General features: G+C 71.5%; 53 protein-coding genes (1 of these 53 cut by a window edge). 21 read left to right on the forward strand and 32 right to left on the reverse strand.

The annotated features are described in order from the left end of the window. From araD to ACF1DX_RS23040, 4 genes are all read right to left on the reverse strand, one after another. A protein-coding gene (gene araD / locus ACF1DX_RS23025) for an L-arabinonate dehydratase (protein WP_391793005.1) crosses the window boundary here: on the reverse strand, positions 1-120 show its 5' end (the start). 1,611 nt of this gene lie to the left of the window's left edge; 120 of the gene's 1,731 nt are visible here — the first part of the coding sequence; it begins with the start codon at positions 118-120; its stop codon lies off the left edge, out of view. Then, positions 117-1,025, reverse strand: coding sequence for a dihydrodipicolinate synthase family protein (locus ACF1DX_RS23030; RefSeq protein WP_391793006.1), 909 nt, complete (start codon positions 1,023-1,025; stop codon positions 117-119). The genes araD and ACF1DX_RS23030 overlap by 4 nt, the downstream gene beginning before the upstream one ends. Beyond that, positions 1,022-1,708: a GntR family transcriptional regulator gene (locus ACF1DX_RS23035; protein WP_391793007.1), complete on the reverse strand. Its 687-nt coding sequence runs from the start codon at positions 1,706-1,708 to the stop codon at positions 1,022-1,024. Before ACF1DX_RS23035 ends, ACF1DX_RS23030 begins: the two co-directional genes overlap by 4 nt. 642 nt (positions 1,709-2,350) lie before the next feature. Beyond that, positions 2,351-2,944, reverse strand: coding sequence for a TIGR03086 family metal-binding protein (locus tag ACF1DX_RS23040; RefSeq protein WP_391793008.1), 594 nt, complete (start codon positions 2,942-2,944; stop codon positions 2,351-2,353). 132 nt (positions 2,945-3,076) lie between these two features. Between ACF1DX_RS23040 and ACF1DX_RS23045 the strand changes: the two genes are divergently transcribed. Then, positions 3,077-4,309 carry an MFS transporter gene (locus ACF1DX_RS23045; protein WP_391793009.1) on the forward strand — a complete coding sequence of 411 codons (1,233 nt, stop codon included), beginning with the start codon at positions 3,077-3,079 and terminating at the stop codon, positions 4,307-4,309. Here ACF1DX_RS23045 and ACF1DX_RS23050 read toward each other — a convergent pair. Both ACF1DX_RS23050 and ACF1DX_RS23055 read right to left on the reverse strand, forming a co-directional pair. Then, positions 4,246-5,409, reverse strand: coding sequence for a hypothetical protein (locus ACF1DX_RS23050; RefSeq protein ID WP_391793010.1), 1,164 nt, complete (start codon positions 5,407-5,409; stop codon positions 4,246-4,248). The two genes, ACF1DX_RS23045 and ACF1DX_RS23050, sit on opposite strands and share 64 nt — an antisense overlap. Next, positions 5,406-6,347 carry a 5-dehydro-4-deoxyglucarate dehydratase gene (locus ACF1DX_RS23055; RefSeq protein ID WP_391793011.1) on the reverse strand — a complete coding sequence of 314 codons (942 nt, stop codon included), beginning with the start codon at positions 6,345-6,347 and terminating at the stop codon, positions 5,406-5,408. Before ACF1DX_RS23055 ends, ACF1DX_RS23050 begins: the two co-directional genes overlap by 4 nt. A gap of 242 nt (positions 6,348-6,589) precedes the next feature. On the opposite strand from ACF1DX_RS23055, the gene ACF1DX_RS23060 reads away from it, so the two are divergent. From ACF1DX_RS23060 to ACF1DX_RS23090, 7 genes are all read left to right on the forward strand, one after another. Continuing rightward, positions 6,590-7,399, forward strand: a complete 810-nt coding sequence (locus ACF1DX_RS23060) for an NAD-dependent epimerase/dehydratase family protein (RefSeq protein ID WP_391793012.1) — start codon at positions 6,590-6,592, stop codon at positions 7,397-7,399. Positions 7,400-7,687: 288 nt separating this feature from the next. Further along, positions 7,688-8,458 (forward strand): DeoR/GlpR family DNA-binding transcription regulator, encoded by a 771-nt coding sequence (locus ACF1DX_RS23065; RefSeq protein ID WP_391793013.1) that lies wholly within the window; start codon positions 7,688-7,690, stop codon positions 8,456-8,458. Positions 8,459-8,546: 88 nt separating this feature from the next. Further along, positions 8,547-9,920 carry an ABC transporter substrate-binding protein gene (locus ACF1DX_RS23070; RefSeq protein WP_391793014.1) on the forward strand — a complete coding sequence of 458 codons (1,374 nt, stop codon included), beginning with the start codon at positions 8,547-8,549 and terminating at the stop codon, positions 9,918-9,920. After that, the gene (locus tag ACF1DX_RS23075; RefSeq protein WP_391793015.1) at positions 9,917-10,858 is read left to right on the forward strand and encodes a carbohydrate ABC transporter permease; all 942 of its coding nucleotides are present in this window, start codon (positions 9,917-9,919) and stop codon (positions 10,856-10,858) included. Before ACF1DX_RS23070 ends, ACF1DX_RS23075 begins: the two co-directional genes overlap by 4 nt. Continuing rightward, entirely contained in the window at positions 10,855-11,706 is an 852-nt protein-coding gene (locus ACF1DX_RS23080) for a carbohydrate ABC transporter permease (protein WP_391793016.1), read from the forward strand. Before ACF1DX_RS23075 ends, ACF1DX_RS23080 begins: the two co-directional genes overlap by 4 nt. Further along, on the forward strand, positions 11,703-12,692 hold the full coding sequence (locus tag ACF1DX_RS23085) for a zinc-dependent alcohol dehydrogenase family protein (RefSeq protein ID WP_391793017.1): 990 nt from the start codon (positions 11,703-11,705) through the stop codon (positions 12,690-12,692). Before ACF1DX_RS23080 ends, ACF1DX_RS23085 begins: the two co-directional genes overlap by 4 nt. Positions 12,693-12,920: 228 nt before the next feature. Then, complete coding sequence (locus ACF1DX_RS23090) at positions 12,921-14,105, forward strand: TerD family protein (RefSeq protein ID WP_391793252.1); 1,185 nt, start codon at positions 12,921-12,923, stop codon at positions 14,103-14,105. A gap of 30 nt (positions 14,106-14,135) precedes the next feature. On the opposite strand, the gene ACF1DX_RS23095 is transcribed toward ACF1DX_RS23090, so the two are convergent. From ACF1DX_RS23095 to ACF1DX_RS23105, 3 genes are all read right to left on the reverse strand, one after another. Then, complete coding sequence (locus ACF1DX_RS23095) at positions 14,136-14,702, reverse strand: TetR/AcrR family transcriptional regulator (RefSeq protein WP_391793018.1); 567 nt, start codon at positions 14,700-14,702, stop codon at positions 14,136-14,138. An 86-nt stretch (positions 14,703-14,788) separates the two neighbouring features. After that, complete coding sequence (locus tag ACF1DX_RS23100; RefSeq protein ID WP_391793019.1) at positions 14,789-16,240, reverse strand: alkaline phosphatase PhoX; 1,452 nt, start codon at positions 16,238-16,240, stop codon at positions 14,789-14,791. 322 nt (positions 16,241-16,562) lie between these two features. Next, positions 16,563-17,999 (reverse strand): hypothetical protein, encoded by a 1,437-nt coding sequence (locus tag ACF1DX_RS23105; RefSeq protein WP_391793020.1) that lies wholly within the window; start codon positions 17,997-17,999, stop codon positions 16,563-16,565. A gap of 183 nt (positions 18,000-18,182) precedes the next feature. Here ACF1DX_RS23105 and ACF1DX_RS23110 point away from each other — a divergent pair, with 183 nt between their 5' ends. Beyond that, on the forward strand, positions 18,183-19,994 hold the full coding sequence (locus ACF1DX_RS23110; protein WP_391793021.1) for an endonuclease/exonuclease/phosphatase family protein: 1,812 nt from the start codon (positions 18,183-18,185) through the stop codon (positions 19,992-19,994). A gap of 203 nt (positions 19,995-20,197) precedes the next feature. Here ACF1DX_RS23110 and ACF1DX_RS23115 read toward each other — a convergent pair whose 3' ends face one another. Beyond that, on the reverse strand, positions 20,198-20,542 hold the full coding sequence (locus ACF1DX_RS23115) for a DUF3618 domain-containing protein (RefSeq protein WP_391793022.1): 345 nt from the start codon (positions 20,540-20,542) through the stop codon (positions 20,198-20,200). Continuing rightward, positions 20,539-20,955 (reverse strand): phage holin family protein, encoded by a 417-nt coding sequence (locus tag ACF1DX_RS23120; protein WP_391793023.1) that lies wholly within the window; start codon positions 20,953-20,955, stop codon positions 20,539-20,541. The genes ACF1DX_RS23115 and ACF1DX_RS23120 overlap by 4 nt, the downstream gene beginning before the upstream one ends. A gap of 132 nt (positions 20,956-21,087) precedes the next feature. On the opposite strand from ACF1DX_RS23120, the gene dapA reads away from it, so the two are divergent. After that, on the forward strand, positions 21,088-21,972 hold the full coding sequence (gene dapA / locus ACF1DX_RS23125; protein ID WP_391793024.1) for a 4-hydroxy-tetrahydrodipicolinate synthase: 885 nt from the start codon (positions 21,088-21,090) through the stop codon (positions 21,970-21,972). A 742-nt stretch (positions 21,973-22,714) separates the two neighbouring features. Here the strand turns inward: dapA and ACF1DX_RS23130 are convergent. The 11 genes from ACF1DX_RS23130 to ACF1DX_RS23180 all read right to left on the reverse strand — a co-directional run bounded on the left by ACF1DX_RS23130 (position 22,715) and on the right by ACF1DX_RS23180 (position 31,284). Continuing rightward, positions 22,715-22,954, reverse strand: a complete 240-nt coding sequence (locus ACF1DX_RS23130) for a hypothetical protein (protein ID WP_391793025.1) — start codon at positions 22,952-22,954, stop codon at positions 22,715-22,717. Between the two features lie 137 nt (positions 22,955-23,091). Further along, positions 23,092-24,081 carry a 2,3,4,5-tetrahydropyridine-2,6-dicarboxylate N-succinyltransferase gene (gene dapD / locus ACF1DX_RS23135; RefSeq protein ID WP_391793026.1) on the reverse strand — a complete coding sequence of 330 codons (990 nt, stop codon included), beginning with the start codon at positions 24,079-24,081 and terminating at the stop codon, positions 23,092-23,094. Between the two features lie 283 nt (positions 24,082-24,364). Beyond that, entirely contained in the window at positions 24,365-24,685 is a 321-nt protein-coding gene (locus tag ACF1DX_RS23140; protein ID WP_391793027.1) for a DMT family transporter, read from the reverse strand. A gap of 80 nt (positions 24,686-24,765) precedes the next feature. After that, positions 24,766-25,098: a metal-sulfur cluster assembly factor gene (locus ACF1DX_RS23145; protein ID WP_030224563.1), complete on the reverse strand. Its 333-nt coding sequence runs from the start codon at positions 25,096-25,098 to the stop codon at positions 24,766-24,768. Next, positions 25,095-25,559, reverse strand: a complete 465-nt coding sequence (sufU, locus tag ACF1DX_RS23150) for a Fe-S cluster assembly sulfur transfer protein SufU (protein ID WP_391793028.1) — start codon at positions 25,557-25,559, stop codon at positions 25,095-25,097. The genes ACF1DX_RS23145 and sufU overlap by 4 nt, the downstream gene beginning before the upstream one ends. 11 nt (positions 25,560-25,570) lie before the next feature. After that, on the reverse strand, positions 25,571-26,827 hold the full coding sequence (locus ACF1DX_RS23155; protein ID WP_391793029.1) for a cysteine desulfurase: 1,257 nt from the start codon (positions 26,825-26,827) through the stop codon (positions 25,571-25,573). Further along, entirely contained in the window at positions 26,824-27,588 is a 765-nt protein-coding gene (gene sufC / locus ACF1DX_RS23160) for a Fe-S cluster assembly ATPase SufC (protein WP_391793030.1), read from the reverse strand. The genes ACF1DX_RS23155 and sufC overlap by 4 nt, the downstream gene beginning before the upstream one ends. A gap of 7 nt (positions 27,589-27,595) precedes the next feature. Further along, on the reverse strand, positions 27,596-27,913 hold the full coding sequence (locus ACF1DX_RS23165) for a non-heme iron oxygenase ferredoxin subunit (protein ID WP_391793031.1): 318 nt from the start codon (positions 27,911-27,913) through the stop codon (positions 27,596-27,598). Continuing rightward, the gene (sufD, locus tag ACF1DX_RS23170) at positions 27,910-29,094 is read right to left on the reverse strand and encodes a Fe-S cluster assembly protein SufD (RefSeq protein WP_391793032.1); all 1,185 of its coding nucleotides are present in this window, start codon (positions 29,092-29,094) and stop codon (positions 27,910-27,912) included. Before sufD ends, ACF1DX_RS23165 begins: the two co-directional genes overlap by 4 nt. Positions 29,095-29,152: 58 nt before the next feature. Then, on the reverse strand, positions 29,153-30,574 hold the full coding sequence (gene sufB / locus ACF1DX_RS23175; protein ID WP_030820938.1) for a Fe-S cluster assembly protein SufB: 1,422 nt from the start codon (positions 30,572-30,574) through the stop codon (positions 29,153-29,155). After that, positions 30,571-31,284 carry a helix-turn-helix transcriptional regulator gene (locus ACF1DX_RS23180; RefSeq protein ID WP_391793033.1) on the reverse strand — a complete coding sequence of 238 codons (714 nt, stop codon included), beginning with the start codon at positions 31,282-31,284 and terminating at the stop codon, positions 30,571-30,573. The genes sufB and ACF1DX_RS23180 overlap by 4 nt, the downstream gene beginning before the upstream one ends. Positions 31,285-31,543: 259 nt before the next feature. Between ACF1DX_RS23180 and ACF1DX_RS23185 the strand changes: the two genes are divergently transcribed. The 3 genes from ACF1DX_RS23185 (at position 31,544) to ACF1DX_RS23195 (ending at position 34,486) form a co-directional block, all read left to right on the forward strand. Next, the gene (locus ACF1DX_RS23185) at positions 31,544-32,467 is read left to right on the forward strand and encodes an ABC transporter ATP-binding protein (RefSeq protein WP_391793034.1); all 924 of its coding nucleotides are present in this window, start codon (positions 31,544-31,546) and stop codon (positions 32,465-32,467) included. Then, positions 32,464-33,234 (forward strand): ABC transporter permease, encoded by a 771-nt coding sequence (locus ACF1DX_RS23190; RefSeq protein WP_391793035.1) that lies wholly within the window; start codon positions 32,464-32,466, stop codon positions 33,232-33,234. The genes ACF1DX_RS23185 and ACF1DX_RS23190 overlap by 4 nt, the downstream gene beginning before the upstream one ends. A 223-nt stretch (positions 33,235-33,457) precedes the next feature. Then, positions 33,458-34,486, forward strand: a complete 1,029-nt coding sequence (locus tag ACF1DX_RS23195) for a heme A synthase (protein ID WP_391793036.1) — start codon at positions 33,458-33,460, stop codon at positions 34,484-34,486. Here the strand turns inward: ACF1DX_RS23195 and ACF1DX_RS23200 are convergent. The 4 genes from ACF1DX_RS23200 to ACF1DX_RS23215 all read right to left on the reverse strand — a co-directional run bounded on the left by ACF1DX_RS23200 (position 34,444) and on the right by ACF1DX_RS23215 (position 37,861). Next, complete coding sequence (locus tag ACF1DX_RS23200) at positions 34,444-35,178, reverse strand: nucleotidyltransferase (protein ID WP_391793037.1); 735 nt, start codon at positions 35,176-35,178, stop codon at positions 34,444-34,446. The two genes, ACF1DX_RS23195 and ACF1DX_RS23200, sit on opposite strands and share 43 nt — an antisense overlap. A gap of 18 nt (positions 35,179-35,196) precedes the next feature. Next, the gene (locus tag ACF1DX_RS23205) at positions 35,197-36,303 is read right to left on the reverse strand and encodes an amidohydrolase family protein (protein WP_391793038.1); all 1,107 of its coding nucleotides are present in this window, start codon (positions 36,301-36,303) and stop codon (positions 35,197-35,199) included. Between the two features lie 178 nt (positions 36,304-36,481). Next, positions 36,482-36,814 (reverse strand): hypothetical protein, encoded by a 333-nt coding sequence (locus ACF1DX_RS23210; RefSeq protein ID WP_391793039.1) that lies wholly within the window; start codon positions 36,812-36,814, stop codon positions 36,482-36,484. Between the two features lie 93 nt (positions 36,815-36,907). Further along, positions 36,908-37,861: a heme o synthase gene (locus tag ACF1DX_RS23215; protein ID WP_391793040.1), complete on the reverse strand. Its 954-nt coding sequence runs from the start codon at positions 37,859-37,861 to the stop codon at positions 36,908-36,910. Positions 37,862-38,203: 342 nt separating this feature from the next. Here ACF1DX_RS23215 and tkt point away from each other — a divergent pair, with 342 nt between their 5' ends. The 5 genes from tkt to pgl are packed head-to-tail and all read left to right on the forward strand — an operon-like array spanning position 38,204 to position 44,803. After that, a complete protein-coding gene (gene tkt / locus ACF1DX_RS23220; protein ID WP_391793041.1) occupies positions 38,204-40,291 on the forward strand; it encodes a transketolase in 2,088 nt (695 codons plus the stop codon). A gap of 34 nt (positions 40,292-40,325) precedes the next feature. Continuing rightward, positions 40,326-41,444 (forward strand): transaldolase, encoded by a 1,119-nt coding sequence (tal, locus tag ACF1DX_RS23225; protein ID WP_391793042.1) that lies wholly within the window; start codon positions 40,326-40,328, stop codon positions 41,442-41,444. Positions 41,445-41,448: 4 nt separating this feature from the next. After that, positions 41,449-42,972, forward strand: coding sequence for a glucose-6-phosphate dehydrogenase (gene zwf, locus ACF1DX_RS23230; RefSeq protein ID WP_391793043.1), 1,524 nt, complete (start codon positions 41,449-41,451; stop codon positions 42,970-42,972). After that, positions 42,969-44,021, forward strand: coding sequence for a glucose-6-phosphate dehydrogenase assembly protein OpcA (gene opcA, locus ACF1DX_RS23235; protein WP_391793044.1), 1,053 nt, complete (start codon positions 42,969-42,971; stop codon positions 44,019-44,021). The genes zwf and opcA overlap by 4 nt, the downstream gene beginning before the upstream one ends. Beyond that, positions 44,018-44,803 carry a 6-phosphogluconolactonase gene (gene pgl / locus ACF1DX_RS23240; RefSeq protein ID WP_391793045.1) on the forward strand — a complete coding sequence of 262 codons (786 nt, stop codon included), beginning with the start codon at positions 44,018-44,020 and terminating at the stop codon, positions 44,801-44,803. Before opcA ends, pgl begins: the two co-directional genes overlap by 4 nt. A gap of 211 nt (positions 44,804-45,014) precedes the next feature. On the opposite strand, the gene ACF1DX_RS23245 is transcribed toward pgl, so the two are convergent. From ACF1DX_RS23245 to ACF1DX_RS23265, 5 genes are all read right to left on the reverse strand, one after another. Next, entirely contained in the window at positions 45,015-45,854 is an 840-nt protein-coding gene (locus ACF1DX_RS23245) for a carbohydrate ABC transporter permease (protein WP_391793046.1), read from the reverse strand. Beyond that, positions 45,851-47,218: an ABC transporter permease subunit gene (locus tag ACF1DX_RS23250; protein WP_391793047.1), complete on the reverse strand. Its 1,368-nt coding sequence runs from the start codon at positions 47,216-47,218 to the stop codon at positions 45,851-45,853. Before ACF1DX_RS23250 ends, ACF1DX_RS23245 begins: the two co-directional genes overlap by 4 nt. 5 nt (positions 47,219-47,223) lie before the next feature. Beyond that, on the reverse strand, positions 47,224-48,552 hold the full coding sequence (locus ACF1DX_RS23255) for an ABC transporter substrate-binding protein (RefSeq protein ID WP_391793048.1): 1,329 nt from the start codon (positions 48,550-48,552) through the stop codon (positions 47,224-47,226). A 97-nt stretch (positions 48,553-48,649) separates the two neighbouring features. Continuing rightward, positions 48,650-50,269 (reverse strand): glycoside hydrolase family 13 protein, encoded by a 1,620-nt coding sequence (locus ACF1DX_RS23260; RefSeq protein ID WP_391793049.1) that lies wholly within the window; start codon positions 50,267-50,269, stop codon positions 48,650-48,652. A 180-nt stretch (positions 50,270-50,449) separates the two neighbouring features. Beyond that, a complete protein-coding gene (locus ACF1DX_RS23265) occupies positions 50,450-51,721 on the reverse strand; it encodes an ABC transporter substrate-binding protein (protein WP_391793050.1) in 1,272 nt (423 codons plus the stop codon). Positions 51,722-51,849: 128 nt separating this feature from the next. On the opposite strand from ACF1DX_RS23265, the gene ACF1DX_RS23270 reads away from it, so the two are divergent. From ACF1DX_RS23270 to ACF1DX_RS23280, 3 genes are read left to right on the forward strand one after another with little or no spacing between them, the layout of a single operon-like run. Further along, complete coding sequence (locus ACF1DX_RS23270) at positions 51,850-52,365, forward strand: PadR family transcriptional regulator (protein WP_391793051.1); 516 nt, start codon at positions 51,850-51,852, stop codon at positions 52,363-52,365. Continuing rightward, positions 52,362-53,114: an ABC transporter ATP-binding protein gene (locus tag ACF1DX_RS23275; RefSeq protein ID WP_391793052.1), complete on the forward strand. Its 753-nt coding sequence runs from the start codon at positions 52,362-52,364 to the stop codon at positions 53,112-53,114. The genes ACF1DX_RS23270 and ACF1DX_RS23275 overlap by 4 nt, the downstream gene beginning before the upstream one ends. 43 nt (positions 53,115-53,157) lie before the next feature. Then, positions 53,158-55,440, forward strand: coding sequence for an FtsX-like permease family protein (locus tag ACF1DX_RS23280; RefSeq protein ID WP_391793053.1), 2,283 nt, complete (start codon positions 53,158-53,160; stop codon positions 55,438-55,440). A gap of 61 nt (positions 55,441-55,501) precedes the next feature. On the opposite strand, the gene ACF1DX_RS23285 is transcribed toward ACF1DX_RS23280, so the two are convergent. Continuing rightward, a complete protein-coding gene (locus tag ACF1DX_RS23285) occupies positions 55,502-56,323 on the reverse strand; it encodes a hypothetical protein (RefSeq protein WP_391793054.1) in 822 nt (273 codons plus the stop codon). Positions 56,324-56,393: the final 70 nt, after the last annotated feature.

A 56,393-nucleotide genomic window follows, 5' to 3' on the forward strand; every position in this document is an offset into this window, starting at 1 on the left:
GTGCTCCTCGGGCAGGTAGCCGAGCTGGCGGGTGCGGGCGCGGTGACTGAAGGAGCGCAGGCCGTCGGTGCCGTACCACTGGTGGCTGCGGAGCTGCTCGGGGGACTTCCTGGCGCTCATATCGACCACCCCGCGGCGATGGCGGCGACCTCGGCGCGCTCGCTCTCCGGCAGCGGCCTGCTCGGCGGGCGGACCTCGCGGCGGCACAGGCCGAGGGAGGCGAGGGCCTCCTTGACGACGGTGACGTTGTTGGCGGAACCGTTGGCGGCGCGCAGCTCCTCGAAGCGGCGGATCTGCTCCCACACCTTCATGGCGGTCGGGTAGTCGCCGGAGCGCAGCGCCTCGAGCATGTTCAGCGAGACGGACGGGGCGACGTTGACCAGGCCCGAGGTGAAGCCGGTGGCGCCGGCCGAGAAGTAGGAGGGGGCGTACGGCTCGGCCAGCCCCGCCACCCACACGAACCGCTCCAGGCCCGCGTCGCGGGCGAAGGCGGCGAACTTCGCCGCGTCCGGCACGGCGTACTTCACGCCGATCACGTTGGGGCAGGCGTCGGCGAGTTCGGCGAGCCGGGCGCCGGTGAGCTGGGCGTTGCGGAGGTAGGGGACGACGCCGAGCTCGGGCACGGCCTCGGCGATCGCGCGGTGGTAGTCGACCCAGCCGCTCTGCGAGACGTAGGGGTGGACGGGCTGGTGCACCATCACCATCCGCGCGCCGAGTTCCCGGGCGTGCCGCGCGGAGGCGACGGCGGTGGGCACGTCGTGGCCCACCCCGACCAGGATCACCGAGCGGTCGCCGGCCTCCTCGACGGTCAGCTCGGTGACCAGCCGGCGCTCGTCGGGGGTCAGGGCGTAGAACTCGCCGGTGTTGCCGTTGGGGGTGAGGGTCGTGATGCCACCGTCGAGGAGACGACGCAGCAGGGCCCGGTAGGTGTCCGGGTCGACGGAGCCGTCCTCGGCGAACGGGGTCACCGGGATCGCCACCACGCCGGCCAGGGCCGCCCGCTGGGTCTCGAACGTCGTTGTCATGCCTGACCGTCCTCTTTCTGGGCTTCCGGGGCCGCCTCGAAGTCCGCTTCGACCTCGGGGAAGGCTCGTCGCACGAACGACGCGATGTGCGAGTGCAGTGCGCGCGCCGCGCCGTCCGCGTCCCCGTCGAGCGCGAGCCGCAGGATCTCGCGGTGCTCGCTCGCCTCCCGTTCCCAGGAGGGGTCGGCGGCCCAGGCGACGGCCGAGACGAGGGCGGCCTGGTCGCGGACCTCGTCGAGCATCCGGCCGAGCAGCGGGTTGCCGCAGGGCACGTAGAGGGCGCGGTGGAACGCGCGGTTGGCGAGCGACCGTTCGGCCGTGTCACCGGCCTCGTCGGCGCGGGTCAGCGCGTCGCGTGCGGCGTCCAGGGAGGCGCCGCGGCGCACGGCGCGCCTGAGTGCCTCGGGTTCCAGGAGCAGCCGCACGTCGTAGACCTCGCGCGCCATGTCCGCGTCGACCATGCGCACCGTGACGCCCTTGTACTGGCTCATCACGACCAGACCGGTGCCGGCCAGGGTCTTGAGCGCCTCGCGCACCGGGGTCTTGGACACCCCGAACTGTGCGGCGAGGTCGGTCTCGACCAGGGCCTGGCCCGGTGTGAACCGGCCGGTGAGGATGCGGCGTTTGATCTCCTCCAGCACGTACTGCGTGCGGGAGGGGATCGGCGTGGGCACAGAGGTCATGCGCGCCTCTCGGATGTCGCGTCGGATCTCGCGTATCGGATCTCGCGTATCGCGTCTCATATATGACGTACGAAGTACGACGCCGATGACCGTAGGAGTGGCCCAGAGTTTCGTCAATGCTTCTGACACAGAAAGTTTCCGTTGCCTCACACGGTGTACGTGCGGCCCTTCCGGGCGGTGGCGGTGGGCCCGCCGAAGGCGGAGGCGGTCCGGACGGTCGCGGCCTCGGGGGGTGAGTGGGGGGCCGACGCGGGTGACGAGGAGTGCGCGCACGGCCGCCCGCCGGGCGGTGTCGCCGGCATCCTCGGGCGTCAGGTGAAACTGTTCGCTTTCGCGATGCTCGTCGATGCCCGCCTCGCAGAGGAAGAGGCCGACGGCGCGGGCGATTCCGGTGAGCGTGTCGCACGGTCGGTGTGCGGGTGGGAGATCCATGCGGCGCTCAGCCGGGTCGGGGCCGTGTGCCGCCGCAACTCGGCGAACGTCCCGGACCCGGCATCGGCCCACACCTCGGCGCCCCGCCGCGCGGGAGGTACCCGGAGCCGGGGCGGTCCGGGCCGGGGTGCGGGGAGGCGGTGCCGAGGACGGTGCGGGTGGGAGTCACGCGGGGAGAGGACGAGGCGCTCCCCGGCCCTCGCGCGTGCTTTACGCCGGCCGCGTCCAGCCCGGGTCCCGGCCGCTCAGCCCGATCGTCCGGTCCAGGAGCGGGGCGTCGGGCGGGACGGCGACGACGGGGCCGAAGATGCCGTCGCCCCTGTCGGAGTCCGCGGCGGCGGCCAGGAGGAAGTCGTACGACGCCCGCAGCGGGGCGGGGTCGGGCGCGTAGACCTGGCCGGTCGCGCGGGCCAGGTCCCAGCCGTGGATCACCAGTTCGTCGGTGACGACGGCACCGGCGACCGCGCCCGGCAGGTCGACACCGCCCGCGCGGGTCATGCCGGTCCAGGACGCCGGGTCCCGCCAGACCCCGGCGAGTTCGTCGAGCACCTTGGGCAGCTCCTCGCGCCAGCCGGGCCCGATGTCCGGCAGGGCGGCCTCCGGGCTGGTGTCGGTGGTGGCACCCAGCTCCTTGCGGCCCGCGTCCCGGAAGGCGACGGCCAGCCCGAGGAGGTGGCCCAGCATGTTCCGTACCGCGTACCGCGGACAGGGGGTCCCGTCCGCCAGCTGCTCGTCGGTGACGCTCTCGGCGAGGCGGGCCACGATCCGGGTCTGCGGTCCGAGGTCGAGCGTGGTGTCGGTCATCGGGCTGCTCCTCCTGAGGGTCTTCCTGGGTGGTAGACCGATCCCGGCGGCGGAACCCATCGCCCGGCCGCCCCGCTTCTAAGGCACCTGCCCGATCCCCGGGGGCCGTCCTTAGCCCCACGATGGCCAGGCATGACGACGACATGGACGACGGCCCGCGTGGTGCGGGACCGCAACGCCGGGCTCTACCTCATCGGCGTGGTGATCTCCGGGTTCGGCACCTCCGCGCTGTGGCTGGCCTCGGGGGTGTGGGTCAAGGACCTCACCGGCTCGGACGGTCTCGCGGCCGCGTGCCTGCTGGCGATGTGGGCACCCACCCTGGCCGGCCCGCTGCTGGGCACCCTGGCCGACCGGTTCCGCCGCCGGCCGCTGCTGATCGCCGCGAGCCTGCTCATGGCGGTGCTGTTGCTCACCCTCTGCGCCGTCGACTCGCCGCGCGGGCTGTGGCTGCTGTACGCGGTGCTGTTCGTGTACGGCGCTGCGGGCGTCGTCCATGACGCGGCCGAGTCGGCGCTGATCGCCACCGCCGTGGACCGCTCCCTGCTCGGCGACTTCAACGGGCTGCGGATGACCGCCGACGAGGGCATGAAGCTGCTGGCCCCGCTGGCGGGCGCGGGCCTGTACGCGGCGTACGGCGGGGCGGGCGTCGCCGTACTGGACTCGGTCACCTTCCTGCTCGCCGCGGTCGTGTACGCGTCGCTGCGGGTACGGGAGGACCGGCCGGTGCCCGTGACCGGCACTGCCCGCGGGCGAACGGCCGAGGGCGTCCGCCACCTGTGGGCGCATCCGGTACTGCGTCCCCTGGTGCCGGCGGGCGGCACGACGATGCTGTGCGCGGGCCTGAGCGGGGCGCTGGTCTACGCCGTGGTCGACGCCCTCGGTCACTCCCCCGCGTACGCCGGTGTGCTGTACGCCGTCCAGGGCGCGGGGTCGGTGCTCGTCGGCCTGCTCTCCGGTCCCGCCCTGCGGCGCCTCGGCGAACGGCGCTTCGCGGCGTACGGCATCGCCCTGCTCGCCGTGGCGGTGGCGCTGCGCGCGGTGCCTGACGACCCGCTGGCGTGGGTGTGCAGCGCGGCGATCGGCGCGGGCCTGCCCGCCGTACTGATCGCCACCCTGACCGCCGTACAGCGCGAGACCCCGCCACCGCTGCTGGGCCGGGTCACCGCCACCGCCAACACCCTGGTGTTCACCCCGAACGTCCTCGGCCTGGCGGCGGGCGCGGCCCTGGTCGAACTCGTCGACCACCGGCTGCTGCTGGCCGTGCTCGGGGGTGTCCTGACGGTGACGTCGGCGATGCTGTTTCACAGGCCGGCGAGCGCCGACCGCACCGCCTCCAGGTCCCCGTCCGACGCCAGCCCCGCGTGATACAGCCGCAGTTCCGTCGCGCCCAGCCGGCGGGCCTCCGTCGCGTCCGCCGCCAGCGTGCCGGGGTTGCCGCCCATGCCGGAGACCACGGTGAAGTTGGCGGCGAGGACGGTGTCCGCGCGGGCCTCCCCCGCGAACGGGGCCAGCAGGCCGGCGCCTCCCGTGCAGGGCACGACCACTCCGTCGGCGACGGAGAGGATGTGGGCCGGGTCGACGCCGGCGTTGGCGCCGCAGTGGTAGGAGACCGGGTCCGCGTGCAGGAGGACCTGGAAGCCCTCGGGAGCCGCCTCCCGTACGGCCCGGACCGCGGCCTCCTGGAGCGTGCGGGCCGTCGCGTCGCGCCACGTGCGCGTGGCGTTCGCCGGTGTCTCGCCGAGGAGCTTCTCGACGCCCGCCCAGCCCCCGTCGGAGGGCGCCCCCCGCCACACCGGTTCCAGCACGGCGCGTACGGCGGTGGCGAGCTCGTCGGCGTCCAGGCCGTGCGCCCCGTATCCCTCGCGGCAGGACGGGCAGAAGCACAGGGACATCAGATACTGCCCGGCGTCCCCGAGGCCGACCCCGGCGGTCTTGTCGTGGGCGTGCAGATGGGCCAGTCCGTACCAGCCGAGGGACTCCAGCTCGGTGCCGCGCGCTCCGGGGCGTACCGCCGCCTCGGCGGCGAGGTCGGTCAGGTACGCGCGGGTGGCGGGCTGGGCGACGCACGGCGCCCAGGGGTAGCGGTCGCCGTAGGCGTTGACCACCGAGGTGTCCGGATGCTCCGCGCCGAGGCGGGAGTTGTGCGCGAGCACCACCCAGGTGTGCACCTCGAGGCCCGCGTCCGTGAGGGCGGCGGCGGCCTCGCCGAAGGCGTCCCCGGGCGCCCAGTCGCCGGCCGGGTACGGGCGCGGGGTGCGGCCGGACCAGTGGTCCCCGGCCGGGTACAGCACGGCCGCGTGCTCGGCGGTGACGACGCGGTGGCGCGGGTGGCGCGGGGTCAGCGCGCGGGTGGAGTGGTAGGCGGAGGCGAGCGTCACCTGCGCCGTGCCGAGCGCGGCGATCCGCGCGGGTGCCTCCGGGTCCCCGTTGACGTCCCAGGGGTAGACGAACGCCGACGTCTTCACCGGCTCTCCTCCAGCAGTGCGTGTCCCCGCTCGATCAGCCGGGCGAGCTGTTTGACATGGTCCCCGGCCGGTTCGTGCAGCGGCGGCCGGACCTCGCCCACGTCGAGGCCGCGCAGGCGTACGCCGGCCTTGACCAGGGAGACGGCGTAGCCTGCGCCCTGGGCGCGCAGTTCGACGAACGGCCGGTAGAAGCCGTCGATCAGGCGGTGCGCGGTGTCCGTGTCGCCGGTGCGGAAGGCGGTGTGGCAGGCGAGGGCGATCTCGGGCGCGAAGCAGAACACCGCGGACGAGTAGAGGGTGACGCCGATGCCGCCGTAGGCGGGCTGGGTCAGTTCGGCGGTCGGCAGCCCGTTGAAGTACAGGAAGTCGGCGGGGCCCTCGGCGCGTACGGCGCTGACGATCCGCTGCATCAGGTCGAGGTCGCCGAGGCCGTCCTTGAAGCCGACGATCCCCTCGGTACGGGCCAGTTCGACGACGCCCTCGGGGGTGAAGACGGCGTTGTCGCGCTGGTAGACGATGACCGGCAGGGAGGTGGCCGCGGCCAGTTGCCGGTAGTGCCGCAGCAGTCCCTCCTGCGCGGCCCTGACCAGGTAGGGCGGCATGGCGAGCAGGCCGTCGGCCCCGGCGCGTTCGGCGAGGCGGGCGTAGCGGACCGCGAGCGCGGTGCCGTACCCGGCGCCCGCGACGACCGGGACGCGTCCGTCGGCGGCCTCCACGGCGGCCGTGACGCACAGTTCGAACTCCTCCGGCGTCAGCGCGTGGAACTCACCGGTGCCGCAGCAGGCGAACACGGCGGCGGCCCCGGCCTCCACCCCGCGCCGCACATGGAGGCGGTAGGTGTGGAGATCGACGGAGCCGTCGGGTCCGTAGGCGGTGACCGGGAAGAACAGCGGCCCGCTGGGAACACCGAGTCGGGCGGCGAGAGGGGCTGACGTCACAAGCTCTCCCTGGTCCACATTTCTGATTCACGTCCCCATATTTGAACATGTTCACGCTAAGACGCCCCGGAGGTCCCGGTCAAGCACCGCCCCCCGCCACACACCAGCGAATTCTTTCGTTCCACAGGAAGTCGCGGAATACTTGACGCGCCACGCCCCACCTTCTTAGCGTGTCCAAGAATATGAACATCGTGCACCCATGTGCAGGGGTGACACGGTCGGCGAGGCAAGGAGACCCGAGGATGCCCGCTCCCCGCACCGTTCTGCTCACCGGCGCCGCCGGCGGCCTCGGCACGCTGATGCGGGGCCTGCTCCCGGACCTCGGCCACGAACTGCGCCTGCTCGACCTGCGCCCGATCGACGGCGAACCGGACGCGATCGTCGCGGACCTCGCCGACCGGGACGCCGTGCGCGAGGCGGTCCGCGGCGTCGACGCGATCATCCACCTCGCCGGCATCTCCCTGGAAGCCCCGTTCGAGAAGATCCTGAAGGCCAACATCGAGGGCACGTACCACCTGTACGAGGCCGCCCGCGAGGAGGGCGTCAAGCGCGTCGTCTTCGCCTCCTCCAACCACGCCGTCGGCTACACCCCGCGCCCGCGGGGCGACGACCCCCTCATCCCGGTCGACACCCCGCGCCGTCCCGACACCTTCTACGGCCTGTCCAAGTGCTTCGGCGAGGACCTCGCCCAGCTCTACTGGGACAAGCACGGCATCGAGACCGTCTCCGTGCGCATCGGCTCCTGCTTCCCCGAACCGACCAGCGTGCGCATGCTCTCGGTGTGGATGAGCCCCGCCGACGGCGCCCGCCTCTTCCACGCCGCCCTGACCGCCGAGGACGTCGGCCACACAGTCGTCCACGGCTCCTCCGCCAACACCCGCCTGTGGTGGGACCTCACCTCCGCGCGGGCGCTCGGCTACGACCCCCAGGACGACTCCGAGCCGTACGCCGAGAAGCTGATCGCCGAACAGGGCGAGCTGGACCCGGACAACCCGGCGCACGCCCGCCTGGGCGGCCACTTCGTCACCGACCCGCCCATCTGGCCGTACTGACGGCGGAACTCCGGCGGAACTCCGGCGGAAAATCGACGCATCCGACGGCGGGCGGGCACCGAACGGGCCCGCCCGCCGCCGCATTCGGGCATCCGCGCCGCCCGCTCCCACCCGCTCCCCCGTGCCCTCCCAGGTCCGGGCCGGACACGGGGCGAGCCGAACGGGCACAACCGGGCAGCAACGGACTCGCGACAGGCCTGGTCAGCTCCGAAAGCCCGCTGTAGAACTTCCTGCATGGGTCCCACCGGGCCCGAACGGGCAGCGAGACCAGGAAGCGGGAGTCCGGCCATGAGCAACAGGACGGCCGAAGAGCGCCAGCGGGAGATCGTACGGGTGGCGCGCACCACCGGCTCGGTCGACGTCAGCGCGCTCGCCGCCGACCTGGGCGTGGCCAAGGAGACCGTACGACGGGACCTGCGCGCCCTGGAGGACCACGGTCTGGTGCGCCGCACCCACGGCGGCGCCTATCCCGTGGAGAGCGCCGGCTTCGAGACGACGCTCGCCTTCCGCGCCACCAGCCACGTCCCCGAGAAGCGCCGGGTCGCGGCCGCCGCGGCCGAGCTGATCGGGGACGCCGAGACGGTCTTCGTCGACGAGGGCTTCACCCCCCAGCTCATCGCCGAGGCCCTGCCCATCGACCGGCCGCTCACCGTGGTCACCGCCTCCCTTCCGGTCGCGGGCGCGCTCGCGGAGACCGGCACCACGTCCGTCCTGCTGCTCGGCGGCCGGGTCCGCTCCGGAACCCTCGCCACCGTCGACCACTGGACGACGAGGATGCTCTCCGGTTTCGTCATCGACCTGGCGTTCATCGGCGCCAACGGGATCTCCCGCGAACACGGACTGACCACGCCCGACCCGGCGGTCAGCGAGGTCAAGGCACAGGCGGTCCGGGCCTCCCGCCGGGTGGTGTTCGCCGGTGTCCACACCAAGTTCGGGGCGGTCAGCTTCTGCCGGTTCGCCGAGGTCGGCGCGCTGGAGGCGATCGTCACGAGCACCCTGCTCCCGGCGTCCGAGGCCCATCGCTACTCCCTGCTGGGGCCGCAGGTCATCCGGGTCTGAACCAGATCAGCACACCGTTCCACCTCCCCCTCGGGCCGACCCGCACCGGGTCGCGCCCGTTACCTCCCTCTATGTCCAGGAGCGATCCATGCGAACCCAGAGCCGACGGAGGCCGCCGCGAGCCACACTCGCCGCGGTCGCCGCAGGGACGCTGCTCGCCCCGCTGCTCTCCGGCTGCTGGGTCGGAGCGGGCGGGGCCGGATCCGGCGGTGACTCCATCAACGTCCTGATGGTCAACAACCCGCAGATGGTCGAGTTGCAGAAGCTGACCGCGGACCACTTCACCGAGGAAACCGGCATCAAGGTCAACTTCACCGTGCTGCCGGAGAACGACGTCCGCGACAAGATCAGCCAGGACTTCGCCAACCAGGCCGGCCAGTACGACGTGGCCACCCTCTCCAACTACGAGATCCCCATCTACGCCCGCAACGGCTGGCTCCACGAGATGGACTCCTACGTCGGCGAGGACGCCTCCTACGACGAGCAGGACGTCCTCAAGCCGATGCGCCAGTCCCTCACCGGCGACGACGGCAAGCTCTACGGCCAGCCCTTCTACGGCGAGTCGTCCTTCCTGATGTACCGCAAGGACGTCTTCGAGAAGGAGGGCCTGACCATGCCCGCCGAACCCACCTGGCGGCAGGTGGCCGACCTCGCCGCCGAACTCGACGGCGCCGAACCGGGCATGAAGGGCATCTGCCTGCGCGGACTGCCCGGCTGGGGCGAGGTCATGGCCCCGCTGACCACCGTGGTCAACACCTTCGGCGGCACCTGGTTCGACAAGGACTGGAAGGCCCGGCTCGACTCCCCCGAGTGGAAGGAGGCCGTGGAGTTCTACGTCGGCCTGGTCCGCGAGCACGGCGAGTCCGGCGCCCCCCAGGCCGGCTTCGCCGAGTGCCTGAACAACATGACCCAGGGCAAGGTCGCCATGTGGTACGACGCCACCTCCGCGGCCGGCTCCCTGGAGGCCGCCGACTCCCCCGTCAAGGGCAAGGTCGGTTACGCCCCCGCGCCCGTCGAGAAGACCGAGTCCTCCGGCTGGCTCTACACCTGGGCCTGGGGCATCCAGCACGCCTCCCGCAACCCCGACAACGCCTGGAAGTTCGTCTCCTGGGCCTCCAGCAAGGAGTACGAGCAGCTCGTCGGCGACGAGATCGGCTGGTCGAACATCCCGGCCGGAAAGCGCGCCTCCACCTACGCCAACCCCGACTACCGCGCGGAGGCCGCCGCCTTCCAGGAGATGACCAAGGAGGCCATCGAGCAGGCCCGGCCCGACGACCCCGGCGTACAGCCCCGTCCGGCGCCCGGCATCCAGTTCGTCGGCATCCCCGAGTTCACCGATCTCGGCACCAAGGTCTCCCAGGAGATCAGCGCGGCCATCGCCGGACGCCAGTCCGTCGAGTCGGCCCTGAAGAAGTCCCAGCAGCTCGCAGAAGAGATCGCCGAGGAGTACGAGGGACGATGACCGCCACGACAACGGCCCCCGTGGCCGCACCGGAGACACGCTCCGCCCTCCGCCCGCCCTCCGCCCGGCTGCGCGCCTGGGCCACCCGGGCCCCCCTGCTGCCCGCCCTGATCTTCATGATCGCGGTGACCCAGCTCCCCTTCGTGGCGACGCTGGTGATCTCCTTCTTCGACTGGAACTCCCTCTATCCCGACGCCCGTCACTTCGCCGGCTTCGAGAACTACCAGGAGGTCCTCACCGACGCGGCCCTGCGCAAGTCGGTCTGGACGACGATCCTGCTGACCGTCGCGGTCGTCCTCGCCAGCCTGGTCCTCGGACTGCTGCTCGCCCTGCTGCTGGACCGGAGGTTCCGCGGCCGGGGCATCGTCCGCACCCTGCTCATCGCCCCGTTCCTGGTGGTCCCGGTGGCGGCCGCGCTGCTGTGGAAACACGTCCTCTACAACCCCGAGTACGGACTCCTCAACGGCCTGCTGCACTACGTCGGCGGCCCCCAGCCCGACTGGATCTCGGGCACCCCGCTGCTCGCCGTCGAGGCCTCACTGGTGTGGCAGTGGACCCCGTTCATGATGCTGATCCTGCTCGCCGGACTGCAGAGCCGGGACCAGCAGCAGATCGAGGCCGCCCGCGTCGACGGCGCGAGCGACTGGCAGATCTTCGTCCACCTCACCCTGCCCCACCTGCGCCGCTACCTCGAACTGGGCGCCCTGCTCGGCTCGATCTACATCGTGCAGAACTTCGACGCGGTCTTCACCATCACGTCCGGCGGCCTGGGCACCGCCAACCTGCCCTACACCGTCTACCAGACCTTCTACCAGGCCCACGAGAACGGCCTCGCCTCGGCCGCCGGCGTCCTGGTCGTCATCGGCTCCATCATCATCGCGACCTTCGCCCTGCGCGTGGTCTCGTCCCTGTTCCGCGAGGAGGTGTCCCGCGCATGAGCAGCACCACCGTACGCACCGGCGGCCGGTTCCGCGGCGGAGCGGGTCTCGGCCTGGTCGCCTGGCTGGCCGGCATCGTGTTCTTCCTGCCCATCGCCTGGATGGCGCTGACGTCCTTCCACTCCGAGACGGACGCGGCCACCAACCCGCCGTCCTTCACCGCCGCCCTCACCCTCGACGGCTACCGCGAGTTCTTCGGCGCGGACGGCGGCGCCAGCCCCTGGCCGGCGCTGATCAACTCGGCGGTGGCGTCGATCGTGTCGACCCTGTTCGTCCTGGTCCTGGCGCTGCCCGCCGCGTACGCCCTGTCCATCCGCCCGGTGAAGAAGTGGACGGACGTCCTCTTCTTCTTCCTCTCCACCAAGATGCTGCCCGTCGTGGCCGGCCTGCTGCCGATCTACCTGTTCGCCAAGAACACGGACATGCTGGACAACATCTGGCTGCTGGTCATCCTCTACACCTCCATGAACCTGCCGATCGCGGTGTGGATGATGCAGTCCTTCCTCGCCGAGGTCCCGGTCGCGATCATCGAGGCCGCGCGGGTGGACGGCGCGAAGCTGCCGACGATCCTGACCCGGGTGGTCGCGCCCATCGCGCTCCCCGGCATCGCCGCGACCTCCCTCATCTGCTTCATCTTCAGCTGGAACGAACTGCTCTTCGCCCGGGTCCTGACGGGCGTGGTCGCCGAGACCGCCCCCGTCTTCCTGACCGGCTTCATCACCAGCCAGGGCCTGTTCCTGGCCAAGGTGTGCGCCGCGTCGCTCGTCATCTCCCTGCCGGTGCTCGCCGCGGGGTTCGCCGCCCAGGACAAACTCGTCCAGGGCCTGTCGTTGGGAGCCGTGAAATGAAGGCCGCCGTCATCGAGTCCGTGGGCAAGGCCGTCGTCGCCGAGGTCCCGGACCCGACGCCAGGGCCGCGCGACGTCGTCGTCGAGGTCGCCGCGTGCGGGCTGTGCGGCACGGACCTGCACATCCTCCAGGGCGAGTTCGCGCCGAAGCTGCCGATCGTGCCGGGGCACGAGTTCGCCGGCGAGGTGGTCGGGATCGGCTCCCAGGTCACCGAGGTGTCGCTCGGCGACCGGGTCGCGGTCGACCCCTCCCTGTACTGCCACGAGTGCCGCTACTGCCGCGTCGGCCACAACAACATGTGCGAGCGGTGGGCGGCGATCGGCGTCACCACGGCGGGCGGCGCGGCCCAGTACGCGGTGGCGCCGGTGGCGAACTGCGTGAAGCTCCCCGAGCACGTCCGCACGCAGGACGCGGCGCTGATCGAGCCGCTGTCGTGCGCGGTGCGCGGCTACGACGTGCTCCAGTCGCGTCTCGGCGCCCACGTCCTGATCTACGGGTCCGGGACCATGGGCCTGATGATGCTGGAACTGGCGAAGCGGACCGGCGCGGCGAGCGTGGACGTGGTGGACCTGAACCCGGCGCGGCTGGAGACGGCGCGACAGCTGGGGGTCTCCGCGGCGGCGGCGTCGCCGGACGAACTGGACCGGCCCCAGGGCTGGGACCTCGTCATCGACGCGACGGGCAACGCGGCGGCGATCCAGGACGGCCTGGACCGGGTGGCCAAGGCCGGTACGTTCCTCCAGTTCGGGGTGGCCGACTACGCGACGCGGGTGACGATCGATCCGTACCGGATCTACAACCAGGAGATCACGATCACGGGGTCCATGGCCGTGCTGCACAGCTACGAGCGGGCGGCGGAGCTCTTCGCCGGGGGCGTCCTGGACCCGGACGTCTTCATCAGCGACCGTCTGCCGCTCGACCAGTACCCGCAGGCGCTGGAGCAGTTCGCGGCAGGGGTGGGCCGGAAGATCGTGGTGGTGCCGTAGGGGTTTTCGCCCCCGCCGCCCTTACCCGTCCCGTCCCGGGGGCTCCGTCCCCGGACCCCCGCTCCTCGAACGCCGGAGGGGCTCATGCCGGCCTCTCCGGCGTTCGAGGGGCTCCGCCCCGGGTCCGGGGGCGGGAAGAGGCGGCGGGGCGAGAAGGCCCACTGGTCCGATCGGGCCGAGGTAAGGGAACGGCAAAACGCCCCCGCTCGTTCACCCGGCATGACCGCAATGACCCCCGGCTCGAACATCCCTCTCCCCACCGCCCGAGTGACGGTGGACGTCTCCGCGCCCGTGCGCCTCGACGTATCGGGCCTGCTGCTCACCGCCGACGGCAAGGTGCGCTCCGACGACGACTTCATCTTCTACAACCAGCCCGCCGGCCCGGGCGTGACCTACCGGTCCGGCGGCGGCACCGCCCCCGACGCCATCACGGTCGACACCACGGCCGTACCCCCCGGCATCGAGAAGATCGTCGTCACCGCCAGCCCCGACGCCGCCGGCCAGACCTTCCAGGGCATCGAGCCCACCGCCACCCTCCGCAACGCGGACGACAACGCGGTCCTGGCCACCTTCACACCCCCGGCCCTCGGCGCCGAGACGGCCCTGGTGGTCGTCGAGATCTACCTGCGCAACGGCGCCTGGAAGGCCCGCGCCGTCGGCCAGGGCTACGCCAACGGCCTGGCCGGCATCGCCACCGACTTCGGCGTCACGGTCGAGGAACCGGCCGCCGCCCCGCCCCAGCCGGCGGCCACCCCGCAGGCGCCTCCTATGCCGACCGCCGCACCCGCCGCGCCCGCCGCTCCCCCGGCCCCGCCCGCCCCCGCCCCCGGCACCGGGAAGATCAACCTGGACAAGGGCAGGGTCAGCCTCCAGAAGAACCAGACGGTCTCCCTGATCAAGGGCGGCCAGCCGCTGCTGTCCCAGGTCAAGATGGGTCTCGGCTGGGAGCCGGCCTACCGCGGCAAGGACATCGACCTCGACGCCTCGGTCATCGCCTACGGCCCGCAGCGCAACCACATCGACAGCTGCTACTTCGGCAAGCTCCAGATCGTCAACGGCGCGATCCGCCACTCCGGCGACAACCTCACCGGCGAGGGCGGCGGCGACGACGAGGTGATCACCGTCGACCTCGGACGCCTCCCCCAGGAGGTCTCCGGCCTGGTCTTCACGGTCAACTCCTTCTCCGGCCAGAAGTTCACCGAGGTCGCCAAGGCGTACTGCCGCCTCCTGGACGCCACCACGGGCGAGGAACTGGTCCGCTTCGACCTCACCGGCGCCGAACCGCAGACGGGCGTGATGATGGCGAAGCTGATCCGCCAGTACTCCGGCGAGTGGGAGATGACCGCGATGGGCGACTTCGTGAAGTCCCGCACGGTACGGGGGATGGTGAAGCCGGCCGGCCAGGCACTGTAACCACTCCGCGAGCCGTCGGGCGCCCCCCGCTCAGGGGGCGCCCGGGGCCCGCAGCCCGGTCATCAGCAGCTCCAGGTACCGGCGGATCTGTGTGCCCTCCCCGCCCGCCAGCTCCGAGGCCGTCGCCACGCCGTGGGCCAGCCGCAGCACGTCGACGGGCTCGACGTCGCGCCGCAGCACGCCCGCCTCCCGCGCCGCCCCGACCAGCCGGTCCACCGCGCTCTTCAGCGGATCGCAGCACTCCGTGCCGCCGTCCCCGACGGCGGCGCCCAGCAGCGCCCGCAGCCCCCGGATCCGGAGCATCCCGGCGCCGAGTTCGTTCAGCCACTCCACCAGCGCCTCTCCCGGCGGCAGCCGCCCGGCCAGTTCACCGGCCCGCGCCGCGATCGACTCGATGCGGTCGACGTAGGCGGCCTCCAGCAGCGCCTGACGCGTGGGGAAGTGCCGGTAGAGCGTGCCGGACCCGACGCCCGCCCGCTTGGCGATGTCGTCGAGCGAGGCACCCTCACCGTGCGCGGCGAACGCCTCCACCGCGGCCTCCAGCAGCAGTTCGCGATTGCGGCGGGCGTCCGCGCGCATGGACCTGACCTGCGCCATCAGCCACTCCTCGAACCCGGGAACCCTCCCCGTACCCTACCGAGCCGCGGGTGACGGGGAGGGCTCCGGTCGGGCGGGCGAATCGATCAGCGGCGCTTCTGCCGCTTCCAGGGCCCGGTGATGGCGAGCATGATGCCCGGTTCCTGGATGTTGGCGTAGAGGGTCTTGCCGTCGGGCGAGAAGGTCACGCCGGTGAATTCGCTGAACTCCGGCTCCTCTTCGGTGCCGATGTTCAGTTCGTTGCGGGCGATGGGGTAGGTGCGTCCGCTGTCGGTGGCGCCGAACAGGTGCTGCACGCCCTCGCCGTCCTCGGCGATGATCAGGCCGCCGTACGGTGAGACGGTGATGTTGTCGGGGCCGTCGAAGGCGCCGTCCTTCGCCGGGTCCCGGTCGACGCCGAGCAGGACCTTCAGGGTCAGCGTGCGGCGCCTGGGGTCGTAGAACCAGACCTGGCCGTCGTGCTGGACGGGGCTCTCCTCGCGGGCGTACGAGGAGACGATGTACGCCCCGCCGTCGCCCCACCACATGCCCTCCAGCTTGCGGGCGCGGGTGACCTCGCCCTCCCCGAACTGCTCGCGCACGTCGACGGTCCGTGCGTCGCGGTCGGGCACGTCCACCCAGTCGACGCCGTACACCGTGCCGGTCCTCGTGGCGCGGGAGAGGTCGTCGACGTACCGGCCGCCGGAGTCGTAGCACTTGGGCGCCTGGAGGACGCCGGCGTCGTCGGCGAGCCTGCGGAGGGTGCCGGGGCCGTAGCGGAAGCCCTCCGGCGGGGTCCAACGGTAGAAGAGGCCGTTGGGCTCGTCGGCGTCCTCGGTGAGGTAGGCGTGGCCGCGCTTGGTGTCGATGACGACGGCCTCGTGGTCGTAACGGCCGAAGAACTTCAGCGGCTTGGGATCGCGGTTGGCGCGCCGGTCGGCGGGGTCGACCTCGAAGACGTAGCCGTGGTCCTTGGTCATGCCGTTCTCGCCGGCCCGGTCGGAGTTCTCCTCGCAGGTGAGCCAGGTGCCCCAGGGGGTGCTGCCGCCGGCGCAGTTGTTGGCGGTGCCGGCGATGCCGACCCATTCGGCGACGCTGCCGTCGCGGCGCACCTCGACGACGGTGCAGCCACCGGGGGCGGCCGGGTCGTAGACCAGGCCCTCGGCGAGCGGGACGGGGAACTCCCGTTCGTCGCGCGGGCCGTCCATCTCGTGGTTGTTGACCAGGAGGGTGCTGCCGCGAGGTCCGGGGAAGGCGGCGGTGCCGTCGTGGTCGGCGGGCGTGAACTCACCCGACTCCAGGCGGGTCTTACCGGTGTGGGTGAGGACGCGGTAGGTGAACCCGGCGGGCAGGGCGAGGAGTCCGGCCGGGTCCGCGACGAGCGGCCCGTAGCCGACCCCGTCGTGCCGTCCGGCCGCTTCCCCGGCGCCTTCGTCCACGCTCTCGGTGTCGGTGGCCGCGAGGGCGTGGGGCGCGGAGGCGAGGGCGGCCACACTGCCCGCCAGCGTGACACCGGCGATCGCGGACGTCCTGGTGAAGTCCCTGCGGGTGAGCGACATGCTGTCTCCTGTGGCGTGGCTGGACCGTGGAGGGTGGCGATCCTCGTGCGCCCGCCACGCTCCCGCCCATGCCTGAACGCCGGTTGAACACCGGGGGGCACAGTGGTTCTCCCTTGCGTGAACCGCCCGGCCCCCGCACGGCACCGGGCACATGCCGCTGTCGCGGCGCGTGGAATTCCCGCCCCCGCCGGTCCTTTCCCGTCCCTGGAAGCCGGCCCCTCGGCGCCTCTCTGCACCCACACGGCGGAGCCGCATGCCGGCACAGCCCCGCGCACACCCCACCGCCCGACCGCCGGTCACGCGAGCGCGAGAGGCACGGCGCTCAGCTCCCGTGCTGCGACCGCGCCTTGAACGCCGCCTTCCGCGCTTCCTTCGCGATCCGCTTGTCGGGGTGCAGCCGCCCCATGGCCTCCAGCACGTCCGCGGTGGCCGGGTGCTCCACCCGCCAGGCCGTGTCGAAGAAACCGCCGTGCTGCCGCGCCAGCCCCTCCACCAGGGAGCGCAGTTCCTCGGAGTTGCCCTCGGCGGCGAGCTGGGCGGCGACCGTGTCGATGGTCAGCCAGAAGATCAGGGCCTCGGACGGCGGCGGCACGTCGGTCGCCCCGTGCTCGGCCAGCCACACCCGGGCCAGCCCGCCGAGTTCGGGATCGTCCAGCACCTCCCGCAGCGCGGGCTCCGCCGCCGTGCCGACCAGCGACAGCGCCTGCTGACACCGCAGCCGCCGCAGCGGCGCGCCCTGGTCCGCCCCGCGTGCCGCCGCCAGCAACTCGCGTGCGGCCTGGAGCGGATCGCGCCGGTCCAGCCACTGCGCGGTCTCCGCGTGGGCGGCGGCCGGCGGGAAGCCGGCGGTGCCGTCGAGCAGCGCGTCCGCGCCCTTGTCCACGAGGTCGCCGACGGCCGGCGCCTCGAACCCGGCCTCCAGCAGCCGGGCGCGCAGTCCGTACAGCCCGAGCGGGGTCAGCCGCACCATGCCGTACCGGGCGACGTCGGTGTCGTCGACCGGCGCGGCGGGTTCCTCGTCGGCGTCGGCCATCAGCGCCTCGTCCACCGGCCGGTACTCCACGAGCCCGACCGGCTCCAGCATGCGGAACTGGTCGTCCAGCCGCATCATCGCGTCGGAGATCTGCTCCAGGGCGTCATTGGTGGGTTCGGCCATGTCGTCGGGCACGATCACCGACGCGGCCAGCGCGGGCAACGGCACCATCGTCCCGTCGGCGTCCTCCCCGCCCACGGTCAGCAGGTAGAGGTTCCCGAGCACGCCGTCCAGGAACTCCGCCTCGGCCTCCGGGTCCCAGCCCAGCGCGTCGAAGTCGATCTCCCCGGACCCCTCCCCCTCGGCGAGGGCGTCGACCAGCCCGCCCAGGTCCGGAACGCTCGCGTCACCGAGCACCGTCTCCAGGGCCGCGAGCCACACTCCGAGCACGTCCTGCGGCGACCCCCCGGTGAGCGCCCCCAGCCCGTCCCCCGCGGTGACGGTCCCCTCCTCCTCGTCGGCCACCTCGACGAGCCCGGTGTCCACGGCGACGCGCCAGGCCTCACTGGCGTCGGCGGCGGCGTCCTCCCCGGTCAGCCCCAGCTCCGCGGCAGCCGTCGGCAGCTGCTCGTCGACGAGCCCCGCGCCGGCGTCGACCCTGGTGTCCGGTCCGGCCCAGCGGGCGAGCCGGGCGGCCCGGGAGAGCACCGGGGTGGACAGGGCGTCGCGCGCCAGCTCCGCTTCGGGGCGCAGCCGCGCAGGCGGCAGGATGGAGCTGTCTGACATCGGCTGTTTCTCCTAGGCCTCTCACGACTCGGCCACTCAGCCTAGACGGATTTCCACCCATGCCGCCCGCTTCATCTGCCCTTCAGCGGGCGTACATGGCCGAAACCTTGACAAGTGGCGGGGCCCGGCTGGAGATTGACGCGCGTAGAAGAGGGTGGGTCACACGTCCCCGGAGGGAATCCGTTGCCGAGCAAGTCCGCGCGTCTCGCCGCGCTCACCGTCGCCGCCGCATGTTCCGCGGCGTCCGCCGTCGTCCTCACGTCGCCCGCGCACGCCGACACGGTGCGCATCCATGACATCCAGGGCGACACCCGCACCTCACCGCTGGCCGGACAGCAGGTCACCGACGTGACCGGAATCGTCACCGGCATCCGCACCTACGGCTCGTCCCGCGGCTTCTGGATCCAGGATCCCGCCCCGGACGCCGACCCGGCCACCAGCGAGGGCGTCTTCGTCTTCACGAGCTCCACCCCCAAGGGCGTCGCCGTGGGCGACGCCGTCACGGTCTCCGGCACGGTCTCGGAGTACGTCCCCGGCGGCACGTCCTCCGGCAACCAGTCCCTGACGGAGATCACCCGCCCCACGTTCACAGTCACCTCCAGCGGCAACCCGCTGCCGGCCGCCACCACCCTCGACGCGCGTTCCGTCCCCGCCGCGTACACCCCCGAGCCGAACGGCTCGATCAACGCGCTCCCCCTGCGCCCCGCCGAGTACGCCCTGGACCTCTACGAGTCGCTGGAGGGCATGAACGTCCAGGTCTCCGACACGCGCGTGGTGGGCGCCACCGACCCGTACACCGAACTCTGGGTCACGGTGAAGCCGTACGAGCACCGCAACCGCCGGGGCGGCACGGTCTACGGCTCCTACGACGCCCAGAACACCGGCCGTCTCCAGATCCAGTCGCTGGGCAAGGCGTCCGACTTCCCCGACGCGAACGTCGGCGACACCCTCACCGGCACCACCGCGGGCCCCCTGGACTACAACCAGTACGGCGGCTACACCCTCGTGGCGAGCGAGCTGGGCACGCTCGAGAGCGCGGGTCTGCGGCGCGAGACGACCCGCGAGCAGCGCGGCACCGAACTGGCCGTCGCCACCTACAACGTCGAGAACCTCGACCCGGGCGACGACACCTTCGCCGCCCATGCCGCCGCGATCGTGCACCACCTCAAGTCGCCCGACATCGTGTCCCTGGAGGAGATCCAGGACAACAACGGCGCCACCGACGACGGCACGGTCGCCGCCGACCTGACGATGACCAAGCTGATCGAGGCCATCGAGGCGGCGGGCGGCCCCCGTTACGACTGGCGCTCCGTCGACCCCGCCGACAAGCAGGACGGCGGCGAACCGGGCGGCAACATCCGCCAGGCCTTCCTCTTCAACCCGGCGCGGGTCTCCTTCACGGACCGTGCAGGCGGCGACGCCACGACCGCCACCGGCGTCACGAAGATCCGCGGCAAGGCGGCCCTGACCCTCTCCCCCGGCCGCGTCGACCCGACGTCCGAGGCGTTCGGCAACAGCCGCAAGCCGCTCGCCGGCGAGTTCACCTTCCGGGGCCGCACGGTCATCGTCATCGCCAACCACTTCGCCTCGAAGGGCGGCGACCAGGGCCTGACCTCCCAGTACCAGCCCCCGGCCCGCGGCTCGGAGACCCAGCGCCATCTCCAGGCGAAGGCCGTCCACGACTTCACGGCGAAGATCCTCAAGACCCAGAAGAACGCCGACGTGGTGGCCCTGGGCGACATCAACGACTTCGAGTTCTCGGACACGACGGAGATCCTCGAAGGCAGGGGGGCCCTCTGGTCGGCGATCAAGTCCCTCCCCCGGTCCGAGCGCTACTCCTACGTCTACCAGGGCAACAGCCAGGCCCTGGACCAGATCCTGATCAGTCCGTCCATCCGCCGCGGCGCCTTCACGTACGACAGCGTGCACATCAACGCGGAGTTCCACGACCAGATCAGCGACCACGACCCGCAGGTGCTGCGCTTCCGCCCGTAGGGAGGAACAGCCGCCCACGGCGGTGAGGGGACGGGGCGGGGGTATCCGCCCGCTACGGCCGGCGCGTCGGCTCGGGCTCCCGCGAGCGCCCGGTTCCGCGCCGGACCGAGGAGGGGTACCCCGGCCCGGCCCCGCCCCCACGCCGCCGAAGGCGCCACAGCGGCCCTCACCGGACCGGACGCCGCGCCGCGGGCACGGACGGCTCAACACCGATGGCGCCGCACCATCACCGCACCCGCCACGACCGCGGCCACCGCGCCGGCGATCATCACCGGCTTGCGATGCCGCATGCCGACCTCCCCGGCATGGGCCGCACTGCTCCGCATCTGCACGGTCATCGCCCCGGCCCGGTCCCGAAGGTCGTCGGCCCGCGCCCGCGCCCGCGCCTTCACATCCATTTTCCCGGCCAACTCCTCGACGGTGTCGCCGAGTTCATGCCGCGTCCGCTCGATCTCCCGCCGCAGCTCGTCCGGTCCCTTGGCCCCGCGCCCCGCGGCCTCCGCGTCCGCATCCACATGGGACCCCGCGCGCCTCATGTCGTGCGTCATCGGTGCGCCCTTCCCTTGATCTCCTCGACATCGGCCTTCACGCTGCCCAGGGTCCGCTCGGGTTTGGGCGGCGTGGCCCGGCGCAACTGTCCACGACCGGCGAGAGCGAGCACACCGGCGATGGCGAACAGCAGCCCCGTGACGATGAGCGCCGCCGCCCACAGCGGCAGCGCCAGGTCCAGCGCGGCGACACCCGTACCGGCCAACGCGAGCAGCCCCGCATAACCGAACGCCCCCGCCGCACCCAGCATCCCGCCGCCGCGCCCCGCGCGGCGCCCCTTCTCCGCCAGCTCCTCCTTGGCGAGCGCCACTTCCTGCCGTGCGAGCCGGGAGATCTGCTCGGTGGCCTGCCCGACGAGCTCACCCACGCTGTGCTCGTCGCGAACCGGCCGTCGCTCGATGGTTCCGGTCACGATGCGCCTCCTCTCGGGTTCGGGAACCCCGAGTACCCCCACCGCACCGGCGCTATCCATAAAGCAACGCTTACCGGTAATAGGCACAACATGTAAGTAGACCTTCACCAGCCTTCGCCGGACACTACCCCCATGACCCCACCCCTCGGCCGCACCCTGTGCGCGATGATCACCCCGTTCACCCCCGCCGGCGCACTCGACCTGGACGGCGCCCAGCACCTGGCCGACCACCTGGTCACCCACGGCTGCGACGGCCTGGTCCTCTCGGGAACCACGGGCGAGTCCCCCACCACCACCGACGCGGAGAAGTCGTCCCTCGTCAAGGCGGTACGCCGGGCCGTCGGCACCCGGGCGACGATCGTCGCGGGCGTCGGCACCCCCGACACGGCCCACACCGCACGACTGGCCCGCGAGGCGGAGAGGGCCGGCGCGGACGCCCTCCTGGTGTCGGCCCCGTACTACAGCAGACCCCCGCAGGACGCGATCGAGGCCCACTTCCTCACCGTCGCGGAGACCACGGACCTCCCCCTCGCCCTGTACGACATCCCGTCCCGCACCGGAGTCCGCATCGAACCGGACACCCTTCTCCGCCTGGCGGAACATCCCCGCGTCCAGGCGGTCAAGGACTGCTCGTACGACTTCCTGGCCGCCCAGAAGGTCATGTCCCGCACCGGCCTCGCGTACTACGCGGGCTGCGACGAACACAACCTGGCCCTCTACGCGGTGGGCGCCGCGGGCTGCGTCAGCACGGTCGCCAACGTGGCCCCCGCCCACGTCCGCGCCGTACTGGACGCCTTCGACGCGGGCGACACGGCCCGCGCGGCGCACCTCCAGCGACAGGCGACGCCCCTGATCGAGGCGATGACGGCGGACGGCCTCCCCGGCACGGTCACCGCGAAGGCCCTCCTCACCACCCTGAACCTCCCCGCGGGCCCGCTCCGCCCACCCCTGAGGCCCGCCGGCCGGAGGACGACCGACGGGCTCAGAGCGGCGTACGACGGCCTGACGACCGCCTGACCCGCCTCACCGCCGCACGAACACCGGCTCCCACCGCCCCTTCGTGTCGTCCTCGGGCGACCGGAACCCGCTCAGCGGAACCACCTTGTCGCTGCCTACGGTGACCAGCACCAGCCGCTGGTGGAATTCCTTGCCGTCGGCGCCGATGTCCCAGGCGACGAGCGAGTCGCTGTCGGCCCAGGCCGGCAGCTGCTGCCCGCGGATCTCGGCGGCCTGCTTCCCGGTGCGGGGGGCGAGGATCCAGAGGACGTCCTCCGGGTCTTCCCCGCGAAGTCACCGGCGAGCCTCTGCCCGCCACCGGGAGCACCGTCGGCATCGACATGGGCGTGACGCACTTTTTCACCACGTCCCACGGTGAGCACGTGGACAACCCGCGCTTCCTGGAGACGATGGCCAAGGAGCCGGCGCCGCCCAGCGGCACCTCGCGACGTTCCCCCACCGCACCCGGCGCCGCACGAAGCCAACGCCGACCACGTCGGCGCGCTCAATGTGCTCAGCAGGGCCGGGCTGGTCCTCTGCGACGGTGCTCAGCCATCGACGCAGGAAGCCCGCCGCTTCGGCGGTGGGTGGAGTCACCGCCACCTTCTCTTCACCCGGGAGCGGGCCCTGTGTCCGCTCCCCGCGCCCCTATGGACGCGCGCGGGCGGCTCCCGCTATGCCACCACTCGGCGACTTCACAGAAAAAGGCGGGCCGGACCGCGTCGCGTTTCACGCGCTGCGGTCCGGCCCGCCGAAGCGACCCTCAGTTCCAGGCGTACCCGTCCCCGAACAGCAGGGTGTGTTCCAGTACGTCCTCGGCGGGGTCGTCGATCTGACCGACGTTGGCGTTGATCAGTCCGACGCGGTGACCGTTGTGGGAGGCCGTGTTGGTCTCGTCCGCGTGTGCGGAACCGGCCAGTGTGCCGCACAGCATCAGCACGGCCACCACTCCCATCACTCCGACCGCACAGCGGAACACGCCCCACACCCACTCGTTCGTCATCGCCCGTTCGTCCCCATTTCTGTATGTCAGTCGTCCCGGCTTCTGATCGGACCCTGTGTCCACCCGTTCATCTGCCAAAACGACCCCGAAGTCACGGGGAGTAACCCGTACGAGAGCGTACGGGGGTGACGGCCGGCTCAGTTGTGGCTGTGCAGGACCTCGTTCAGGCCGCCCCAGACCGCGTTGTTCGGGCGGGCCTCGACCGTGCCGGTGACGGAGTTGCGGCGGTAGAGGATGTTGGAGGCGCCGGACAGTTCACGGGCCTTGACGACCTCACCGTCGGGCAGGGTGACGCGGGTGCCCGCGGTGACGTACAGGCCGGCCTCGACCACGCACTCGTCACCGAGGGCGATGCCGACGCCCGCCTCGGCGCCGACCAGGCAGCGCTCGCCGATGGTGATGCGCACGTTGCCGCCGCCGGAGAGGGTGCCCATGGTGGAGGCGCCGCCGCCGATGTCGGAGCCGTCGCCGACGACGACACCGGCCGAGATACGGCCCTCGACCATCGACGTGCCGAGCGTGCCGGCGTTGAAGTTGACGAAGCCCTCGTGCATGACGGTGGTGCCCTCGGCGAGGTGCGCGCCGAGCCGTACGCGGTCGGCGTCGGCGATGCGGACGCCCTTGGGGGCGACGTAGTCCGTCATGCGGGGGAACTTGTCGACGGAGGTGACGGCCAGGTGCAGGCCCTCGGCGCGGGCGTTGAGCCGCACCTTCTCCAGGTCGTCCACGGCGACCGGGCCGAGGGAGGTCCAGGCGACGTTGGCGAGGTGGGCGAAGACGCCGTCCAGGTTCTGGCCGTGCGGCCGGACCAGGCGGTGGGAGAGCAGGTGGAGGCGCAGGTAGACGTCGTGGGCGTCGACGGGCTTCTCGGCGAGCGAGGAGATGACCGTGCGGACCGCGACCACCTCGACGCCGCGGCGGGCGTCCGGACCGACCGCCGCGGTGGCGCCGCCGCCCAGGAGCTGCGCGGCCTGCTCGGCGGAGAGCCGCTCGGTGCCGGACGGGCCGGGCTCGTCGGCCAGGACGGGGGCGGGGAACCAGGTGTCGAGAACGGTGCCGTCGGCGGCGACGGTGGCGAGGCCGGCGGCCACCGCGCCGGAGGTGCTGTGAGCAGTCGTGTCGGTCATGAGGGCAACCTAACCAACCGGCGGCCACGGACGCGAACCGGTGCGGAGCACGTCTCAGCGTGCGGTCCACGCGGACGGCGGCCCCGCCGGGAGACGCCCCGCCGGGGCGACACACGGCCACGGGACGGCCCGGAGCGGCACGCGCGCCGCCGGACGGGCCGGCCAAGGCGACACACCCCGCGAAACAGCCCGTCCGGAGCGCGATGCACACCAGCACCGAACAACCCCGCCCGAAGCGGCACGCACGCCACCGGACGGCCCCGCCCAAGGCGGCACACCCCCGTCAGTGCGCCCCGCCCATATTGAGCACCACCACCCCGGCGATGATCAGCGCGATGCCGCCGGCCTTGGCGGCGGTGAGTCCCTCGCCCAAGAACATCGTGCCGATCACCGCGATGGCGGCCGTCCCGACCCCGGACCAGATGGCGTACGCCGTGCCGACCGACAGGGTCTTCAGGGCCTGTGCGAGCAGGGCGAACGCCACCAGGTACCCGGCGACGGTGACGACCGAGGGCCACAGCCGGGTGAATCCCTCGCTGTACTTCATGGCGGTCGTCCCGACCACTTCCGCTGCGATGGCTCCGGCGAGCAGTGCGTACCCCATGACGGCGATCGTAGCCAGGGACGATCACATGCGAGTGGCCCCCGGCACGCTGCCGGGGGCCACTCGACCGAACCGCTCGCTCAGACGTTGAAGCCCAGCGCCCTCAGCTGCTCACGGCCGTCGTCCGTGATCTTGTCGGGGCCCCACGGCGGCATCCACACCCAGTTGATGCGCAGCTCGCTGACCAGACCGTCCGTGGCGGACTTGGCCTGGTCCTCGATGACGTCCGTCAGCGGGCAGGCCGCGGAGGTCAGGGTCATGTCGACGGTCGCCACATTGGAGTCGTCGACGTGGATGCCGTAGATGAGGCCGAGGTTGACGACGTCGATGCCCAGTTCGGGGTCGACGACGTCCATCAGGGCCTCGCGGAGTTCCTCCTCCGAGGCCGGCTTCATCTCCAGGGTCTCGCTCATGCCGTAGTCCTTTCGGCGTCGGCGCCCAGCGCCTGGGCCGTCGCGTCCTTCCACGCCATCCAGCTGAGGAGGGCGCACTTCACCCGGGCCGGGTACTTGGAGACCCCGGCGAACGCGACCGCGTCCTCCAGGACCTCCTCCATCGCGTCGTCGGGCTCGATCTTCCCCTTGGACTGCATCAGTTCCAGGAAGGTCCCCTGGATCCGCTGCGCCTCGGCGAGGTCCTTGCCGACCAGCAGGTCGTTCAGCACGGAGGCGGAGGCCTGGCTGATGGAGCAGCCCTGTCCCTCGTAGCTGACGTCGCTGATCGTCGTGCCGTCGTACTTCACGCGGAGCGTGATCTCGTCGCCGCACGTCGGGTTGACGTGGTGCACCTCGGCGTCGCCGTCCCTCAGACCACGCCCGTGCGGGTTCTTGTAGTGGTCCAGGATGACGTCCTGGTACATGGAGTCCAGCTTCACGCCTCAGCTCCTCATCCGAAGAAGTTCCGTACGTGCTCCAGGCCGTCGACCAGTGCGTCGATCTCGGCCGGCGTGGAGTACAGATAGAACGACGCTCGCGTGGTCGCGGGAATTCCGTACCGCAGGCAGACCGGCCGTGCGCAGTGGTGGCCGACCCGGACGGCGATGCCCTGTTCGTCGAGGACCTGGCCCACGTCGTGCGGGTGGATGTCGCCGAGCGTGAACGAGATCGCCGCGCCCCGGTCCTCGGCCGTGGCGGGGCCGATGATGCGCAGGTCCGGGACCTCGGTCAGGCGCTTGACCGCGTACTCGGTGATGGCGTGCTCATGGGCGAGGATCTTGTCCATGCCGATGGCCGACAGATAGTCGATCGCCGCGCCGAGACCGACCGCCTGGGCGATCGGCGGGGTGCCCGCCTCGAACTTGTGCGGGGCCGGCGCGTAGGTCGACGAGCTCATCGACACGGTCTCGATCATCTCGCCGCCGCCGAGGAACGGGGGCAGGTCCTCCAGCAGCTCCTGGCGGCCCCAGAGCACGCCTATGCCGGTCGGGCCGCACATCTTGTGGCCGGTGAAGGCCACGAAGTCGGCCTGGAGGGCCTGGACGTCCAGCGGCATGTGCGGGGCGGCCTGGGAGGCGTCGACGCAGACCAGCGCGCCGACCTCCTGGGCGCGGCGCACGATCGCCTCGACCGGGTTGACCGTGCCCAGGATGTTGGAGACCAGGACGAAGGAGACGATCTTCGTCTTCTCGGTGATGACCTCGTCGATGTTGGACAGGTCGAGCCGGCCGTCGTCGGTCAGTCCGAACCACTTCAGCTTCGCGCCGGTGCGCTGCGCGAGCAGCTGCCACGGCACGATGTTGGAGTGGTGCTCCATCTCCGTGATGACGATCTCGGTCTCGTGGTCCACCCGGTAGGGCTCGTCGGCCCAGCCGAGCATGTTGGCCACGAGGTTGAGCGACTCGGAGGCGTTCTTGGTGAAGATCACCTCGTCGCGCGAGGGCGCGTTGATGAACTCCGCGACCTTGTCGCGCGCGCCCTCGTACAGCGCCGTGGCCTCCTCGGCGAGCACATGCACACCGCGGTGGACGTTGGCGTTGTAGCGCTCGTAGTACTCGCTCAGGGCGTCCAGCACCTGGCGCGGCTTCTGCGAGGTCGCCGCGTTGTCCAGGTACACGAGCTTCCGCCCGTCGTGGACCTGCCGGTCCAGGATGGGGAAGTCCTTGCGGATCGCCTCGGTGTCGAGGAGGCCCGGCAGCTGTGTCACTCGGATGCGCCACCCTTCGTGTAAGCCTCGTAACCCTCTTCCTCCAGCTTGTCGGCGAGCTCGGCACCGCCGGACTCGACGATCCTGCCGGCCGAGAAGACGTGGACGTAATCGGGCTTGATGTAGCGCAGGATGCGCGTGTAGTGCGTGATCAGCAGGGTGCCGACCTCGCCGGTCTCGCGGACGCGGTTGACGCCCTCGGAGACGACGCGCAGGGCGTCGACGTCGAGGCCGGAGTCGGTCTCGTCGAGGATCGCGACCTTCGGCTTGAGCAGCTCGAGCTGGAGGATCTCGTGGCGCTTCTTCTCACCGCCGGAGAAGCCCTCGTTGACGTTGCGCTCGGCGAAGGCGGGGTCCATGTTGAGGCGCTCCATGGCCTCCTTGACCTCCTTCACCCAGGTGCGCAGCTTGGGGGCCTCGCCGCGGACGGCGGTGGCGGAGGTGCGCAGGAAGTTGGAGACGGAGACGCCGGGGACCTCGACCGGGTACTGCATGGCGAGGAAGAGGCCGGCGCGGGCGCGCTCGTCGACGGACATCTCCAGGACGTCCTCGCCGTCGAGGGTGACGGTGCCGCCGGTGATCGTGTACTTGGGGTGACCCGCGAGGGAGTAGGCGAGGGTCGACTTGCCGGAGCCGTTGGGGCCCATGATGGCGTGCGTCTCACCCTGCTTCACGGTGAGGTCGACACCCTTGAGGATTTCCTTCGTGCCGTTCTCGACCTCGACGGTGACGTGCAGGTCTCGGATTTCAAGCGTTGCCATGGGTGCCTCAGGACTCCTGGGTGAGGGAGACGAGCACGTCGTCCCCTTCGATCTTTACGGGGTATACGGGGACGGGGCGCGTCGCCGGGAGGGCGTCGGGCTTGCCGGAACGGAGGTCGAAACGCGAGCCGTGCAGCCAGCACTCGATGTGGCAGTCGTCCACCTCGCCCTCCGCGAGGGAGACGTTCGCGTGCGAGCAGATGTCGTGGATCGCGAACACCTCCCCCTCGGTGAGCACGACGGAGACCGGCGTGCCGTCGAGTTCCACCCTTTTCGGGGTGTCCTCCTCCAGCTCGCCCAGTCCACAGACGCGTACGAAGGTCATGCGACCGCGGCCTCCAGCTCCTCCTCGATCTTGGCGATCAGGCGCTCCTCGATGTCCGGGACGCCGATCTGCTGGACGAGTTCGGCGAAGAAGCCGCGGACCACCAGACGGCGGGCGTCCTGCTCGGGGATGCCTCGGGCCATCAGGTAGAAGAGCTGCTCGTCGTCGAAGCGGCCGGTCGCGGAGGCGTGGCCGGCGCCGACGATCTCGCCGGTCTCGATCTCCAGGTTGGGCACGGAGTCGACGCGGGCGCCGTCGGTGAGGACCAGGTTGCGGTTCATCTCGTAGGTGTCGGTGCCCTCGGCCTTGGCCTCGATGAGGACGTCACCGATCCACACGGCGTGCGCGTCGTCGCCCTGGAGCGCGCCCTTGTAGGCGACGTTCGACGTGCAGTGCGGGACGTTGTGGTCGACCAGGAGGCGGTGCTCCTGGTGCTGGCCGGCGTCGGTGAAGTACAGGCCGAACAGTTCGGCCTCGCCGCCGGGGCCGGCGTAGACGACGCGCGGGTGGAGCCGGACCACGTCCCCGCCGAAGGTGACGACGACCGACTTGAAGGAGGCGTCGCGGCCGACGAGGGCGTTGTGCTGGCCCACGTGGACGGCCTTGTCGTCCCAGTCCTGGACGGAGACGACGGTCAGCTTGGCGCCGTCGCCGAGCAGGTACTCGACGTTGGCGGCGAGCACCGCGTCGCCGGTGTGGTCGATGACCACGACCGCCTCGGCGAAGGCGCCGAGCTCGATCACCTGGTGACCGTAGGCGGTGCCGCCCTCGCCGTGCACCGCGATGCGGATCGGCTCGGTGAGGACGGTCTCCTTCGGCACGGTCACGACCGAGGCCCGCTCGAAGGCGGAGTACGCCTGGGCGGCGACGCGGTCCACCGGGGTGCCCGCGCGGCCGAGCCGGGCGTCGTCGCGCCCGACCGTCTCGACGGTGACGCCCTCGGGCGCCTCGACGGCGACCTTGACGCCCTCGCCGGTGGCGGTGGCGGTGCCGTCGTGCAGACCGCGCAGCCGCGCCAGCGGGGTGAACCGCCACTCCTCCTCGCGGCCGTGGGGGACGGGGAAGTCCGCCACGTCGAAGGACGGGGGCGCGCTCATGCGGGTCGCGACGGTCGACTCCGCGGCGACCGCGATCGAGCCCGCGGTGGTGGAACCCACGGGGATGTTCTGAGCCTCAGCCATGGCTGTCGTAGTGCTCGCTTTCCTGTGCGTAAGGGGCTTGACGGAACGGCGCTGGTGCTTAGCCGACCGCGCCTTCCATCTGCAGCTCGATCAGCCGGTTGAGCTCGAGCGCGTACTCCATCGGCAGTTCCTTGGCGATCGGCTCGACGAAGCCGCGCACGATCATCGCCATCGCCTCGAACTCGCTCAGGCCGCGGCTCATCAGGTAGAAGAGCTGGTCCTCGGAGACCTTGGAGACGGTCGCCTCGTGGCCCATGGACACGTCGTCCTCACGGACGTCCACGTAGGGGTAGGTGTCCGAGCGGGAGATGGTGTCGACGAGCAGCGCGTCGCAGAGCACGTTGGACTTGGAGCCCGGGGCGCCCTCGCCGATCTCGATCAGACCGCGGTAGGAGGTGCGGCCACCGCCGCGCGCCACCGACTTGGAGACGATGTTGGACGAGGTGTTCGGGGCCATGTGGACCATCTTGGCGCCCGCGTCCTGGTGCTGGCCCTCGCCGGCGAAGGCGATGGACAGCGTCTCGCCCTTGGCGTGCTCGCCCATCAGGTAGACGGCCGGGTACTTCATCGTCACCTTGGAGCCGATGTTGCCGTCGACCCACTCCATGGTCGCGCCCTCGTAGGCCACGGCGCGCTTGGTGACCAGGTTGTAGACGTTGTTCGACCAGTTCTGGATGGTCGTGTAGCGGCAGCGGGCGTTCTTCTTGACGATGATCTCGACGACCGCGGAGTGCAGCGAGTCCGACTTGTAGATCGGCGCGGTGCAGCCCTCGACGTAGTGCACGTAGGCACCCTCGTCGACGATGATCAGGGTCCGCTCGAACTGGCCCATGTTCTCGGTGTTGATCCGGAAGTAGGCCTGGAGCGGGATCTCGACGTGCACGCCCGGCGGGACGTAGATGAAGGAGCCGCCGGACCACACGGCGGAGTTCAGCGACGCGAACTTGTTGTCACCGACCGGGATGACCGTGCCGAAGTACTCCTTGAAGAGCTCCGGGTGCTCCTTCAGAGCGGTGTCGGTGTCGAGGAAGATGACGCCCTGCTCCTCCAGGTCCTCGCGGATCTGGTGGTAGACGACCTCCGACTCGTACTGGGCGGCGACACCGGCGACGAGGCGCTTCTTCTCGGCCTCCGGGATGCCCAGCTTGTCGTAGGTGTTCTTGATGTCCTCGGGCAGGTCCTCCCAGGACTCCGCCTGCTTCTCCGTGGAGCGCACGAAGTACTTGATGTTGTCGAAGTCGATGCCGGAAAGGTCGGAGCCCCAGTTCGGCATGGGCTTCTTCTCGAACAGGCGCAGGCCCTTGAGGCGGAGCTTGGTCATCCACTCCGGCTCGTCCTTCTTCGCGGAGATGTCCCGGACGACGTCCTCGTTCAGGCCACGGCGCGCGGACGCACCGGCCTCGTCACGGTCGGCCCAGCCGTATTCGTAGGTGCCCAGACCCTCCAGCTCGGGGTGGGCAGTCTCCGTGGGGAGAGTCATGCGGGGTTCCTCCCGGACGTGCTTTCAGATGCGTGGTGGGAAATCTTGGGGATGAACGTCGTGCAGACGCCGTCGCCGTGCGCGATGGTGGCCAGTCGCTGCACATGCGTACCGAGAAGCTCGGCGAAAAATTCCGTCTCGGCCTCGCAGAGCTGCGGAAACTTTTCGGCGGCGTGGGCGACCGGGCAGTGGTGCTGGCAGAGCTGCTCACCGACCGGCGCGCTGCGCGCAGTCGCAGCGTACCCGTCCGCGCTCAGGGCCTTGGCCAGCGCTTCCGTCCGGTCCTCGGGGGCCGCGGCCTCGACCGCCTTGCGGTAGGCGTCCGCCTGTGCGGCGATCCGGGCGCGGGCGAACGCGGCGATCGCCTCGCCGCCGCCCTCCCGCTCACCGATCCACCGCAGGGCGTCCAGGGCCAGCTTGTCGTACGACTGGTCGAAGGCGTCCCGCCCGCAGTCGGTGAGGGCGAAGACCTTGGCCGGGCGTCCGCGCGTGCGCGCGCCGTAGACGCGCCGCTCGCGGGCTTCCACGACGTTGTCGGCGGTCAGCGCGTCCAGGTGGCGGCGTACGGCCGCCTGGGTGAGGCGGAGCCGCTCGGCGAGCTCGGCGACGGTCGACGGGCCGTGGTCCAGGATGGAGCGGGCGACGCGGTTGCGGGTGGACCGCTCACCGGTTGCCAGTTCCTCGTGAGGAGCCTCGCCGACGTTTTTCACAACGCCATTGTTGCGTAATTCATCCGAGCCGGGCAAGCCGCGTCCGGACGGCCCGAAGGTGCGCTGCATCACTTAGGTATACCTAATGTGACCTGCGGAAACGATCTTTGATCGATCGGACCCGCGCGGTCCGGGTGCCGTCTCCGGGGCACCCGGCGACCCTGCCCGCGCCCCCTCCGACCGGCCCTCTTGCCACGTGGGGAGGAGTTCCCGCACCCGGCGCCCTGACGCCCCGGCCGCCTCCCTAGACTCGTGACCCATGCGAAGTGAGCCCGTGGTCCAGGTGCAGGCCCTGGTGAAGCGGTACGGCACGAAGACCGCGGTGGACGGCCTCGACCTGGTGGCCCGGCCCGGCGTGACCGCCGTGCTCGGCCCCAACGGGGCGGGCAAGACGACCACGGTCGAGACCTGCGAGGGGTACCGGCGGCCGGATTCCGGCACGGTGCGCGTCCTGGGCCTCGACCCGGTGCGGCAGTCGGCGGCGCTGCGGCCCCGCGTCGGGGTGATGCTCCAGTCCGGTGGCGTCTACTCGGGCGCACGGGCCGACGAGATGCTCCGCCACGTGGCGAAGCTGCACGCGCACCCGCTGGACGTGGACGCGCTGATCGAGCGCCTCGGGCTCGGGTCCTGCGGCCGCACGTCGTACCGGCGGCTCTCCGGCGGCCAGCAGCAGCGGCTCGCGCTGGCGATGGCCGTGGTGGGGCGCCCGGAGCTGGTGTTCCTGGACGAGCCGACCGCCGGCCTCGACCCGCAGGCCCGCCGTGCCACCTGGGACCTGGTCCGGGACCTGCGCGCGGACGGCGTCTCCGTCGTCCTCACCACCCATTACATGGACGAGGCCGAACAACTCGCCGACGACGTGGCGGTCATCGACGCCGGCCGGGTCATCGCCCAGGGCTCCCCCGAGGAACTGTGCCGGGGCGGCGCCGAGAACACGCTCCGCTTCTCCGGACGGCCGGGCCTGGACATGGCGTCCCTGCTGAAGGCGCTGCCCCCCGGCTCCTCGGGCGCCGAGGTGGCCCCGGGCTCGTACCGGGTCATGGGCACGGTCGACCCGCAGCTGCTCGCCACGGTGACGTCCTGGTGCGCGCAGCACGGGGTGATGCCGGACCGGATCTCGGTGGAACGGCACACCCTCGAAGACGTCTTCCTGGAACTCACCGGCAAGGAGCTGCGTTCGTGACGGCCACCGGCGCCTACACCCCGAAGCCGGGGGCCGCTCCCCTGGCGCGCATGATCGCCGCGCAGGCCGCGCTCGAGACGAGGATGCTGCTGCGCAACGGCGAGCAGCTGCTGCTGACGGTGATCATCCCCACCCTGCTGCTGGTGCTCTTCAGCACCGTGGACGTGGTGGACACCGGTGCGGGCGAGGCGGTGGACTTCCTCGCCCCCGGCGTCCTCGCGCTCGCGGTGATGTCGACGGCGTTCACCGGGCAGGCCATCGCGACCGGCTTCGAGCGCCGGTACGGCGTGCTGAAGCGGCTGGCCTCGTCGCCGCTGCCGCGCTGGGGGCTGATGACCGCGAAGACGCTGTCGGTGCTGGTCACCGAGGTCCTCCAGGTGATCCTCGTCACGGCGATCGCGCTCGCGCTCGGCTGGTCCCCGCAGGGCGGCCCCTTCGCGGTGTTCCCGCTGCTGGTCCTCGGCACGGCCGCCTTCTCCGGGCTCGGCCTGCTGATGGCGGGCACCCTCAGGGCCGAGGCGACGCTCGCCGCCGCCAACCTGGTCTTCCTGCTGCTGCTCGTCGGCGGCGGGGTGGTCGTACCGCTGGACAAGTTCCCGGACGCGGCCCAGGACGTCCTGGGCCTGCTGCCGATCTCCGCCCTCTCGGAGGGCCTGCGGGACGTGCTCCAGCACGGGGCCGGGATGCCGTGGGCCGATCTCGGCATCCTCGCCGTGTGGGCGATCGCGGGTCTCACGGCGGCCGGACGCTTCTTCCGCTGGGAGTAGAGCCGCGTTCCCGCGGGCGGTCGTGCCGCCGCCCCGCCCGTTCCCGCGGGTGATCGTGCCTCCCCCCAGTGCCTCAAGGGCCTGGGCGGTATCCCCAGGACGACGGGGGTCCCCCGTCCGAGCGCAGCCGAGGGTGGGGGAGGCACCCCGCAAGCGCCGGGCCGCGCGAACGCCCCCGGCCAAGACGGACCCTCGTGAAAGCGTGCACAAGCGGCGTCCTACGATGGGACGCGTGCCAAACGTGACCCGCGCCGACGCCCAGGCGGCCCTGCGCAACCCGCTCGCCTTCATCGCCGCACGCTGGACCCCGGACCCCCGGACCGTCCGCCGGGCGGCCCTCGCCGCGCTCGTCATGGCGGTCGTCATCGTGGTCACCGGCGGTGCCGTACGCCTGACCGGCTCCGGCCTGGGCTGCCCGACCTGGCCCAAGTGCACCGACGACTCACTCACCACCACCAGCGAGATGGGCCTGCACGGCGTCATCGAGTTCGGCAACCGCCTGCTGACGTACGTGCTCTGCGCCGCCGTCGGCTGGGCGATCATCGCCGCGCGCTCGGAGAAGCCGTACCGGCGCAGCCTGACCCGGCTGGGCTGGACGCAGTTCTGGGTCGTCATGGGCAACGCGATCCTCGGCGGCATCGTGGTCCTCGTCGGCCTGAACCCGTACACGGTCGCGGCGCACTTCCTGCTCTCCACCGCGCTGATCGCGGTCGCCACGGTGATGTGGCAGCGCACCCGCGAGGGCGACGAACCGCCCCGGCCGCTGGTCGGCAAGGCCGTGCAGCAGCTGGTGTGGTTCATGGTGGCCGCCTCCGTGCTGCTGATCGCGGTCGGCACGGTGGTGACCGGCGCGGGCCCGCACGCGGGTGACTCCAGCGAGGTCCCGCGGATGCCGCTCGACTGGGAGACGGTCAGCAAGCTGCACGCCGTACTGGCGTGGATCGTGGTGACACTGACGTTCGCCCTGTGGTTCGTCCTGAAGGCGGTCGACGCCCCCAAAGGCCCACTGGCCCGCACCCGCGAGCTGTTCCTGATCCTGCTCGCGCAGGGCGCCATCGGCTACGTCCAGTACTTCACCGACCTCCCCGAGGTCCTGGTCGGCCTGCACATGTTCGGCTCCTGCGTGATGTGGATCTGGGTGCTGCGGGTGCTGCTGTCGCTGCGCGAGCGCCCGGAGGCCGCGGTGCCGGACGCGGCCGTACCGGCTGCTCAGGAGTCCGCCACCAGCGCGTCGATCGCCGGCCCCAGGTAGTCCCTGGTCAGCCGGGCCCGGCGTACGGTCCACCCCTCGGCGGGCGGCGCGGGATCGTCGTAGCGTCGCCTCCTGATGTCCTCGACGACCTCGCCGGGCGCGCCGAGGCCGGGCAGGACGTCCAGGGCCTCCCGCTTGGTGACGAGCCGGCCCTCGCGCAGGGTCACGGTGGCACGGGCGAAGGTCAGCAGGCCCAGGTCGACCCACACGTCCTGGGTCCAGTTGGCGGCCCGGTCCACCTCCCGCCGCCAGAAGTCGCGCTGGTCGCGCACCACGAACGCGGTGAGCTCGCCGTCCGGCACCGGCGGCAGTACGTCCGCGGGCGGCGCCCCGCGCAGGACCCGGCCGAAGGTGTGCAGCTCGGTGCGGGTGACCGGGGTGACGGGGCGCTTGAAGAGCTTTTCGTGCGCCCAGGTGAGGTGGCGCCGCCCGGCGTCCGCCGCGGTCTCCGGCGTCAGATAGGTGCAGTGCAGCCGGTCGGCCAGCGGCTCGCCCCGCAGCCGGGCGTGCAGCAGCGCGACGCGCCACACCGTCCGGGCCGTGACCGGGTGGTCCAGGACCGCGATCATGTCCAGATCGCTGCGGCCCTCCTGGTAGTCGCCACCGGCCAGTGAGCCGTGCGCCCATACGGCCACCGGGTCGAGCGGCGCCAGGCCGGTGAGGAAACGGTCGAGTAACGCGTCGGTCGGCATCCGCCCAGTCTTCACAGTTCAGTCCAGGTTGTACACCCGGCCCGCGTTCCCCGAGGCGATCAGGCCGGCCACCCGCTGGGCGTCCTCCAGCGACCACGCGCCCTCGGCCACCCAGGTGCCCAGCACCCGGCCGAGCGCCTCGCGGAACAGGTGGGCGCCGACGACGTGCAGTTCGGGCAGGCCGCGGGCGCCGCTGGAGAAGAGGATCTTGCCGAAGGGGGCGAGTTCCAGGATCTCCGCGAGGACGGTCGCCGCGCGGGCGCCGGTGCGGACCAGGGCGGCGCCGCAGTCGGCGTAGACGTGCGGGAAGACACCGGCGAGATGGGCGGCGTGGCGGTGGTACGGGTAGCCGTGCAGCAGCACCAGGGCGGTGCCGAGACCGGCGGTGGCCCGGACGAAGTCGGTCAGCAGGACCGGGTCGGTGCGGTCGATGCGGGCGCCCGGTGCGGCGAGACCGGCGTGGAGCTGGAGGGGCCGGCCCGAGGCGACGGCGATCCACAGCAGATGCCGGAGCAGCACGGGGTCGCTCAGCTCGTCCCCGACCCGGCGGGAGGCCAGCCAGCGCCCCGCCGCCCCGCGCACCTCCCCCGGTCCGGGCGGCTCGGGGGCGAGCGCCAGGCCGTGCCGTACGCCGGCGACGGAGGTGAAGGCGACGGCGTGCGCGGCGGCCGCGTGCACCGACTCGGCGAGGTTGGCGAGGAGGGACTCGACGGTGCCGGAGGTGTCGGCGACCTGTTCGGCGAGCTGTTCCAGGCGGACGATCTCGTGGGCCTCGGCGTCCCCGGCCATGCCCAGCTCGGTGGGTCCTGTGAGGTCGCCGGGCAGCCCGGTGTCGACGAGGTAGGCGGTGATGCCGCTGCCCCGCAGCAGCCGCCGCCCGGCCTCGATCACGCCGAGTTCACGGCGCCGGGCGAGGTAGCGGGCGGGCGGGCAGTGCGGTTCCAGGCCGAGCAGGGGTGGACACCAGCGGCGTACGGCGAAGCCGGTCTGGGTGTCGAAGAGGGTGGTCCCGGGGGCGGGCGGGCCCTCGGTCCGGGCGAGCTGGGCCTCGAAGGTGCCCAGGCCCAGCTCTGTGCGGAGCACTCCGTGGCAGTACTGGTCCACGAGTGAGGGTGTTTCGATCATCCGGGGCTCCCCGTCATGGACCGTGGGCGTCACAGGTCCTAACGGGTGGCCCCCGGAAGAGGTCGCGCGTCTGCCGGGTGCCGGTCGGTTCGGCGGGCGCGGGCCGTCCCGGGTTGATCGCGCCCACGCGGCGGAGCCGCATGCCGATACGGCCCCGCGCCCCTGGGCCGGCTGTCGCTCAGCCGTTGGAAGGGCCACCGACCTGGATGCCGGCCATCCTGCTCCACTCGTACGGCCCCGTCCTCACCTTCGCCGCGAACTCGCCGTCGAAGTCCTCGTGCACCGTGATGCCCGCCTTCTCCACGGCCTTCCCGGCGATCTCCATGGAGGGGGCGAAGACGTCGCCCCAGGCGCCGTCCTCGCCGACGAGGACGATGCGGGCGCCGCGCTGTCCGAGGTACGCGATCTGTCCCTCGGCGCCGCCGTGTGCCGTGGCGAAGCCGCTGATCTGCTTGGCGAGCCGGGCCGCCTTCTGCTCGGCCTTCGGGTCCACCTGCTGCGTGTCTGCCATGACCAGGATGCTACCGACGGGTAGATCGAACGGCGACGGGCGGGGTCCGTGGCCTTGGCCACGGACCCCGCCCGGTCGGCGAGCACGGAGCGGTTACCGCAGGAACGGGTCCACCGCGATGGCCACGAAGAGCAGCGACACATAGGTGATGGACCAGTGGAACAGCCGCATCTCCTTCAGCTTGCCGCCCGTCACCTCGGCCTTCGCGCGGTTCAGCAGCGCGTGCGCCTCCCACAGCCACCAGCCGCCCGCCGCCAGGGCGACCGCCGTGTAGAACCAGCCGGTGTAGCCGAGCGGGGTGAGCAGCAGCGACACCGCGACCATGACCCAGCTGTAGAGCACGATCTGCTTGGCGACCACCTTGTTGGAGGCGATGACCGGCAGCATCGGCACGCCGACGCGCGCGTAGTCGTCCTTCACCTTCATGGACAGCGGCCAGTAGTGCGGCGGCGTCCAGAAGAAGATGACGAGGAAGAGGATGACCGGCGCCCACGACAGCGAGTCGGTGACCGCGGACCAGCCGATCAGCACCGGCATGCAGCCGGCGATGCCGCCCCACACGATGTTCTGCGACGTGCGCCGCTTGAGGATCATCGTGTAGACGACGACGTAGAAGAGGAGCGCGCCGAGGGAGAGCCACGCGGACAGCCAGTTGACGGCGAGCCCGAACATCAGCGTCGAGACGACCGCCAGGGTGATGCCGAAGGCCAGGCACTCGCGCGGGCTGACCATGCCGGTCACCAGCGGACGCTGGGAGGTGCGGTCCATCAGCGCGTCGATGTCGCGGTCGATGTACATGTTGAGCGCGTTCGCGCCGCCCGCGGACAGGTAGCCGCCGACACAGGTCAGCAGCACCAGCCCCAGGTCGGGCACGCCCTGCTGCGCCAGGAACATCACCGGGACGGTGGTGATGAGCAGCAGCTCGATGATCCGCGGCTTGGTGAGAGCCACGAATGCCATCACGCGGGCCCCGAACGGCCGATGGGCAGGGCTCTGACTCGTCCCCAGCACCCCCGCTGGACGGGATTCAACGGCCGTCACGCACACCCCTACAGAGATTCCAGCAAGCCTCCCCACGTGAAGCGGGGGTAAAGGCTCGCGCGTACCACGCCACTGTAGACGTTGCCCAGACCCGGACATTCGCGGGGGTCCGCTCGTGTTGGCCGGCGCCCTCCGAGGTGCGCCCCGAAGCTCGATTGAGCACCCGTATGAGCGGCTCCGTATTCATCTGCCGAAGGGGGAAACGAACCGGTCAGGAGGCGGATCCGCAAGAGTGCCCGCACTCTGGAACGGCCCGGAAAAACCCACGTCCTACGGGGGTAGGCTCGACCACGCCGGTGGGCAGTCACCGGCCGTCCGAATCCATGTGGAGAGGAGCCCTGACTCAGGGTGAGCAACAAGCCGACCACCACAGACCTCGAGTGGACCGAGTTGGACCAGCGGGCCGTCGACACCGCCCGCGTCCTGGCCGCCGATGCCGTACAGAAGGTCGGTAACGGCCATCCGGGTACGGCGATGAGTTTGGCGCCCGCCGCCTACACCCTCTTCCAGAAGGTGATGCGGCACGACCCGGCGGACGCCGACTGGGTCGGGCGCGACCGTTTCGTGCTGTCCGCCGGTCATTCGTCCCTGACCCTCTACACCCAGCTCTACCTGGCCGGCTTCGGCCTGGAGCTGGACGACCTGAAGGCGTTCCGCACCTGGGGCTCGAAGACGCCGGGCCACCCCGAGTACGGGCACACCACGGGCGTGGAGACCACGACCGGCCCGCTGGGCCAGGGTGTCGCCAACGCCGTGGGCATGGCGATGGCCGCCCGCTACGAGCGCGGTCTGTTCGACCCGGAGGCCGCCGCGGGCGAGTCGCCGTTCGACCACTTCGTCTACTGCGTCGCCGGTGACGGCTGCCTCCAGGAGGGCATCTCCGCCGAGGCGTCCTCCCTCGCGGGCCACCAGAAGCTGGGCAACCTGGTGCTGCTGTGGGACGACAACCACATCTCCATCGAGGGCGACACCGAGACGGCCGTCTCGGAGGACACCGTCAAGCGGTACGAGGCGTACGGCTGGCACGTGCAGCGTGTCGCGCCGAAGCCGGACGGCGACCTGGACGTGAACGCGATCTACGACGCGATCCAGGAGGCCAAGAAGGTCACGGACAAGCCGTCCTTCATCGCCATGCGCTCGATCATCGCCTGGCCCGCGCCGAACGCGCAGAACACCGAGGCCGCGCACGGCTCGGCGCTCGGCGACGACGAGGTCGCGGCCACCAAGCGCGTCCTCGGCTTCGACCCGGAGAAGTCCTTCGAGGTCACCGACGAGGTCATCGGCCACACCCGCAAGGCGCTGGAGCGGGGCCGGGCGGCCCGCGCGGTGTGGGAGAAGTCCTTCCAGCAGTGGCGGGACAACAACCCCGAGCGCGCCGCCGAGTACGACCGGATCGCCGCCGGTGAGCTGCCCAAGGGCTGGCAGGACTCGATCCCGGTGTTCGAGCCGGGCAAGGGCGTGGCCACCCGTGCCGCCTCCGGCAAGGTGCTCCAGGCGCTCGGCGCGGTGATCCCGGAGCTGTGGGGCGGCTCGGCCGACCTGGCGGGCTCCAACAACACCACGATCGACAAGACGTCGTCGTTCCTCCCGGCCGGCAACCCGCTGCCCGAGGCGGACCCGTACGGCCGCACGATCCACTTCGGCATCCGCGAGCACGCCATGGCCGCGGAGATGAACGGCATCGCGCTGCACGGCAACACGCGCGTCTACGGCGGCACCTTCCTGGTGTTCTCCGACTACATGCGCAACGCGGTGCGCCTGTCGGCGCTGATGCACCTGCCGGTGACGTACGTGTGGACGCACGACTCCATCGGTCTGGGCGAGGACGGCCCGACGCACCAGCCGGTCGAGCACCTGGCGTCGCTGCGCGCCATCCCCGGTCTGAACGTGGTCCGCCCGGCGGACGCCAACGAGACCGCGATCGCCTGGCGGGAGATCCTCACCCGCTGGACGAAGGAGTTCGGCAAGGGCGCCCCGCACGGTCTGGCGCTGACCCGGCAGGGCGTGCCGACGTACGAACCGAACGAGGACGCGGCGAAGGGTGGCTACGTGCTGTTCGACGCGGAGGGTGGTGAGCCGGAGGTCATCCTGATCGCGACCGGCTCCGAGGTGCACGTCGCCGTCGAGGCGCGCGAGCGGCTCCAGGCCGACGGTGTGCCCACGCGTGTGGTGTCCATGCCGTCCGTGGAGTGGTTCGAGGAGCAGGACCAGGGGTACCGGGACAGCGTCCTGCCGCCGGCCGTCAAGGCGCGCGTGGCCGTGGAGGCGGGGATCGGTCTCACCTGGCACAAGTACGTCGGGGACGCCGGCCGGATCGTCTCCCTGGAGCACTTCGGCGCCTCCGCCGACGGCAAGGTGCTGTTCGAGGAGTTCGGCTTCACCGCCGAGAACGTGGCGGCCCAGGCCCGGGAATCGATCGCCGCGGCCCAGCGCTGACGCCCATACACGACACGTAGGAGATGGAATTTCCATGACGGACGCACTCAAGCGCCTTTCCGACGAAGGCGTCGCGATCTGGCTGGACGACCTGTCGCGCAAGCGGATCACGTCCGGCAACCTCGCCGAGCTGATGGACCAGCAGCACGTCGTGGGCGTCACCACCAACCCGACGATCTTCCAGAAGGCGATCTCCGAGGGCGACGGCTACGACCAGCAACTGAGCGACCTCGCCGCCCGCAAGGTCACCGTCGAAGAGGCCATCCGCATGATCACCACGGCGGACGTCCGGGACGCCGCCGACATCCTGCGGCCGGTCTTCGACGCCACCGACGGCCAGGACGGCCGGGTCTCGATCGAGGTCGACCCGCGGCTGGCGCACAACACCAAGGCGACGGTCGCCGAGGCCAAGCAGCTCGCGTGGCTGGTGGACCGGCCCAACACCCTCATCAAGATCCCGGCGACCGAGGCCGGCATCCCGGCGATCGCCGAGGTCATCGGTCTGGGCATCAGCGTCAACGTGACGCTGATCTTCTCCCTGGAGCGCTACCGCAAGGTCATGGACGCGTTCCTGACCGGCCTGGAGAAGGCCAGGGAGCGCGGCCTGGACCTGTCGAAGATCCACTCCGTGGCGTCCTTCTTCGTGTCCCGTGTGGACACCGAGATCGACAAGCGGATCGACGCGCTCGGCACCGACGAGGCCAAGGCGCTGCGCGGCAAGGCCGCCATCGCCAACGCGCGCCTGGCCTACCAGGCGTACGAGGAGGTCTTCTCCACGGACCGCTGGAACGCGCTGGAGCGCGAGGGCGCCAACAAGCAGCGTCCGCTGTGGGCGTCGACCGGTGTGAAGGACAAGGCGTACAAGGCCACGATGTACGTCGACGAGCTGGTGGCGCCGAACACGGTGAACACCATGCCGGAGGCGACGCTGTTCGCCACCGAGGAGCAGGGCGAGATCCGGGGCGACGCCGTCTCCGGCACCTACGAGCAGGCCCGCGCCGACCTGGACGCGGTCGAGGCGCTCGGCATCTCGTACGACGAGGTGGTGCAGCTTCTGGAGGACGAGGGCGTCGACAAGTTCGAGGGCTCCTGGAACGACCTGCTGAAGTCGACCGAGGCGGAGCTCCAGCGCCTCGCTCCCTCGGAGGGCTGAGACCTTGTCGAGCAGCAACCCGCTGCGTGACCCGGCGGACCGACGGCTCCCGCGTATCGCGGGGCCGTCGGGTCTGGTCATCTTCGGTGTGACGGGCGATCTGTCCCGCAAGAAGCTGATGCCGGCCGTGTACGACCTCGCCAACCGGGGCCTGCTGCCGCCGGGCTTCTCCCTGGTGGGGTTCGCCCGCCGGGAGTGGGCGAACGAGGACTTCGCCCAGGAGGTCCACGACGCGGTCAAGGAGCACGCCCGTACCCCCTTCCGCGAGGAGGTCTGGCAGCAGCTCATCCAGGGCATGCGCTTCGTGCAGGGCACCTTCGACGACGACGAGTCGTTCGAGCGGCTGCGCGACACGATCGAGGAGCTGGACAAGGCGCAGGGCACGGGCGGCAACTTCGCCTTCTACCTGTCGGTGCCGCCGCGTTCCTTCCCGGTGGTCATCCAGCAGCTGAAGAAGCACGGGCTGGCGGACCAGAAGGACGGCTCCTGGCGCCGCGCGGTGATCGAGAAGCCGTTCGGGCACGACCTGAGGTCGGCCGAGGAACTGAACGCGATCGTCCACGAGGTCTTCGCCCCGGACCAGGTCTTCCGCATCGACCACTACCTGGGCAAGGAGACGGTCCAGAACATCCTGGCGCTGCGCTTCGCCAACACGATGTTCGAGCCGATATGGAACCGGTCGTTCGTCGACCACGTGCAGATCACCATGGCCGAGGACATCGGCATCGGCGGCCGGGCCGGCTACTACGACGGCATCGGCGCCGCCCGTGACGTCATCCAGAACCACCTCCTCCAACTGCTCGCGCTCACCGCGATGGAGGAGCCGGCCTCCTTCGACGCGGACGCGCTGGCGGCGGAGAAGACCAAGGTGCTCGGTGCCGTGCGGCTGCCGAAGGACCTGGGCCGGGACACCGTGCGCGGGCAGTACGCAGCCGGCTGGCAGGGGGGCGCGAAGGCGGTCGGGTATCTGGAGGAGGAGGGCATCGACGCCTCCTCGAAGACCGACACCTATGCCGCGATCAAGCTGGGCATCGACAACCGCCGCTGGGCGGGTGTCCCCTTCTATCTGCGCACCGGCAAGCGGCTGGGCCGCCGGGTCACCGAGATCGCGGTGGTCTTCCAGCGGGCGCCGCACTCCCCCTTCGACACGACGGCCACCGAGGAGCTGGGCTCCAACGCGATCGTCATCCGCGTCCAGCCGGACGAGGGCGTCACCGTCCGGTTCGGCTCCAAGGTACCGGGCACGTCGATGGAGATCCGGGACGTGTCGATGGACTTCGCCTACGGCGAGTCCTTCACCGAGTCCAGCCCGGAGGCGTACGAGCGCCTGATCCTGGACGTCCTGCTCGGCGACTCCAACCTCTTCCCGCGCACGGAGGAGGTCGAGCTGTCCTGGAAGATCCTCGACCCGATCGAGGAGTACTGGGACACCCACGGCAGGCCGGCCCAGTACCCGGCCGGGACGTGGGGACCCGTCGAGGCGGACGAAATGCTCGAGCGAGACGGACGGAGCTGGCGCCGGCCATGAAGACAGACCTCACGGACACCACGGCCAGCAAGATCAACAAGGCGCTGGTGCAAGCCCGCCGGGCCATCGGCACCCCGGCCGTCGGCATGGTGCTCACGCTGGTCATCGTCACGGACGAGGAGAACGCCTACGACGCGCTGAAGGCGGCCGGTGACGCCTCGCGCGAGCACCCCTCGCGCACGCTGGTCGTCATCAAGCGCGTCTCCCGCTCGCCCCGTGACCGCACCCAGTCCCGCCTCGACGCCGAGGTCCGGGTCGGCGCGGACGCCGGCACCGGCGAGACCGTCGTCCTGCGCCTGTACGGCGAGGTCGCCGACCACGCCCAGTCGGTGGTGCTGCCGCTGCTGCTGCCGGACGCCCCGGTGGTGGTGTGGTGGCCGGTCGGCGCCCCGCTGGACCCGGCGAAGGACCCGCTGGGCGCGCTGGCCCAGCGCAGGGTGACCGACACCTACGCCTGCGAGAAGCCGGTGGAGGAGCTCGCCGCCCGCGCCGACGCCTACACCCCCGGCGACACGGACCTGTCGTGGACCCGCATCACGCCCTGGCGTTCGATGCTGGCGGCGGCGCTGGACCAGATCGCCTGCGAGGTGCAGGGCGTCGAGGTGGAGGGCGAGGAGTTCAACCCGAGCTGCGAGCTGCTGGCGATGTGGCTCGCGGACCGGCTGGACGTCCCCGTCAAGCGCTCGCACTCCGGCGGGCCGGGGCTCACGGCGGTCCGCATGGACACCGACTGCGGCCCGATCGTGCTGGACCGCGCCGACGGTTCGCTGGCGACGCTGTCCATCCAGGGCCAGCCGAAGCGTGCGGTGGCGCTCAAGCGCCGCGACACGGCGGAGCTGATCGCGGAGGAGCTGCGCCGTCTGGACCCGGACGACACGTACGCCTCGGCGCTGCGCTACGGCGTGGAACGCCTGAAGTCGTCGGGTGAGGGTGCCGCTCCGGCCAAAGGAGAACGGGAAGCGGTCCCGGCTCCCGTCGAGTCGGCTGCGAAAGCTCCCGCGGCCGAGGCGACGGCGCAGGCCCCGGTGAAGAAGGCGGCGGCGAAGTGAGTACGGCACCGCAGCTGGTCGTGCACCGGGACAAGGAGCTGATGGCGCAGGCCGCGGCGGCCCGGCTGATCACGAAGATCGTGGATGCGCAGGCCTCACGGGGTTCGGCGTCCGTGGTCCTGACCGGCGGCCGCAACGGCAACGGCCTGCTGGCCGCGCTGGCCGCCGCCCCGGCGCGGGACGCGATCGACTGGGCCCGGCTCGACCTGTGGTGGGGCGACGAACGCTTCCTCCCGGAGGGCGACCCGGAGCGCAATGTCACCCAGGCCCGTGAGGCGCTGCTGGACGCGGTGCCGCTGGACCCGAAGCGCGTGCACGCCATGCCCGCGTCGGACGGCCCGCACGGCACGGACGTGGACGCGGCGGCGGCGGCCTACGCGGAGGAACTGGCCGCGGCCGCGGCTCCGGAGAACCACGCGCCCGTCCCCGCCTTCGACATCCTGATGCTGGGCGTCGGCCCGGACACGCACGTGGCGTCCCTCTTCCCGGAACTCCCGGCGGTCCGGGAGACGGAACGCACGGTGGTGGGCGTCCACGGCGCCCCGAAACCCCCGCCGACGAGGGTCACCCTGACCCTCCCCGCGATCCGGGCGGCCCGGGAGGTCTGGCTGCTGGCGGCGGGCGAGGACAAGGCGGAGGCGGCGGAGATCGCCCTGGCGGGCGCGGGGGAGATCCAGGCCCCGGCGGCGGGCGCCTACGGCCGCAGCCGCACCCTGTGGCTGCTGGACAGGGCGGCGGCTTCACAGCTGCCGAGGGAGTTGTATCCAGCGGCGTCGGCATAGGCGGGTCCGGCGGTGGAGGACGAGTCGTTCGATTCGCCCCCGCCGCCCGTCCCCGTCCTCCGGGGCGCTGCCCCCGGGCCTCCGCTCCTCAAACGCCGGAGAGGCTGATTTCAGCCTCTCCGGCGTTTGAGGAGCGGGATCCTGGGGCGGAGCCCCAGGTTCGGGACGGGAAGGGGCGGCGGGGGCGAGAAAACCCCCACCGCCCCGCCCCCTACTTGACGGACCCCGCCATGACGCCCTGCACGAAGTGCCGCTGGAACGCGAAGAACACCACAACCGGCACCACCAGCGACAAGAACGCCCCCGGCGCCAGCACATCGATGTTGCTGCCGAACTGCCGGATCTGCGACTGAAGTTGCACCGTCAGCGGCTGCGAGGAACTGTCCGCGAACAGCAGCGCGACCAGCATGTCGTTCCACACCCACAGGAACTGGAAGATCGCGAGGCTGGCGATGGCCGGCCGCCCCACCGGCAGCACCAGTTGGATGAAGATCCGCCACTCGCTCCCCCCGTCCATCCGGGCGGCCTCCAGCATCTCCTTCGGCATCTCGGCGAAGTAGTTCCGCAGCAGGAACACCGCGAACGGCAGCCCGTAGGCGACGTGGAACAGCACGACACCCGGAATGGTCCCGAACAGCCCGAGCTGCCCGAAGAGTTTCGCCACCGGCAGCAGCCCGATCTGCACGGGCACGACCAGCAGCGCGACGACGACCAGGAAGACGGGCTCACGCCCGGGGAAGTCCAGCCACGCGAAGGCGTATCCGGCCAGCGCGGCGACGACCACCACCAGCACCGTGGTCGGCACCGAGATCAGCACGGTGTTCCAGAACGCCTGTGTGATCCCCGAATTCCCCAGCAGCGCCGAGTAGTTCTCGAAGGACAACTCCCCCGGGCTGGTGAACACGGTCCACCAGCCCCCCTCCGCCGTCTCCTCGGCCGACCGCAGCGAGGACAGGAACAGCCCGGCCAGCGGGGTCATCCACACCAGCCCGATCACCACCAGGAACGCCTGCACCACCGCGTTGCCCAGAACACGCCGCACCGCGCTCACCGCTGACTCCTCCGAAAACGACGGACGTTGAACACCATGGCCGGAATGACCAGGAGCAGCAGCAGCACGCCCAGCGCGCTGCCCAGCCCCTGGTTGTTGCCGCCGCCGAACGACACCAGCCACATCTGCGTCGCGAGCACGGTCGCGTCCTCCTGCACGGGTCCGGGCGCGATGATGTAGACGAGGTCGAAGACCTTCATCACGTTGATCACCAGCGTCACGAACACCACGGTGAGCACCGGCGCGAGCAGCGGGACGGTGATCCGCCGGAAGATCTGCCACTCGTTGGCCCCGTCCATCCGGGCGGCCTCCAGCGCGTCCCTGGGCAGGGTGGACAGCCCCGCCCCGATGAGCACCATCGCGAACCCGGTCCAGATCCACAGGTACGCCCCGATGATCGCCGGGGTGACGAGCGTGGGACCGAGCCAGGAGATGCCGTCGTAGGGCGCGGCGAAGTTCGACGCGGGAAGCTTCAGCGCGTACGACCCGCCGTCGAGCCCGTCGAAGCCGAACGAGCCGTCGGCGGCGGTGGTCGTACTGGCGACCGTCTTCCCGTCGCGTACCGCCTCGACCGTGACGCCGGGCAGTCCGCTCTCCTCGCCGTCGACCACTCCCGGCTCCCCTCCCCCGCCGGGTGTGAAGTCGAGGTACACGACACCGCGCACCTCGTCGGAACCGGTCTTTCCGGCCGCGGCGCCGGCCGCGGGTTCGGCGTCCCCGGGCAGGTCCTTGGGAGCCACCCCCACCAGCCCGAGTACCGCCGCCGTGTCTCCGGGCGACACCTCCGTCCCGGTGATGTACGACCCGTCGTCCTCCTTGGTCAGCGTCTCGCCGTCCCGCGCACGGGCGGTCGGATAGGACGAGGAGCCCTTGAAGGCGTCGTGGACGGAGACGACGGCCGCGTTGAGCACGCCCTTGTCCGGGTTGTCGTCGTAGGCGAGCCGGAAGATGATGCCGGCGGCGAGGAACGACACGGCCATCGGCATGAACAGCAGCAGCTTGAAGGCGGTGGCCCAGCGGACCTTCTCCACCAGGACGGCCAGGATCAGCCCGAGTGCGGTCAGCAGCGTCGGTGCGACGACGACCCAGATCGCCGTGTTCCGGATCGCCTTGAGGGTGACCGGGTCACGGAACATCTCGGCGTAGTTCTCGCCGCCCACGAACTCGCTGCCGGAGGCGTCGAAGAAGCTGCGGCCGATGGAGAACAGCACCGGGTACAGGACCAGGGCGCCCAGCAGGAGCAGGGCGGGGAACACGAACAGCAGGGCGATGACGCGGCCCCGCCGGCGCAGGCGTCGGCCGCCCGCACCGTCGGGGTGTGCGGATGCCGGAGGGCTCGCCTCTTTCACCAAGGTGGCGGTCATGGCGGTCAGTTCCCGTACGCCTTGGCCGCGGCCTTCTCGAGCTCGGCGGCGGTCTTCTCCGAGTCGGCCGGGTCGCGCAGGAAGTCCTGGAGGATCTTCCACTCACCGGTGCCCTTGGTGCCGCCGAAGGCCGCCGGGGCCTGGTCGGACATGTCGAAGCGGACCGAGTCGCCCGCCTCGACCAGGGACTTGGCGGTGGCGCGGCTGACGTCGTCACCGTAGGAGGCGAGGTCGAGGTTCTTGTTCGGGGAGAGGAAGCCGCCCGCCTCGGCCCACACGGCGGCGGCCTCGGGGGTGGAGAGGTACTCCACGAGTGCCATGCCGGCCTCGCTGTTCTTGCCGTCCTTGAGGACGACCGCCGCGTCACCGCCGCTGACCACGGGGGCCTTGCCGTCGCCGACCGGCGGGAAGGGGAAGAAGTTCGCGTCGGTGCCGATGCTCTTGCCGAACTGGTCCTTGGCGACACCGGCGACGAAGTCGCCCTCGTAGACCATCGCGGCCTCGGCCTTCGGGCCGAATACCTTCTCCACCGAGCCGGGGAAGTCGGTGTTGAGGGCCTGCTTCTGGCCGCCCGCGACGAGCTGCTTGTCCTTGAACAGCTTGCCGAGGGTGGTGAGCGCCTCGACGACGGTCGGGTCGGTCCACTTGATCTCGTGGGCGGCGAGGGCGTCGTACTTCTCGGGTCCGGCCTGGGAGAGGTAGACGTTCTCGAACCAGTCGGTGAGGGTCCAGCCGTCCTGTCCGGCCACCGAGAACGCGGCGAGCCCGGAGTCGGAGATCGTCCGTCCGTTCTCCAGCATGGCGTCGTACGTCTTCGGCGGGGTGACGCCGGCCTGTTCCAGGGCCTCGGGGCTGTACCAGACGGTCGACTTGTGGGCGGCCTTGAAGTACAGGCCGTACAGGGTGCCGTCGACGCTGCCGTAGTTCTGCCACACCTCGGCGAAGTTGCTGTCGATGTTGGCCTGCGTCTTCTTGTCGAGGGGCTTGAGCCAGCCGTTGCCGGCGAACTGCTTGAGCACGCCGACCTGCGGGACCATGACGACGTCGGGGGCGTTGCCGCCCTCGATCTTGCTGCCGACGACGGTGGAGACGTTGTCGCCGGTGGAGACGAAGGCGGTCTTGGCGCCGGTCTTCTCGGTGAAGGCGTCGAGCACCTTCTGGAAGTTCTCCTGCTCGCTGCCGGACCAGACGCCGGCGACGGTGACGGTCTGGCCGCTGAGCGCCTGGTCACCGCCGCCGGCCGCGACGGGTTCGCCGCCGCCGCAGGCGGTCGCGCCGAGCGCGAGGACCAGGGCCGTACATCCGGTGAGCAGGGTGGTACGTCGTCGCATCATCGTCGATGTCCTTTTGTCAGTACGGAAATTCAGTCGGTGCGGGTGCTCGGTCAGTGCGGGTGCTCGGTCAGTGCGGGTGCTCGGTCAGTGCGGGTCTTCAGGGGCAGTCGATCCACCAGGCGGCGGTGGAGCCGGGGAGCGTCCCGGGCGGGCAGGGGCCGCTGGCGAGCAGCGGGGTGCCGGCGACCGGGGCGGGTACGGGGGCGGTGCCGAAGTTGACGGCGCAGACCAGGTCGTCGCGGGCGAAGGCGAGGACGCCGGGCTGGGTGTCCAGCCAGCGGAGCGTGCCCTCACCCAACTGGGTGAGTGAGGCGCGCAGTTGGAGGCCGTCGCGGTACAGGTGCCAGAAGGAGCGGGTGTCGGCCAACGCCCGGTCGGTGGCGTGTTCGGCGAACCACTCGGGCTGCGGCAGCCAGGGCCGTACGCCCTCGGCGCCGGAGGTGAAGCCGAACGGTGAGGCCTGTCCGGACCAGGGCAGCGGCACCCGGCAGCCGTCGCGTATCCGGGCGCGGCTGCCGGTGCGGCGGAAGATCGGGTCGGTGAGCACGTCGTCGGGCAGGTCCACGACCTCGGGCAGGCCCAGTTCCTCGCCCTGGTAGACGTACGCGGCGCCGGGCAGCGCCAGCATCAGCAGCGCGGCGGCGCGGGCGCGGGCCGGGCCGAGTCCGCTGCCGTCCGGGGTGGGTTCGCCGTAGCGGGTGACGGTGCGGACCTGGTCGTGGTTGTTGAGGACCCACGTGACGGTGGAACCAGTGCCGACGATGTCCTGCATGGCCTCGGAGATGACCTTGCGGAAGGCGTCGGCGTCCCAGGGGGCGCCGAGCAGGTCGAAGAAGAAGGCCTGGTGGAGTTCGTCCGGGCGGACGTAGCGGGCGTGTTCGCGGGCGGTGGGGACGGAGACCTCGCCGACCAGGAGGCGTTCGCGGCCGTCGCGGGCGGTGTACTCCTCGCACACCGCGCGCCAGTGCCGCCACACGTCGTGCACCTCGGGCTGGTTCCAGGCGAGCGGGTTGACCGAGTCGCGGGTGCGGGCGTCGGCCTCCGGGTCGGGGGAGTCGGGCAGTTCGGGGTGTTTGAAGAGGCCGGCGGCGACGTCGATGCGGAAGCCGTCGACGCCCCGGTCCAGCCAGAAGCGGAGGATCCGGTCGAACTCGGCGGCGACCTCGGGCTCGCGCCAGTTCCAGTCGGGCTGTTCGGGCGTGAACATGTGCAGGTACCACTGGCCGGGCCGGCCGTCCGGCTCGGTGACCCGGGTCCAGGCGGGGCCGCCGAACATGGCGTGCCAGTTGTTGGGCGGCTCGGCGCCGTCGGGACCCCGGCCGTCGGCGAAGTGGAAGCGGGCCCGTTCGGGGCTGCCGGGACCGGCGGCGAGGGCCGCGCGGAACCAGGGGTGCTCGCTGGAGCAGTGGTTGGGGACGATGTCCAGCAGCACCTTGATGCCGAGCCGCCGGGTGGCGTCGACCAGCAGGTCGAACTCGGCGAGGTCGCCGAAGACCGGGTCGACGCCGGTGTAGTCGGCCACGTCGTAGCCGTGGTCGTGCTGCGGGGAGGGGTAGAAGGGGCTCAGCCAGATCCCGTCCACGCCGAGCTTCTTCAGATACGGCAGCCCGGCCCTGACGCCGGCGAGGTCGCCGATGCCGTCGCCGGTGCTGTCCAGAAAGCTGCGGATGTAGACCTGATAGATCACCGCGTCACGCCACCAGTGGTGCCTGTTCACCCCATTGACCTGTCTGTGAGGAGTGTTTGTTATGCATGCATGTTAGGTAGCGGAGTCGCGCGGGTGTCAATGAACGTGCGCAAGTTACCGGGGAGTTACCCTGTCCGAGCAGGTACTTAAGTGAACACAACGGGCACGTTCGAGACGTCCGCGTTACCTAACATGTAACTAGGGAGGGTTCTATCGCGAGGAGACGGCGGCCAGCTCGTCCGCCAGCCGGCGCACCGCGGCCCCGGGCGTCTGCCGCCCGGTCATGGCGTCGTGCACCACCGCCTGCACCACCAGGCTCACCTGGTCGTAGTGCGGGCTCTTGGGGCGCGGGGCGGCGGCGAGCACGCTCTCGCGCAGGGTCGGCAGGTAGGGGAACCGCCGGACCAGTTCCGGATCGTCGTACAGGCCGGCCCGTACGGGCGGCAGGGCGCCGCGCGTGAGGACCTGGCGCTGCACGTGCTCGCTGGTGAGGTACGCGATCAGGCGCGCGGCGGAGTCGGGGTGCCGGGCGTGACCGGCGACGGCCAGGTTGGAGCCGCCGAGGACGCTGGTGCCCGGACCGTCCGGTCCCGGCAGCGGTACGGCGCCGACCTTGCCGGCGACCTTCGAACCCGGGGCGGAGGCGGCGACGTAGGCGTAGGGCCAGTTGCGCAGGAAGAGCAGCCGGCCGTCCTGGAAGGCCCGCTTGGACTCCTCCTCCTTGTACGTCAGCGCCTCGCGGGGGATCCAGCCCTCGCGGACCCCGCGCGCGAGGAAACCGATGCCGTCCCTGGCCGCCCGTGAGTTCACGGTGACGCGTTCGCCCTCGTCGCCGAGGATGGTGCCGCCGGCCGAGTAGACGGCCTCGGCCGCGTTGACGGTCAGACCCTCGTAGGGCAGGAACTGGCCGGCGTAGCCGTCGAGACCGTGCTCCGGGGCGAGGGTCTTCGCGGCCCGTTCGAGATCGGCCCAGGTGCGCGGGGGCGGGACGCCCTCGGCGTCGAGGACGTCCTTGCGGTAGAGGAGCAGACCGGCGTTGGTGACGTACGGGACGGCGTACAGGCGTCCGTCGTAGGTCGCCGTGTCCACGACCCGGGGCAGGAAGGCATCGAGCGGGAAGCGGTCGCGGGGCAGCGGGCGGATCCAGCCGGCGGCGGCGAACTCCGAGGTCCAGCTCACGTCGATGTTGAGCACGTCGAACCGGCCGTGCTCGCCGCCGCGCAGGTCGGTGATCATCTGTGCGCGGGTCTCGTCGGCGGAGTCGGGCAGCTCGACGAGGGTGACCTCCTCGCCGGGGTGGGTGCGGTTCCAGCCCTCCAGCACGGAGCCCAGATAGCCGGTGAGGTCACCGGCGGTGGCCAGGGTGAGCGGTCCGCGACCGCCCCCGCCGGCCTCGTCGGCCCGTACCCCGGAGGCGACGTAACCGGTCAGGACGACGATCAGGACGAGGAGGCCCCTACCCGCGGCATGGATCCACCGCATAGGTTCCTCCCTGTACACCGGCACCCGGGCACCATCGTCCGGGGTCAGAGGCCATGTATACCTGTTAGGTATGCGCGATACTAGGCCCTGCGGCACATTACCCACAGGACGCGAGGAGGAGAGCACGAGTGCGGCTGCCCCTCCTGGCGCTGCTCGCCCGTGGCCCGGCCCACGGCTATGAGCTCAAGCAGGACCTTGAGCAACTGCTGGGCTCCGCGTACCCTCAGCCGAACGTCGGCCAGATCTACGTCACCCTCGGCCGCCTCGAGAAAACGGGACTGATCGAGGGCGAGGACGTCGAGCAGTCGAGCCGGCCCAACAAGAAGGTCTACCACCTCACCGACGCCGGGCGGGAGGCGCTGCGCGCCTGGTACGAGGAGACGGCGGACGAACCACGGGTGCGGGACGAGTTCTTCATGAAGCTGGCCCTGGCCCCGCAGACCGGTCTCGCCGACCAGATCGCGCTGATCAACCGACAGCGGCGCCAGTACCTGAACACCATGCGGCAGTTGTCGAAGCTGGCCGCCGCCGAGGACCGGGACAACCGCATCTCCCACCTGCTGATCGAGGGCGCCATGCTGCACCTGCAGGCCGACCTCGACTGGCTGGAGCGGTGCCAGGAGGAGCTGGAGGAGCTTCAGTGAGCGAGCGCACCGCTGAAGTGCTGCGCGCCGAAGGCCTGGTCAAGACGCACCACGGCGAGGGCGCCCCGGCGCACGCCGTGCGCGGGGTCGACCTGCGGGTGGCGCGCGGCGAGTTCGTGGCGATCACCGGACCGTCCGGTGCGGGCAAGTCGACGCTGCTGCACCTGCTCGGCGGGCTCCAGCGGCCCGACGCGGGCAGCGTCTGGCTGGACGGCGTGTGCACGGACGGCTACGGCGAGGCCCGCTGGGCGGTGGAGCGCCGCAAGCGGATCGGGATCGTCTTCCAGTTCTTCAACCTCGTCTCCGGCCTGTCGGTCGCCGACAACGTGGAACTGCCCGCACTGCTCGCCGGGGTGCCGCCGAGGAAGGCCCGCGCCGGCCGGGAGGAACTCCTGGCCGAGCTGGGTCTCGCGGGCAAGGAGCGCAGCATGCCGGGCGAGCTGTCCGGCGGTGAGCAGCAGCGGGTCGCCCTCGCCCGGGCGCTGGTCAACCACCCGCCGCTGCTGCTGGCCGACGAGCCCGCGGGCAGCCTGGACAGCAAGGGAACCCGCGAGGTGATGCGGCTGCTGTCCCGCTTCCACCAGCGCGGGCAGACGATCCTGCTGGTCACGCACGACGCACGGCTGGCGAGCGCGGCGGACCGGGTGATCAGCTTCTTCGACGGCCGGATCGCCGACGACGCCGCGCTCGACGGCGGCGTCCCGCCGCGCCGGACCGGTACGTCCGGTGTGCTGGAGCTCAAGGACTGACATGCGCTTCCACGACCGCCCCGCGTCGAGGGGTTGAGCGCCCGTGCGAGCCACTCTGCGCTGGGCGCACTCCGATCTGCGCACGCACCGCGGCGAGGCGCTGTTCCTGGTGCTGGCCACCGCGGGCATCGTCGCGTCGCTGCTGCTGGCCACGGCCCTGTTCGGGTACGCCACCAACCCCTGGCAGCGGGTCTTCACACAGGCGCGCGGCGCGCACGTCACGCTGCACACCACCGCCTCCGCCGACGCGGGGAGGCTGGCCGGACTGGACGGCGTGGAGTCCGTCGCCGGTCCCTACCCGACGGCCGCGCTCACCCTCGCCTCGGCGGGCGGCCGGGCCTCCGTGGAACTGCGCGGCACCCCCGCCGAGCCCGAGGTGGGCCGCCCGCTGATCACCTCCGGGCACTGGCTGGACCCGGCCACCCCCGACGGGGTGGTCCTGGAGAGCCGCCTCGCGCGGGCGCTGCTCACGGCCCCCGGTGACACGCTCACCGTGCCCGGCACGGCGCGGGAACTGACCGTGGTGGGCGTCGCCGACAGCGCCGAGCCGCGCTACCGGCCGGGTGAGCGGGCCGGCCTGGTGTGGGCGCTGCCGTCGGCGGTGCCGGACCCGGGCGGCCGGGTGGTCGGGCTGCGGCTGACCGACCCGGGCGACACCGGGTACGCCGTGCAGCGGGCGGTGACCGAGCTGGGCGCCGGGGCGATCGGCGAGGTGGCCACCTGGCAGCAGGCGCGCGCCGAGGCGCAGGGCGACAACCGGCTGCTCGGGCAGGTGCTCGGCCTGTTCGGTCTGGGCGCGCTGGCCGCCGCCGGGTTCGCCGTGCACGGGGCGATCGCCACCCGGATCCGGGGGCATCTGCGGGACATCTCGATCCTCAAGGCGATCGGCTTCACGCCCGGCCAGGTCGTCCGCGTCTTCCTGATCCAGCACCTCGGTTACGCCCTGCTCGGTGCCGTGGCCGCCGCCGTGCTCACCGAGGCGCTGGGCGGCGCGGTGCCGGGGCGGCTCGGGGACGCGGCCGACGTGTGGCAGGGGCTGCCCGGACACACCGCGGCGCTGTTCGCCGTACCGGCCGGGGCGGTGCTGTTCATCGGCGCGACCACCGGGCTGGCCGCCTGGCGGGCGGGGCGGGTGCCGCCGGTACCGGTGCCGCGCCCGGCGGCGCCCCCGGCCGGGCGGCTGACCGGTGTGGCGCGGCGGGCGCTGGGAGCGCGGGTGCCGCCGGCGCTGGTCCTGGGCTGGCACAAGGCGTTCACCCGCCGGTCGCGTTCGCTGGGCGCGGTGGGCAGGCTGGCGCTGCCGCTGCTGCTGATCGTGGTGGCACTGAGCGCGTGGACCACCATCGACCGGTTCCACAGCAGTCCGGAGCAGGTGGGGCTGCCCACCGCGCTCAGTGTCCGCGCGGACGCCTCGCTGGGCGACCGGGAGACCCGCGCGCTGCTGGAGCGCGACCCTCAGGTCGCCGCCGCCTATCCGGGTGTGGAGGTGGCCGCGCTGGTTCCCGGCCAGACCGCCACCATCGCCCTGCGCGGCCTCGGCACCCGTGCGGAGCCGTACCCGTTCACGCTGGCCGAGGGGCGTCCCGCGCACGGGCCGGACGAGGCGGTGGCCGGTCAGGGGCTGCTCGACCTGCTGCACGTGCGGGTGGGCGACTGGGTGCGGATGACCGTCGGCGACCAGCCGCAGATCCTGCACATCGTCGGCCGCAGCATCGAACCGGAGAACGCCGGACGAACCATCTCCACCTCGCTGGACACCCTTCGCGCCAACGACCCGGGCCTGCGGCCGGCCCTCTACCAGCTCCGGCTGGACCCCGGCGCGGACCCGGCCGCGGTCGCCGAGCGGCTGACGGCGGCGGGCCGCGGCCATCTGGACGTGCACGCCGTGGCCAACCCGGCCGACGGGCTGTCCCCGCTGCGCGCGGTGGTCCTCGGGCTGATCGTGGTCCTCGCGCTGATCGGGCTGATCGAGCTGCTGACGGCGATCGGCGGCACGGTCCGCGAGGGCGAACGCGATCTGCTGGCACTCAAGGCCATCGGCCTGACCCCCCGGCAGATCACCGCCGTCACGGTCACCGCCACGGCCGGTACGGCTCTGGCGGCCGTGCTCCTCGCCATGGCCCTGGGGCTGCCGCTGGCGCACTGGCTGATCGACGCCCAGGGAAGGTCGAGCGGCATCGGCGCGGGGATCGCCCGGCTTCCCTCCCCCGCGCTGCTGGTGCCGCTCGGCGCGGCGGCGGTGCTGGGTGCCGCGGGTCTCGCCGCCCTCCCGGCGGCACGAGCGGCCCGGCGGCGCCTCGCGGACACGCTGAGCGCGGTGACCTGAGCGGCAGGTGCGCGTACGCCCACTTACTTTGTTCGCCCCCGTGCGACGCGGCGTCAGCCGGTCAGCCGCCGCGGACGTAGGGGTTCCCCTGCGGCGGTACGTGAGGCAGTCCCGTCGGCGGCATGGCCGGAGGCATCGGCGGGAGGCTCGCCGGGTGGACACCCAGCCGGATACCGTAGCGCCGCTTCAGCCGGCCCGCCTCCGCCAGGGCGATCACCGTGACGGTCACCGGGGCACCCAGGATGAAGACGATGCCCAGGGTGAGGCTGAGCCCGTGCAGATCGCCGGTGACGAGGTCCGGGATCGCCATCAGCCAACTGGTCACCGTGGCGAGCAGCGCCGGCAGACAGCGGTGCACGGCGGCCGTGCCGAAGAAGTTGCCGGAGACCCGGATGGCTCCGGAGACCAGGAAGACGGCCATCCACATCATCGTCAGGCCGACGCCCATGACCGTGAACATGCTGTTCGAGCCGTTCGTCCACTGCACCAGCACCACCGTCGCCACCACGCAGCCGATGAACAGCAGGAGCAGCTTGAGGGAGTTGAGCAGCGGTACCCGAAGCTGGCGCACGGTGCCGGTGCGCCGCCAGACGAAGAGCATCACGCCGACCGTCAACGGGGTGAGCAAGAGCAGCACCGCCGAGGCGGTGAGCGCGTTCTCCAGCAGCTCCGTGATCTCGAAGCCGCCCTCCAGGACGGTGTAGACGCCGACGGAGGCGACCGCTCCGGCGATGACCCTGAAGCGCTTCAGCCGCTCGATGGACGGGTCGAGCGGCTGCGGGATCCACGCGGGGTGGAACACCGCCCTGGCGACGTGGTGGGGTTTCAGGAAGGTACGGACCCTCAGCGTGCCGCCGGTCCAACTCCCGGACGTACGTGTCACCTTGTGCTCCCCCGAGCGCTCGCCGTGATGATCGCGGGGGATTCTACGGGAAGCGGACGGCATCGCGCCG

It is taken from the genome of Streptomyces sp. NPDC014676 (assembly GCF_043084105.1).
GTDB lineage: Bacteria > Actinomycetota > Actinomycetes > Streptomycetales > Streptomycetaceae > Streptomyces.

Bases quoted from the DNA above. Each gene is read 5' to 3' on its own strand.
- ACF1DX_RS23045 (WP_391793009.1), top strand. From the start codon at position 3,077: ATGACGACGACATGGACGACGGCCCGCGTGGTGCGGGACCGCAACGCC.
- ACF1DX_RS23075 (WP_391793015.1), top strand. From the start codon at position 9,917: ATGACCGCCACGACAACGGCCCCCGTGGCCGCACCGGAGACACGCTCC.
- opcA (WP_391793044.1), top strand. From the start codon at position 42,969: ATGAAGACAGACCTCACGGACACCACGGCCAGCAAGATCAACAAGGCG.
- ACF1DX_RS23250 (WP_391793047.1), bottom strand. From the start codon at position 47,218: ATGACCGCCACCTTGGTGAAAGAGGCGAGCCCTCCGGCATCCGCACAC.
- ACF1DX_RS23265 (WP_391793050.1), bottom strand. From the start codon at position 51,721: ATGCGGTGGATCCATGCCGCGGGTAGGGGCCTCCTCGTCCTGATCGTC.
- ACF1DX_RS23255 (WP_391793048.1), bottom strand. From the start codon at position 48,552: ATGATGCGACGACGTACCACCCTGCTCACCGGATGTACGGCCCTGGTC.
- ACF1DX_RS23095 (WP_391793018.1), bottom strand. From the start codon at position 14,702: ATGGCGCAGGTCAGGTCCATGCGCGCGGACGCCCGCCGCAATCGCGAA.
- ACF1DX_RS23140 (WP_391793027.1), bottom strand. From the start codon at position 24,685: ATGGGGTACGCACTGCTCGCCGGAGCCATCGCAGCGGAAGTGGTCGGG.
- ACF1DX_RS23070 (WP_391793014.1), top strand. From the start codon at position 8,547: ATGCGAACCCAGAGCCGACGGAGGCCGCCGCGAGCCACACTCGCCGCG.
- ACF1DX_RS23040 (WP_391793008.1), bottom strand. From the start codon at position 2,944: ATGACCGACACCACGCTCGACCTCGGACCGCAGACCCGGATCGTGGCC.
- ACF1DX_RS23085 (WP_391793017.1), top strand. From the start codon at position 11,703: ATGAAGGCCGCCGTCATCGAGTCCGTGGGCAAGGCCGTCGTCGCCGAG.
- sufC (WP_391793030.1), bottom strand. From the start codon at position 27,588: ATGGCAACGCTTGAAATCCGAGACCTGCACGTCACCGTCGAGGTCGAG.
- sufD (WP_391793032.1), bottom strand. From the start codon at position 29,094: ATGGCTGAGGCTCAGAACATCCCCGTGGGTTCCACCACCGCGGGCTCG.
- ACF1DX_RS23105 (WP_391793020.1), bottom strand. From the start codon at position 17,999: ATGTCAGACAGCTCCATCCTGCCGCCTGCGCGGCTGCGCCCCGAAGCG.
- ACF1DX_RS23145 (WP_030224563.1), bottom strand. From the start codon at position 25,098: ATGAGCGAGACCCTGGAGATGAAGCCGGCCTCGGAGGAGGAACTCCGC.
- ACF1DX_RS23200 (WP_391793037.1), bottom strand. From the start codon at position 35,178: ATGCCGACCGACGCGTTACTCGACCGTTTCCTCACCGGCCTGGCGCCG.
- ACF1DX_RS23195 (WP_391793036.1), top strand. From the start codon at position 33,458: ATGGGACGCGTGCCAAACGTGACCCGCGCCGACGCCCAGGCGGCCCTG.
- sufB (WP_030820938.1), bottom strand. From the start codon at position 30,574: ATGACTCTCCCCACGGAGACTGCCCACCCCGAGCTGGAGGGTCTGGGC.
- ACF1DX_RS23115 (WP_391793022.1), bottom strand. From the start codon at position 20,542: ATGACGCACGACATGAGGCGCGCGGGGTCCCATGTGGATGCGGACGCG.
- ACF1DX_RS23185 (WP_391793034.1), top strand. From the start codon at position 31,544: ATGCGAAGTGAGCCCGTGGTCCAGGTGCAGGCCCTGGTGAAGCGGTAC.
- ACF1DX_RS23100 (WP_391793019.1), bottom strand. From the start codon at position 16,240: ATGTCGCTCACCCGCAGGGACTTCACCAGGACGTCCGCGATCGCCGGT.
- dapA (WP_391793024.1), top strand. From the start codon at position 21,088: ATGACCCCACCCCTCGGCCGCACCCTGTGCGCGATGATCACCCCGTTC.
- tal (WP_391793042.1), top strand. From the start codon at position 40,326: ATGACGGACGCACTCAAGCGCCTTTCCGACGAAGGCGTCGCGATCTGG.
- ACF1DX_RS23090 (WP_391793252.1), top strand. From the start codon at position 12,921: ATGACCCCCGGCTCGAACATCCCTCTCCCCACCGCCCGAGTGACGGTG.
- ACF1DX_RS23130 (WP_391793025.1), bottom strand. From the start codon at position 22,954: ATGACGAACGAGTGGGTGTGGGGCGTGTTCCGCTGTGCGGTCGGAGTG.
- ACF1DX_RS23080 (WP_391793016.1), top strand. From the start codon at position 10,855: ATGAGCAGCACCACCGTACGCACCGGCGGCCGGTTCCGCGGCGGAGCG.
- ACF1DX_RS23065 (WP_391793013.1), top strand. From the start codon at position 7,688: ATGAGCAACAGGACGGCCGAAGAGCGCCAGCGGGAGATCGTACGGGTG.
- ACF1DX_RS23205 (WP_391793038.1), bottom strand. From the start codon at position 36,303: ATGATCGAAACACCCTCACTCGTGGACCAGTACTGCCACGGAGTGCTC.
- ACF1DX_RS23035 (WP_391793007.1), bottom strand. From the start codon at position 1,708: ATGACCTCTGTGCCCACGCCGATCCCCTCCCGCACGCAGTACGTGCTG.
- ACF1DX_RS23210 (WP_391793039.1), bottom strand. From the start codon at position 36,814: ATGGCAGACACGCAGCAGGTGGACCCGAAGGCCGAGCAGAAGGCGGCC.
- ACF1DX_RS23030 (WP_391793006.1), bottom strand. From the start codon at position 1,025: ATGACAACGACGTTCGAGACCCAGCGGGCGGCCCTGGCCGGCGTGGTG.
- dapD (WP_391793026.1), bottom strand. From the start codon at position 24,081: ATGACCGACACGACTGCTCACAGCACCTCCGGCGCGGTGGCCGCCGGC.
- ACF1DX_RS23165 (WP_391793031.1), bottom strand. From the start codon at position 27,913: ATGACCTTCGTACGCGTCTGTGGACTGGGCGAGCTGGAGGAGGACACC.
- ACF1DX_RS23060 (WP_391793012.1), top strand. From the start codon at position 6,590: ATGCCCGCTCCCCGCACCGTTCTGCTCACCGGCGCCGCCGGCGGCCTC.